General features: G+C 44.2%; 61 protein-coding genes (2 of these 61 running past the window's edge). 17 read left to right on the top strand and 44 right to left on the bottom strand.

All coding sequences use genetic code 11. The features are described from left to right. The 35 genes from carA to rpsL all read right to left on the bottom strand — a co-directional run. Positions 1-296, bottom strand: the beginning of a protein-coding gene (gene carA / locus ON006_RS28515; protein WP_244821580.1) for a glutamine-hydrolyzing carbamoyl-phosphate synthase small subunit. 808 nt of this gene lie to the left of the window's left edge; the window shows 296 of its 1104 coding nt (coding positions 1-296); the start codon lies at positions 294-296; its stop codon lies beyond the left edge, outside the window. 149 nt (positions 297-445) lie between these two features. Next, complete coding sequence (gene rplQ / locus ON006_RS28510; RefSeq protein WP_244821579.1) at positions 446-1006, bottom strand: 50S ribosomal protein L17; 561 nt, start codon at positions 1004-1006, stop codon at positions 446-448. A 74-nt stretch (positions 1007-1080) separates the two neighbouring features. Beyond that, positions 1081-2070, bottom strand: a complete 990-nt coding sequence (locus ON006_RS28505; protein WP_026631251.1) for a DNA-directed RNA polymerase subunit alpha — start codon at positions 2068-2070, stop codon at positions 1081-1083. 133 nt (positions 2071-2203) lie between these two features. After that, positions 2204-2809 (bottom strand): 30S ribosomal protein S4, encoded by a 606-nt coding sequence (gene rpsD, locus ON006_RS28500; RefSeq protein ID WP_244821578.1) that lies wholly within the window; start codon positions 2807-2809, stop codon positions 2204-2206. Between the two features lie 91 nt (positions 2810-2900). Next, positions 2901-3296, bottom strand: a complete 396-nt coding sequence (gene rpsK, locus ON006_RS28495; RefSeq protein WP_015813813.1) for a 30S ribosomal protein S11 — start codon at positions 3294-3296, stop codon at positions 2901-2903. A 42-nt stretch (positions 3297-3338) separates the two neighbouring features. Next, positions 3339-3716, bottom strand: coding sequence for a 30S ribosomal protein S13 (gene rpsM, locus ON006_RS28490; RefSeq protein WP_138480909.1), 378 nt, complete (start codon positions 3714-3716; stop codon positions 3339-3341). Between the two features lie 5 nt (positions 3717-3721). Continuing rightward, positions 3722-3838 (bottom strand): type B 50S ribosomal protein L36, encoded by a 117-nt coding sequence (gene ykgO / locus ON006_RS28485; protein WP_015813811.1) that lies wholly within the window; start codon positions 3836-3838, stop codon positions 3722-3724. Positions 3839-3877: 39 nt separating this feature from the next. Beyond that, on the bottom strand, positions 3878-4096 hold the full coding sequence (infA, locus tag ON006_RS28480) for a translation initiation factor IF-1 (RefSeq protein ID WP_015813810.1): 219 nt from the start codon (positions 4094-4096) through the stop codon (positions 3878-3880). Between the two features lie 12 nt (positions 4097-4108). Further along, positions 4109-4906, bottom strand: a complete 798-nt coding sequence (gene map, locus ON006_RS28475) for a type I methionyl aminopeptidase (protein WP_244821577.1) — start codon at positions 4904-4906, stop codon at positions 4109-4111. 7 nt (positions 4907-4913) lie between these two features. Further along, positions 4914-6227: a preprotein translocase subunit SecY gene (secY, locus tag ON006_RS28470; RefSeq protein ID WP_244821576.1), complete on the bottom strand. Its 1314-nt coding sequence runs from the start codon at positions 6225-6227 to the stop codon at positions 4914-4916. Between the two features lie 58 nt (positions 6228-6285). Next, positions 6286-6732, bottom strand: coding sequence for a 50S ribosomal protein L15 (gene rplO, locus ON006_RS28465; RefSeq protein WP_244821575.1), 447 nt, complete (start codon positions 6730-6732; stop codon positions 6286-6288). A 14-nt stretch (positions 6733-6746) separates the two neighbouring features. Beyond that, positions 6747-6926, bottom strand: coding sequence for a 50S ribosomal protein L30 (rpmD, locus tag ON006_RS28460; RefSeq protein WP_031528736.1), 180 nt, complete (start codon positions 6924-6926; stop codon positions 6747-6749). A 34-nt stretch (positions 6927-6960) separates the two neighbouring features. After that, positions 6961-7476, bottom strand: a complete 516-nt coding sequence (rpsE, locus tag ON006_RS28455; protein ID WP_138480900.1) for a 30S ribosomal protein S5 — start codon at positions 7474-7476, stop codon at positions 6961-6963. Between the two features lie 14 nt (positions 7477-7490). Beyond that, the gene (rplR, locus tag ON006_RS28450) at positions 7491-7844 is read right to left on the bottom strand and encodes a 50S ribosomal protein L18 (RefSeq protein ID WP_244821574.1); all 354 of its coding nucleotides are present in this window, start codon (positions 7842-7844) and stop codon (positions 7491-7493) included. 48 nt (positions 7845-7892) lie between these two features. Beyond that, entirely contained in the window at positions 7893-8450 is a 558-nt protein-coding gene (gene rplF / locus ON006_RS28445; RefSeq protein ID WP_244821573.1) for a 50S ribosomal protein L6, read from the bottom strand. 21 nt (positions 8451-8471) lie between these two features. Further along, a complete protein-coding gene (gene rpsH, locus ON006_RS28440) occupies positions 8472-8870 on the bottom strand; it encodes a 30S ribosomal protein S8 (protein ID WP_031528740.1) in 399 nt (132 codons plus the stop codon). 75 nt (positions 8871-8945) lie between these two features. Beyond that, positions 8946-9215, bottom strand: a complete 270-nt coding sequence (gene rpsN, locus ON006_RS28435; protein ID WP_138480892.1) for a 30S ribosomal protein S14 — start codon at positions 9213-9215, stop codon at positions 8946-8948. A 32-nt stretch (positions 9216-9247) separates the two neighbouring features. After that, positions 9248-9802, bottom strand: a complete 555-nt coding sequence (gene rplE / locus ON006_RS28430; RefSeq protein ID WP_244821572.1) for a 50S ribosomal protein L5 — start codon at positions 9800-9802, stop codon at positions 9248-9250. A gap of 73 nt (positions 9803-9875) precedes the next feature. Further along, positions 9876-10217 (bottom strand): 50S ribosomal protein L24, encoded by a 342-nt coding sequence (gene rplX, locus ON006_RS28425; RefSeq protein WP_244821571.1) that lies wholly within the window; start codon positions 10215-10217, stop codon positions 9876-9878. Positions 10218-10265: 48 nt separating this feature from the next. After that, a complete protein-coding gene (gene rplN, locus ON006_RS28420; RefSeq protein WP_026631237.1) occupies positions 10266-10634 on the bottom strand; it encodes a 50S ribosomal protein L14 in 369 nt (122 codons plus the stop codon). Positions 10635-10636: 2 nt separating this feature from the next. After that, positions 10637-10900 (bottom strand): 30S ribosomal protein S17, encoded by a 264-nt coding sequence (gene rpsQ, locus ON006_RS28415; protein ID WP_082217005.1) that lies wholly within the window; start codon positions 10898-10900, stop codon positions 10637-10639. A gap of 15 nt (positions 10901-10915) precedes the next feature. Beyond that, positions 10916-11110 carry a 50S ribosomal protein L29 gene (gene rpmC / locus ON006_RS28410; RefSeq protein WP_244821570.1) on the bottom strand — a complete coding sequence of 65 codons (195 nt, stop codon included), beginning with the start codon at positions 11108-11110 and terminating at the stop codon, positions 10916-10918. Between the two features lie 41 nt (positions 11111-11151). Beyond that, complete coding sequence (gene rplP / locus ON006_RS28405; protein WP_138480884.1) at positions 11152-11577, bottom strand: 50S ribosomal protein L16; 426 nt, start codon at positions 11575-11577, stop codon at positions 11152-11154. 43 nt (positions 11578-11620) lie between these two features. Further along, complete coding sequence (rpsC, locus tag ON006_RS28400; RefSeq protein ID WP_244821569.1) at positions 11621-12454, bottom strand: 30S ribosomal protein S3; 834 nt, start codon at positions 12452-12454, stop codon at positions 11621-11623. A gap of 19 nt (positions 12455-12473) precedes the next feature. After that, on the bottom strand, positions 12474-12863 hold the full coding sequence (rplV, locus tag ON006_RS28395) for a 50S ribosomal protein L22 (RefSeq protein ID WP_244821568.1): 390 nt from the start codon (positions 12861-12863) through the stop codon (positions 12474-12476). A gap of 52 nt (positions 12864-12915) precedes the next feature. After that, positions 12916-13194: a 30S ribosomal protein S19 gene (gene rpsS / locus ON006_RS28390; RefSeq protein ID WP_115830811.1), complete on the bottom strand. Its 279-nt coding sequence runs from the start codon at positions 13192-13194 to the stop codon at positions 12916-12918. Positions 13195-13203: 9 nt separating this feature from the next. After that, complete coding sequence (gene rplB, locus ON006_RS28385) at positions 13204-14028, bottom strand: 50S ribosomal protein L2 (protein ID WP_244821567.1); 825 nt, start codon at positions 14026-14028, stop codon at positions 13204-13206. Positions 14029-14069: 41 nt separating this feature from the next. Beyond that, complete coding sequence (gene rplW / locus ON006_RS28380) at positions 14070-14357, bottom strand: 50S ribosomal protein L23 (RefSeq protein WP_025764313.1); 288 nt, start codon at positions 14355-14357, stop codon at positions 14070-14072. A 2-nt stretch (positions 14358-14359) separates the two neighbouring features. Then, positions 14360-14989 (bottom strand): 50S ribosomal protein L4, encoded by a 630-nt coding sequence (gene rplD, locus ON006_RS28375; protein ID WP_244821566.1) that lies wholly within the window; start codon positions 14987-14989, stop codon positions 14360-14362. Between the two features lie 5 nt (positions 14990-14994). Then, positions 14995-15615 (bottom strand): 50S ribosomal protein L3, encoded by a 621-nt coding sequence (rplC, locus tag ON006_RS28370; RefSeq protein ID WP_244821565.1) that lies wholly within the window; start codon positions 15613-15615, stop codon positions 14995-14997. 279 nt (positions 15616-15894) lie between these two features. Continuing rightward, entirely contained in the window at positions 15895-16200 is a 306-nt protein-coding gene (rpsJ, locus tag ON006_RS28365; RefSeq protein ID WP_015813787.1) for a 30S ribosomal protein S10, read from the bottom strand. A gap of 141 nt (positions 16201-16341) precedes the next feature. Next, entirely contained in the window at positions 16342-18462 is a 2121-nt protein-coding gene (fusA, locus tag ON006_RS28360; protein ID WP_244821564.1) for an elongation factor G, read from the bottom strand. Between the two features lie 194 nt (positions 18463-18656). Further along, positions 18657-19664 carry a hypothetical protein gene (locus ON006_RS28355; RefSeq protein ID WP_244821563.1) on the bottom strand — a complete coding sequence of 336 codons (1008 nt, stop codon included), beginning with the start codon at positions 19662-19664 and terminating at the stop codon, positions 18657-18659. Between the two features lie 158 nt (positions 19665-19822). Further along, complete coding sequence (gene rpsG, locus ON006_RS28350) at positions 19823-20290, bottom strand: 30S ribosomal protein S7 (RefSeq protein ID WP_244821562.1); 468 nt, start codon at positions 20288-20290, stop codon at positions 19823-19825. Positions 20291-20407: 117 nt separating this feature from the next. Beyond that, positions 20408-20821, bottom strand: a complete 414-nt coding sequence (rpsL, locus tag ON006_RS28345; RefSeq protein WP_244821561.1) for a 30S ribosomal protein S12 — start codon at positions 20819-20821, stop codon at positions 20408-20410. 353 nt (positions 20822-21174) lie between these two features. Between rpsL and ON006_RS28340 the strand changes: the two genes are divergently transcribed. The 8 genes from ON006_RS28340 (at position 21175) to ON006_RS28305 (ending at position 31308) form a co-directional block, all read left to right on the top strand. Then, entirely contained in the window at positions 21175-23199 is a 2025-nt protein-coding gene (locus ON006_RS28340; protein WP_510185782.1) for a CHU_0125 family OmpA-like outer membrane integrity protein, read from the top strand. 135 nt (positions 23200-23334) lie between these two features. Beyond that, the gene (locus tag ON006_RS28335; protein WP_244821559.1) at positions 23335-24534 is read left to right on the top strand and encodes a deoxyribodipyrimidine photo-lyase; all 1200 of its coding nucleotides are present in this window, start codon (positions 23335-23337) and stop codon (positions 24532-24534) included. Between the two features lie 140 nt (positions 24535-24674). After that, complete coding sequence (locus tag ON006_RS28330) at positions 24675-25256, top strand: LemA family protein (RefSeq protein ID WP_244821558.1); 582 nt, start codon at positions 24675-24677, stop codon at positions 25254-25256. Between the two features lie 12 nt (positions 25257-25268). Next, on the top strand, positions 25269-25712 hold the full coding sequence (locus ON006_RS28325; protein WP_244821557.1) for a TPM domain-containing protein: 444 nt from the start codon (positions 25269-25271) through the stop codon (positions 25710-25712). Between the two features lie 3 nt (positions 25713-25715). Continuing rightward, a complete protein-coding gene (locus ON006_RS28320; RefSeq protein WP_244821556.1) occupies positions 25716-26492 on the top strand; it encodes a TPM domain-containing protein in 777 nt (258 codons plus the stop codon). A gap of 177 nt (positions 26493-26669) precedes the next feature. Next, complete coding sequence (locus tag ON006_RS28315; protein WP_244821555.1) at positions 26670-27578, top strand: DUF8428 domain-containing protein; 909 nt, start codon at positions 26670-26672, stop codon at positions 27576-27578. Positions 27579-27735: 157 nt separating this feature from the next. Beyond that, complete coding sequence (locus tag ON006_RS28310) at positions 27736-29226, top strand: peptide MFS transporter (protein WP_244821554.1); 1491 nt, start codon at positions 27736-27738, stop codon at positions 29224-29226. A 39-nt stretch (positions 29227-29265) separates the two neighbouring features. After that, a complete protein-coding gene (locus ON006_RS28305) occupies positions 29266-31308 on the top strand; it encodes a M13 family metallopeptidase (RefSeq protein ID WP_244821553.1) in 2043 nt (680 codons plus the stop codon). Here the strand turns inward: ON006_RS28305 and ON006_RS28300 are convergent, their stop codons facing one another. From ON006_RS28300 to ON006_RS28285, 4 genes are all read right to left on the bottom strand, one after another. After that, the gene (locus ON006_RS28300; protein WP_244821552.1) at positions 31309-32469 is read right to left on the bottom strand and encodes an AraC family transcriptional regulator; all 1161 of its coding nucleotides are present in this window, start codon (positions 32467-32469) and stop codon (positions 31309-31311) included. Positions 32470-32532: 63 nt separating this feature from the next. Continuing rightward, a complete protein-coding gene (locus tag ON006_RS28295) occupies positions 32533-33780 on the bottom strand; it encodes an MFS transporter (RefSeq protein WP_244821551.1) in 1248 nt (415 codons plus the stop codon). Positions 33781-33832: 52 nt separating this feature from the next. After that, the gene (locus tag ON006_RS28290; RefSeq protein ID WP_244821550.1) at positions 33833-34663 is read right to left on the bottom strand and encodes an ROK family protein; all 831 of its coding nucleotides are present in this window, start codon (positions 34661-34663) and stop codon (positions 33833-33835) included. Between the two features lie 47 nt (positions 34664-34710). Next, positions 34711-37308: a family 20 glycosylhydrolase gene (locus ON006_RS28285; protein ID WP_244821549.1), complete on the bottom strand. Its 2598-nt coding sequence runs from the start codon at positions 37306-37308 to the stop codon at positions 34711-34713. Between the two features lie 228 nt (positions 37309-37536). Between ON006_RS28285 and ON006_RS28280 the strand changes: the two genes are divergently transcribed. The 3 genes from ON006_RS28280 to ON006_RS28270 are packed head-to-tail and all read left to right on the top strand — an operon-like array spanning position 37537 to position 41913. Further along, the gene (locus ON006_RS28280; RefSeq protein ID WP_244821548.1) at positions 37537-38643 is read left to right on the top strand and encodes an acyltransferase family protein; all 1107 of its coding nucleotides are present in this window, start codon (positions 37537-37539) and stop codon (positions 38641-38643) included. A gap of 10 nt (positions 38644-38653) precedes the next feature. Continuing rightward, a complete protein-coding gene (locus ON006_RS28275) occupies positions 38654-41080 on the top strand; it encodes a hypothetical protein (protein ID WP_244821547.1) in 2427 nt (808 codons plus the stop codon). Positions 41081-41094: 14 nt separating this feature from the next. Then, positions 41095-41913: an HpcH/HpaI aldolase family protein gene (locus ON006_RS28270; RefSeq protein WP_244821546.1), complete on the top strand. Its 819-nt coding sequence runs from the start codon at positions 41095-41097 to the stop codon at positions 41911-41913. Position 41914: 1 nt separating this feature from the next. Here the strand turns inward: ON006_RS28270 and ON006_RS28265 are convergent, their stop codons facing one another. Continuing rightward, positions 41915-42898, bottom strand: a complete 984-nt coding sequence (locus tag ON006_RS28265) for a nucleoside hydrolase (RefSeq protein ID WP_244821545.1) — start codon at positions 42896-42898, stop codon at positions 41915-41917. Positions 42899-43007: 109 nt separating this feature from the next. Beyond that, positions 43008-48395, bottom strand: a complete 5388-nt coding sequence (locus tag ON006_RS28260; RefSeq protein WP_244821544.1) for a S8 family serine peptidase — start codon at positions 48393-48395, stop codon at positions 43008-43010. A 265-nt stretch (positions 48396-48660) separates the two neighbouring features. Here ON006_RS28260 and ON006_RS28255 point away from each other — a divergent pair, with 265 nt between their 5' ends. Beyond that, a complete protein-coding gene (locus ON006_RS28255) occupies positions 48661-49434 on the top strand; it encodes a shikimate dehydrogenase family protein (RefSeq protein ID WP_244821543.1) in 774 nt (257 codons plus the stop codon). Here ON006_RS28255 and ribD read toward each other — a convergent pair. Next, complete coding sequence (gene ribD / locus ON006_RS28250; protein ID WP_244821542.1) at positions 49431-50498, bottom strand: bifunctional diaminohydroxyphosphoribosylaminopyrimidine deaminase/5-amino-6-(5-phosphoribosylamino)uracil reductase RibD; 1068 nt, start codon at positions 50496-50498, stop codon at positions 49431-49433. The two genes, ON006_RS28255 and ribD, sit on opposite strands and share 4 nt — an antisense overlap. 91 nt (positions 50499-50589) lie before the next feature. Between ribD and prmC the strand changes: the two genes are divergently transcribed. Further along, positions 50590-51450 carry a peptide chain release factor N(5)-glutamine methyltransferase gene (gene prmC / locus ON006_RS28245; protein WP_244821541.1) on the top strand — a complete coding sequence of 287 codons (861 nt, stop codon included), beginning with the start codon at positions 50590-50592 and terminating at the stop codon, positions 51448-51450. A 39-nt stretch (positions 51451-51489) separates the two neighbouring features. After that, a complete protein-coding gene (locus ON006_RS28240) occupies positions 51490-52443 on the top strand; it encodes an AAA family ATPase (RefSeq protein ID WP_244821540.1) in 954 nt (317 codons plus the stop codon). Between the two features lies 1 nt (position 52444). Here ON006_RS28240 and yidD read toward each other — a convergent pair whose 3' ends face one another. Continuing rightward, entirely contained in the window at positions 52445-52654 is a 210-nt protein-coding gene (yidD, locus tag ON006_RS28235; protein ID WP_244821539.1) for a membrane protein insertion efficiency factor YidD, read from the bottom strand. A 50-nt stretch (positions 52655-52704) separates the two neighbouring features. On the opposite strand from yidD, the gene lgt reads away from it, so the two are divergent. Next, positions 52705-53535 carry a prolipoprotein diacylglyceryl transferase gene (gene lgt, locus ON006_RS28230; protein ID WP_244821538.1) on the top strand — a complete coding sequence of 277 codons (831 nt, stop codon included), beginning with the start codon at positions 52705-52707 and terminating at the stop codon, positions 53533-53535. Positions 53536-53628: 93 nt separating this feature from the next. Continuing rightward, positions 53629-54252 carry a hypothetical protein gene (locus ON006_RS28225; protein WP_244821537.1) on the top strand — a complete coding sequence of 208 codons (624 nt, stop codon included), beginning with the start codon at positions 53629-53631 and terminating at the stop codon, positions 54250-54252. Positions 54253-54336: 84 nt separating this feature from the next. Here ON006_RS28225 and ON006_RS28220 read toward each other — a convergent pair whose 3' ends face one another. Beyond that, positions 54337-54876: an RNA polymerase sigma factor gene (locus ON006_RS28220; protein ID WP_244821536.1), complete on the bottom strand. Its 540-nt coding sequence runs from the start codon at positions 54874-54876 to the stop codon at positions 54337-54339. A gap of 572 nt (positions 54877-55448) precedes the next feature. On the opposite strand from ON006_RS28220, the gene ON006_RS28215 reads away from it, so the two are divergent. Next, positions 55449-57130, top strand: the 5' portion of a protein-coding gene (locus ON006_RS28215) for a PfkB family carbohydrate kinase (protein ID WP_244821535.1). The gene runs 244 nt beyond the window's last position; only the first 1682 of its 1926 coding nucleotides appear in the window; the start codon lies at positions 55449-55451; its stop codon lies beyond the right edge, outside the window.

Raw genomic sequence — 57130 nt, 5'->3', positions numbered from 1 at the left:
AAGTCGGCAGTATCACGCGAGTAGATCTGAGAAAACGTATTGCACACCATTCCCCTGATCTTCACCGAAGCCGATTCCTCCTCATCTTCCAGTTGCACGCCATAGTTCCCAATGTGTGAATTGGTGTTGACGATGATTTGCCCATAGTACGAAGGATCAGTGTAGATTTCCTGATAACCTGTCATTCCGGTATTAAAGCAAATTTCACCGCCAGTTGTTCCATGTATTCCCAAAGCTAGTCCTTTGTATGCTGTTCCGTCTTCAAGCAACAACAGAGCTTCCTTTTTTTGATTCATATATGGTTAAATCTATTTTTTCCGCTTGTAAAGAGGTGCCCTCTTCAATGGTCTATTTAAATTTTCTGCAAAAGTACAGATTTTTACTCATAAAAAAGGGTTAAACGAAACCGTTCAACCCTTTTCCTATATTGATGTTATTACCAAAACTATTCTTTGTCAGTGTTGCCTGGTAATTCGTCTGTTTCCGGAGCTTCATCAACAGCAGGTTCTGATTCTGCAACAATTGGATGATCTGCCTTTTTCACAGGAGCCGCAGAAACTTCTGTTTCTGATCCTTCTGCTTTTTTACCGCCTCTTCTGCTACGACGTGTTTTTGCTGGTTTATCAGCGTTTGCCAATAGAAGAGCGTCATTGAAATCAACTAACTCGATTAAAGCGGTTTCCGCTGCATCACCAAGACGGCTGCCCAATTTGATGATACGGGTATATCCACCCGGACGAGCTGCAATTTTATCTGAAACAACTCCAAAAAGCTCTTTTGTAGACTCTTTGTCATTCAGATAAGAAAAAACTACCCTTCTATTGTGTGTAGAATCTTCTTTTGCACGCGTTAGCAGAGGCTCAACATACTTACGAAGTTCTTTCGCCTTTGCTAATGTTGTTTCAATTCTTTTGTGAAGAATCAAAGAGGAAGCCATGTTAGAAAGCATTGCCTTACGGTGTGATGCTGTTCTTCCTAAATGATTATCTTTCTTACCGTGTCTCATTGTTTTGTTGTTTAGTTGCTTCGAGCTGCGAGTAACTGCGCGCTACAGAATACATACTTATGATGGAATATTAATTAATCCTCGTCCAGGCGATATTTCGCCACGTCCATTCCAAATGTGAGTTGTTTGTCAGCAACAAGTTGCTCCAACTCAGTAAGAGATTTTTTACCAAAATTACGGAACTTCATCATGTCCGAAATTTCCAGCCTTACCAAATCACCAAGAGATTTAACATCTGCCGATTTCAAGCAGTTATATGCACGTACTGAAAGGTCAAGCTCAGACAATGAAGTCTTAAGAAGTTTTCTCATACGCAACATTTCTTCATCCACCTGATTGTCCTCTTCTGCTTTCTGCTTCTCAAACGTCATAGTTTGATCAGAGAACAACATAAAGTGTTGAATCAGAATATTTGCAGCACCTTTCAATGCATCCTCAGGGTGGATAGAACCATCCGTCTGAATGTCAATTAAAAGCCGTTCGTAATCCGTACGTTGCTCAACACGTGTATTTTCAACACTGTATTTAACATTCTTGATAGGTGTGTAGATCGAGTCTACTGCGATATAACCAAATGGCAATTCATTGGCACGTGGCTCGTCAGCAGGTACATATCCTCTTCCTTTGTCCAAAAGAAGCTCCATTTCGAACTCTTTTTGGTCATCAATATGACAAATTACCTGATCTGGGTTCAAAACTTCAAATGCGTTGGTAAACTTGCCAATATCACCGGCAGTAATAACCGATACATTTTTAAGATTTACTACGATTCTGCTTTCGTTCAAATCAGAAACTTTTTTAAAACGAACCATTTTAAGGTTCAGGATGATTTCTGTTACATCCTCAACTATACCTTCGATAGAAGAAAATTCATGAAGTACACCAGGGAACTTCACGCTTGTAATGGCATAACCCTCCAAAGAAGAAAGAAGTATTCTGCGTAACGCATTACCAATGGTCACGCCGTAACCTTTCTCTAAAGGCTTAAACTCAAACAACCCGTGAAAGTCATCTGCTTTTTCCATGACGACCTTATCAGGCATTTGGAAAGCTAATATTGACATAGTCCTTGCTCCTTTTATAGTAGTAAATGATAGTTGATCACGCTACCGTTACCTTTGCGATCGCAAAATTGCCGTTACCGGCTAAAAAAGCACTACCCCGAAAAAACGGGGAGTGCATGTAATATGAAGATTATTATTTAGAATACAATTCAACGATAAGCTGCTCGTTGATGTTCTCCGGAATTTGCTCGCGTTCTGGGAATGTTACAAATTTTCCAGACAATTGCTGGCCATCCCACTCCAACCAGTTAAACCCTTTGGAGCTATGTCCTGCAAGACTGTCGGTAACAGCTTCCAGAGATTTCGATTTCTCACGAACTGTCACGACCTGACCCGGGCGCAATGAATAAGAAGGAATGTTTACAATCTCACCGTCTACCAGAATGTGTTTGTGAGCGACAAGCTGACGAGCAGCACGTCTTGTAGGAGCGATTCCTAAGCGGTAAACTGTATTATCCAAACGGGCTTCACAGTATTTCAAAAGGTTTTCACCTGTGATACCCTCTTTAACTGAAGCTTTTTCAAACAAGTTACGGAACTGTCTTTCAAGTATACCGTAAATAAATTTCACCTTCTGCTTTTCCATCAATTGCAAAGCATACTCCGACTTTTTGGAACGGCGACCCTTTCCGTGAACTCCGGGAGGGTAATTTTTCTTAGCAAGCGCTTTGCTCGGGCCCATAATGGGTTCTCCGTAACGTCTTGCAATCTTTGATTTGGGACCTGTGTAACGTGCCATTAAAACTTATTGTTTACTTTATTAATTAAAAACCATTCAGTAACCCCAGTGTCCAAATTACGAATGGGTATCCTGTTACAGATACTATTTACTATACTCTACGACGCTTTGGAGGACGACATCCATTGTGAGGAAGCGGAGTAATGTCGCGGATCGTCGTTACTTCAATACCAGCATTCTGGATGGTACGGATAGCAGACTCACGACCTGATCCAGGTCCTTTAACAAAAACCTCCGCCTTACGCATTCCCAGGTCAAAAGCAACCTGTGCTGCGCTTTGTGCCGCTGTTTGAGCTGCATAAGGAGTGTTTTTCTTAGAACCACGGAATCCCATTTTACCCGCAGAACCCCAGGAGATAACCTGTCCGTTGCTGTTCGTAATAGAGATTATGATATTATTGAAAGAAGCTTTGATGTGCACCTGGCCAACAGGCTCCACGACAACAACTCTCTTCTTAGCTTTATCTTTTCTTTTATTTTGTGCCATTGCTTAGGGAATAAGTTGTGGATGCAATCCACCGCTCATTGTTTATTTAGTAGCCTTTTTCTTGTTCGCGATCGTTTTGCGTTTACCCTTACGAGTACGTGAGTTGTTCTTCGTTCTTTGTCCACGCAATGGCAATCCCTTACGATGACGAAGACCACGGTAACAAGCAATATCCATCAAGCGTTTAATGCTCAATTGCACTTCTGATTTAAGTGCTCCTTCTACTTTATATTCACCTGCAATAACCGCGCGAATAGCACCAGACTCATCATCTGTCCAGTCAATTACTTTTTTATCTACATCGACTCCTGCTTTGTCCAGAATCTTCTTAGCCGAGCTACGACCAATTCCGAAAATATAAGTCAATGAGATTTCGCCTCTTTTACGGTCGGGAATATCAACTCCTGAAATACGTGCCATAATTATTAACCTTGTCTTTGTTTATACCGTGGGTTCTTCTTGTTAATCACATATACTTTACCCTTACGGCGAATAACCTTGCAGTCCTCACTGCGCTTCTTAACTGATGCTTTGACCTTCATCTGATTAAACTTATGTGTTAATTTAAGGTGATCAACTCCTTACTTATATCTGTAGGTAATTCTTGCCTTAGATAAGTCGTAGGGAGACATTTCTAGTTTTACACGGTCTCCCGGTAATATTTTAATATAGTGCATTCTCATTTTACCTGAAATATGAGCAATCACTTCATGCTTATTTTCTAATACAACACGAAACATTGCGTTTGACAATGCTTCGAGAATTACTCCGTCTTGTTCGATTGATGCTTGTTTTGCCATTCGTAGCGTTTATTACTTTACTTCAACCATAAGGCTGGTGTTGGCCGTCACTTTTTCTATATAATCGAATGTTGTCAGAATTTCGGCTTTACCCTTGCGAACTACCACCGTGTGTTCAAAATGAGCTGAAAACTTCTTATCAGTTGTCCTGATAGTCCATCCGTCTCTTTCCTGCATCACAGTCTTTGTCCCCAGGTTAATCATTGGCTCAATTGCCAAAACCATTCCCTCACGCAGTCTAATACCTTTTCCTCTTTTACCGTAATTTGGAACTTCCGGGCTTTCGTGAAGGTCTCTCCCCACTCCATGGCCAACCAGCTCTCTTACTACACTGTAACCTCTTTGCTCCACGTAGTCTTGGACTGCGAAACCTATATCTCCGATCCGCAAACCATCGATCGCCTGATCTATTCCTTTGTATAAAGACTTTTTCGTAGCAGTTAAAAGGTCCATCACTTGTTTAGACACTTCCCCAACTGGGTAGGTATAAGCACTGTCACTATGGAAACCATTTAACTTAACTCCACAATCAATAGACACGATATCTCCATCCTTCAAAACATAGCTTCCCGGAATTCCGTGAACCACTACTTCATTAACGGATATACAGAGAGAGGCAGGAAACTTATTAAAACCCTTAAAGGAAGGAATTCCTCCGTAGTCACGAATATACTCCTCGGCAACTGCGTCTAGTTTTCCAGTAGTAACACCAGGTTTTACCCAGTTAGCTACCTCAGCGTGCGCTTTTCCAAGAACCTGCGCACTATCCTTAATAAGCTGTATCTCTTCCTCCGTTTTTAAATAAATCATTTCCTGATCAGATAGCCACGCTCTCCGTTCTACCTTTAACTCGTCCTGATTTCATCAAACCTTCATATCTGCGCATCAACAGATAGCTTTCTACTTGTTGCAATGTATCCAAAACAACCCCCACCATAATCAGCAGTGAAGTTCCTCCAAAGAAATGCGCAAAGTCCGTTGAAACTCCCAGTAAACTTGCAAAAGCCGGCAGGGTAGCCACGATAGCTAACATTAGAGAACCCGGGAAGGTAATGCGATCCAAAACAGAGCTAATATATTCAGACGTCTGCTGACCTGGCTTCACACCTGGTATAAACCCACCACCCCGTTTCATGTCATCCGCAATTTGTTGCGGGTTAACTGAAATCGCAGTATAAAAGAATGTGAAAACAATGATCAAAACTGCAAAAAGCAAGTTGTACTGCCATGTAGTATAATTAGCAAAAATCGTAGCTACGTTACTTGCAAAATCACTTTTTTCAGCGAAGTAAGATGCCCCCAGTGATGGGATAAACATCAAAGCCTGCGCAAAAATGATTGGCATCACACCCGCTGCGTTCAGTTTCAAAGGCAAATACTGGCGCTGGCCACCCATAACTCGGTTACCTACCACTTGCTTTGCATACTGTATCGGAATTCTACGAACAGCCTGTGTCAACATCACAGCTCCCATTATCACGAAATACAGTGCAACGATTTCAAGAACAAAAAGCAAAATCCCTCCGCTACCTCTCGAAACGAATTCCTTATAAATAGCACCAGGGAATCGGGAAACAATACCAATCATGATCAGCATTGAAATTCCATTACCAATTCCTTTATCCGTAATTCTTTCTCCCAGCCACATGCAGAACATGGTACCGGCAGTCAGTACGAATACTGAAGAAATGGAGAATAGGCTTCTGGTTACCAACAGGGCCTCATCTGGTACCGTTGTATTCAAGTAAGCAGTTCCTTGCACAAGGGTTACAACAATGGTAAGAACCCTTGTAATCTGGTTTAATTTTTTACGACCGGATTCCCCTTCTTTTTGCATCTTTTGAAAATATGGCAATGCCATAGTTAACAATTGAATCGCAATAGAAGCAGAAATGTAAGGCATGATACCCAACGCAAAAATGGAAGCCTTACTAAAGGCTCCACCCAGAAAGGTATCCAAAAGACCTAACAAGCCTTGGGAAGAAACATTCATTTGGTCGGGCTCAACACCCGGCAACGCTACGTAAGACCCCAAACGGAAGATCGTTATAAACAAAAGAGTGTTGAGAATACGTGTTCTCAACTCCTCAATTGCAAATATGTGTTTTATAGTCTCTAAAAATCGTTTCATCTTGTGGGCTTACATTAGCTGTCCGAATTCAACAACTTGTGTTTGAAGAACAGCAATATTATAGTTTAACCGCTTTACCTCCTACTTTCTCAATAGATTCAACAGCTGACGCTGAGAAACCATGAGCCTGAACCTCAACCGCCGTCGAAATCTCCCCTCTATTCAAGATTTTCACAAGATCTTTTTTAGCACAAAGACCATTCTCACGAATTAATTCAAGGGTTACTACACTCGCACCTGTCTTTTCAGCAAGCGCCTGAATAGCATCCAGATTTAGAGCCTTGTATTCAACTCTATTAATATTGTTAAATCCGAATTTAGGTAACCGTCTTTGAAGTGGCATCTGCCCTCCTTCAAATCCTACCTTCCGGCTATAACCCGAGCGGGATTGAGCTCCTTTGTGTCCACGTGCAGCAGTACCACCTTTTCCGGATCCCTGACCACGTCCAACTCGCTTTCCTACCTTAACGGAACCCGAAGCCGGTTGTAATGAACTAAGATTCATACTATTCGTATATGTTAAATTTCCTCAACTTTAACCAAATGGCTTACCTTGCGAATCATTCCCGCAATAGCATCGCTGTTTTCTTTCTCTACTGATCTGTTCAACTTACCAAGACCTAGCGCCTTAATTGTAAGCTTCTGTCTCTCTGGACGATCAATGGTGCTCTTAACTTGTGTAATACGTACTTTTGACATGATTACTCTCAGATATAGGAAAATCCAATGAGGATTAACCGTTGAATACTTTCTCTAATTTAACGCCACGTTGGAAAGCAACCTGATGCGGAGCCCTCATTTTCAAAAGTGCATCAATTGTAGCTTTGATAACATTATGTGGATTAGAAGATCCCTTGGATTTAGCAAGTACATCCTTGATACCAGCACTTTCAAGTACCGCCCGCATAGGACCACCCGCAAGAACACCAGTACCAGGAGCCGCCGGTTTGATCAATACAAAACCTCCGCTAAATTTACCTTCCATCTCGTGAGGAACAGTATGTTTTAACATTGGAATTTGAATCAGGTTTTTCTTAGCGTCATCAATTCCTTTCGCAATTGCGTCAGTAACTTCATTGGCTTTACCTAAGCCATAACCAACTACTCCGTTTCCGTCACCAACCACAACTATGGCCGAAAAGCTGAAACGACGACCACCTTTTACTACTTTTGCTACCCGATTGATCGCTACAACGCGTTCTTTCAAGTCAGATTCGTTAACCTTTGAAGGTTTTGTATTTGTAGACATAGTCTTTGTTATACTTAGAATTTCAGGCCACCCTCACGAGCTCCTTCGGCCAATGCTTTTACTTTTCCATGATACAAATATCCGTTACGATCAAAAACTACCGCCTGAATACCTGCTTCCTGTGCCTTTTCAGCTATTTTCTTTCCTACCTGAAGAGCAACTTCAACATTAGAGTTTTCTTTTCTTCCTCCCAGGTCAACGGATGATGCACTCGCAAGAGTAACACCATTAATATCATCTATAATTTGCGCGTAAATGCTGGTGTTCGAACGGAAAACCGATAAACGGGGGCGTTCAGAACTGCCTTTCACTTTCTTCCGAATGTGAAATTTTAAGCGTTGTCTTCTATCTGCTTTTGCGTTAGCCATTTTTAATCTTATCTAACTTTGTTTATAACATTACTACGTGGCAACGCACTACTTCTTAGAGGCAGACTTACCTGCTTTACGACGAACTACTTCACCAACAAAACGTATACCTTTTCCTTTATAAGGCTCGACTTTACGCAACGATTTAATTTTCGCAGCTACTGAACCTATCAGCTCCTTGTCAATTCCTTCCAAAATCACTTTTGGATTCTGACCTTTTTCAGAAGTAGTTGTCAATTTAATTTCTGTAGGTATCGCCATGAAAATATTATGAGAGTAACCTAATTGCAACTCCAACACATTATTAGCAGCACTGGCTTTATAACCTACACCAATAATCTCTAACTCCTTCTTGTATCCAGCATCTACTCCAATCACCATGTTATTGATAAGAGAGCGATACAGTCCGTGCAAAGCCTTGTGGCGCTTTTGCTCGGTTGGACGGGTAACTTTCAGTTCGTTACCTTCAATCTCCACAGTGATATCGCTATCTACTGCTTGTGAAAGTGACCCCTTAGGTCCTTTTACCGACACTACGTTACCTTCCGCAACAGACACCGAAACGCCTGCCGGTAAAACGATAACTTTATTTCCTATTCGTGACATTTCCTGAATAACTTTAAAATATTAATACACGAAACATAACACTTCACCACCAACATTGAGTGTTTTAGCTTCTTTATCCGTCATTACACCCTTAGATGTAGAGATAATCACTGTACCTAAACCACCTAGAACGCGGGGTAATGTTGATGAACCTGAATATTTACGCAGTCCAGGCTTACTAACCCTCTCCAATTTAACAATTGCAGATTGCTTTGTCACAGGATTGTATTTCAGAGCTATTTTGATCGTTCCCTGAGGACCTACTTCATCAAATTTATAACTCTGAATATACCCTTTATCAAAAAGTACTTTTGTAATCTCTTTTTTTATGTTGGATGCAGGTATCTCAACAACCCTGTGCTTCGCTTTGATAGCGTTTCTGAGTCTCGTCAGATAGTCTGCTATGGGATCCGTTAACATTTTTATGCCTAGTTTAAACACCCCTTTTAAACGGGAGTGCAAAGTTAAGTAATTGAAATCAGAATTGAAAGTATCTTACCAACTTGATTTTGTAACACCCGGAATTTTTCCATCAGAGGCCATGTCCCGGAACAGAACTCTCGAAATCCCGAATTTTCGCATATATCCACGAGGTCTTCCCGTGATTTTGCATCGGTTATGCAGACGAACAGGAGAAGAGTTACGTGGTAACTTGTCAAGACCCACCCAATCACCAGCTGCTTTCAACTTCGTACGCTTCTCAGCATAACGAGCAACTAGCTCTTGTCTTTTTCTCTCCCGTGCTTTAACTGATTCTTTTGCCATTGTCGGTAAATATCTTATATTAAGAATTATCCTTATTTATTCACATTAGTAAAGGGCATACCCAGTGCTTTCAACAACTCATAACTTTCTTCGTCTGAATTGGTTGAAGTAACAAATGTGATATCCATTCCTGTAATTTTATTCACCTTTTCGATGCTTATTTCAGGAAATATAATTTGCTCTTTAACACCAAACGTGTAGTTACCGCGTCCATCAAAACCCTTATCGCTGATACCTTTAAAGTCTCTAACACGGGGCATTGCGATAGCTGTCAAACGATCCAGAAACTCATACATACGATCTCCGCGCAAAGTAACTTTCGCTCCAATCGGCATGTTCTCACGCAGTTTGAAGTTCGAAACCGCCTTTTTAGAAATAGTTGCAATCGCTTTCTGTCCTGTGATTAGGCTTAGCTCTTCAACCCCTGTATCAACAAGCTTCTTATCCGCTACTGCTGCACCGATACCTTTATTGATAACGATTTTGGTCAGGCGAGGAACCTGCATGCTTGATTTGTACTGAAATTTTTCCTTCAGCTGCGAAACAACTTCGCTTACGTATTTTTCTTTTAGTCTTGGCTGTGCCATTTTTTTAAATTTATTATCGTGGATTACCGACCCACTGCTTAATTATAAATTCAACTAATTCTGAAATTGTGGACTACAAAATGTTTCCAGTCTTTTTCGAATACCGTTGCAACTTTCCTTTATCGTCAGCTTTACGGCCAGTTCTTGTTGCTTCTCCTGTTTTAGGATCTACAACCATCAGGTTGCTGATATGAATAGCACCTTCGCGTTTTTCAATACTACCCTGAGGATTTTGTGCATTAGGTTTCACATGTTTTGTGATCAAATTCACTCCTTCAACAGTAGCTCTTAGCTTTTCTACAAGCACTTTCTTAATTACACCTGTCTCGCCCTTTGCGTTACCTGAAATTACCTTCACAGTGTCTCCACTGCGAACATGCAATTTAGCTGGTGCCTTTTTATTTTTACTTTCCATTTGAGGTATTCTCTTTTCAGTTTAAAGAAATACTTACACTTTGATTTCTTACAACACTTCAGGTGCCAATGATACAATCTTCATAAACTGCTTTTCGCGCAGCTCCCGTGCAACCGGGCCAAAGATACGTGTACCACGAGGTTCATCATTGTTGTTCAATAAAACTGCCGCGTTATCTTCAAACCGGATATAAGTACCATCCTTACGTCGTACTTCCTTTTTGGTTCGTACCACAACGGCTTTTGAAACCGTTCCTTTTTTCATATTGCTCGAAGAAAGAGCAGACTTTACTGTTACGACGATCTTATCGCCTACTGAGGCATAGCGTTTGCCAGTTCCACCAAGTACACGAATTACGAGTACTTCCTTCGCTCCACTGTTGTCTGCTACCGACAGTCTTGATTCTTGCTGTACCATTGTTACTTAGCTCTTTCAAGGATTTCTACTAATCTCCAACGCTTATTTTTACTTAGCGGACGAGTTTCCATCACACGGATCGTATCACCGATTCCCACCTGATTTGTTTCGTCATGCACCATTAGCTTGGTAGTTTTAGTCATAAACTTACCATACTTGGCATGCTTCACTTTACGCTCAACAGTGATCACACAGGATTTCTCCATTTTGTTGCTCACTACTTTGCCTACTCTTTCTTTACGTAAATTTCTTTCTGTTGCCTCCATAATTTCTAAACTGATTTACTGTTGGTTAGTTTTAGCCGACAGCTCTGTTAAGAGTCTTGCAATTTCCTTACGTGAGGCGCGAATACGCAAAGGGTTTTCGATTGGAGAAATAGCGTGAGCAAATTTCAACCTTAGTAAGCGCTCTCTCTCTTGGGCGATCTGCTCTTTAAGCTGATCTTGCGACAGATCCTTTATTTCTTTACTAGTCATTGCTTTAAATAATTAGCGTTCTTAATACATTTGGGATAACCCTATTCCTGATAATCCCGACGTACCACGAACTTGGTTTTAATTGGCAACTTTTGTGCAGCCAAACGCAATGCTTCATTTGCGGTATCCAGTGCAACACCAGTCGCTTCGAAGATGATTGTACCCGGCTTAACTGGAGCTACCCAATATTCAGGAGCACCCTTACCTTTACCCATACGAACCTCTGCAGGTTTTTTGGTAATTGGCTTGTCTGGGAAAACACGGATCCAAACCTGACCTTCGCGTTTCATAGCACGTGTTACCGAGATACGGGCCGCTTCAATCTGGCGTGCAGTCAACCAACCTGGTTCAAGAGCTTTGATAGCAAATGATCCGAAAGCGATCTCATGTCCACGAGTTGCCAGACCGTTATATGATCCTTTTCCCTTTTGTTGCTTGCGAAATTTTGTCCTTTTCGGCTGTAACATGATTCTAATCTATTTGACCCGGCCTAAACCGGAAAATGTCTGATTACTTCTTCTTATTCTTATTTCTTTTGCGACGGTCGGCTTCACTTCCGCCTCCTCCGCCTTCACCGCGAGGAGCACCATCGTTTCCACCGCGACCACCTCTTCTGTCTCTGCCGCCACGATCATTTCCACCGCGATCGCTTCCGCCAGATGCACTTCTTTCAGCTCTGTCAGAAGCAGCTGTTGCTGCACTTGGAGTCAAATCACGCTTTCCGTACAACTCACCTTTGAAGATCCAAACTTTGATACCTATTTTTCCATAGATAGTTTGAGCTTCTGAAATTGCGTAGTCGATATCTGCTCTCAATGTATGAAGCGGTATACGACCTTCTTTATACTCTTCCGTACGTGCCATCTCTGCACCACCCAGACGTCCCGCGAGACGAATCTTAATTCCCTGGGTTCCTACACGCATAGCGGATGCAATTGATTGCTTCATTGCTCTACGGTAAGAGATACGAGCCTGCAATTGTTGAGCGATTGCCTCACCTACCAATTTAGCATCGATCTCAGGACGTTTGATCTCGTAGATGTTAATCTGAACATCCTTTCCTGTGATCTTCTTAAGCTCTTCTTTAATTTTATCAACTTCGCTACCACCTTTACCAATTACAATTCCCGGACGGGCAGTATGGATGGTCAATGTGATACGTTTTAGCGTACGTTCGATAACTACTTTTGAAATCGATCCTTTTGGGATACGCGCTTTGATGTAGTTACGGATTTTTTCGTCCTCAACTAATTTGTCAGAGAAGTCCTTTCCTCCATACCAACTTGACTCCCATCCTCTAACAATTCCTAGTCTCAGACCTATAGGATTAACCTTTTGTCCCATTCGATATAGATCGTTTTACTTATGATTCGGTGATTACTGCTTGTTTATCTGCACCAGAGGTCGAAACCGACGCGTCGTCTATCACGATTGTAATGTGGTTCGACCGCTTACGGATTCTGTGTGCTCTTCCTTGAGGTGCAGGGCGCAAGCGCTTTAACATACGTCCACCGTCTATAAATACGGTTTTAACAATAAGATCTGCGTCTTCCAGCTTCGCATCTTCATTCAATTGTTGCCAGTTGGCTACAGCAGAAAGTAAAACTTTATGCAAAACTGGTGAAGAGGCTCTTGGTTGAAACTTTAAAAGTGCCAACGCTTTGCTGACCTTTTGTCCGCGAATCATGTCGGCTACTAATCTCATCTTCCGAGGAGAAGTAGGCACATCTTTTAATATAGCTCTTGCTTCCATGTTCTTTCAGATATAGGCTCGTTCTTGTTCAGAACCAGCTATCGTCGACTAATTATTTTCTACCTTTATCTTTTTTTGCTGTGTGGCCACGGAAGTTACGTGTTGGAGAAAACTCTCCCAGTTTGTGACCAACCATGTTCTCAGTTACATAAACAGGGATAAACTTGTTTCCGTTATGAACCGCAAATGTATGCCCGATAAAATCAGGCGAAATCATTGAGCGTCGAGACCATGTTTTGATAACTGACTTGCGAGCAGCACTGTTCATCACAGTTACTTTATTCTCAAGACGAAAGTCGATATACGGTCCTTTTTTTAATGAGCGTGCCATGTTATACTATTATTTTTTACGACGGCTGATAATCAATTTCTCAGAATGCTTATTACGGTCACGAGTTTTGAGACCCTTTGCAAATTGACCATTTCTTGACCGAGGCTGCCCTCCGGACGAACGGCCCTCACCACCACCCATTGGGTGATCGACTGGGTTCATTGCAACACCACGTACACGTGGACGACGACCTAACCATCTTCTGCGACCTGCTTTACCCAAAGCAACATTCATGTGACTTGCATTGGATACAGTTCCAACAGTAGCGATGCAAGTAGAAAGGATCATTCTCATTTCGCCAGAAGGCATTTTAAGAACTGCATATTTGCCTTCTCTTGCTACAAGTTGTGCATAAGCTCCTGCGCTTCTTGCAAACTGGCCTCCTTTGCCAGGAGTAAGCTCAATGTTGTGAACAATTGTACCGATAGGCATTGCACTTAATGGAAGTGCGTTTCCAACTTCGGGAGCAACTGAATTACCAGAAACAATTACCTGCCCAACTTTCAATCCGTTAGGAGCAATGATGTATCTTTTTTCCTGATCTTCAAACTGAACAAGGGCGATGCGCGCTGAACGGTTTGGATCATATTCTATTGTAAGAACGGTAGCCGGTGCATCGAAGCGATTTCTTTTGAAATCTATAACACGATACTTCCTTTTATGACCACCACCTATATATCGCATGGTCATGTGTCCCTGGCTATTACGACCACCCGTTCTCTTGATGGTTTCCAGAAGACTTTTCTCAGGTTTCGCTGTTGTGATCTCCTCAAATGTAGGAGCCGAGCGGAAACGCTGACCAGCACTTGTCGGTTTTAATTTTTTAACTGCCATTTGCTATTAACTCGTCAAAGATTTGAATCGCTCAACTATTCTTATGCTTCACCGTAGATATCGATGATCTCGCCTTCAGCTACCGTTACAATAGCCTTCTTGATAGTTGACGTTTTTCCACTTACAAATTTACCTCCCGAAGTGCGGGATTTACTTTTACCAATGCTGCGCATGGTGTGAACGCTTTCTACGGTAACCCCGAACAGTTTTTCAATAGCCTTTTTGATCTCTACTTTATTAGAAGTAAGGGACACTTCGAAGGCATATTTTCCTTGACCACCCTGAGCCGTTACCTTTTCGGTTATAATCGGACGTTTCAGTACACTCATCGTTATTTGTTCAATTGGGTTTCCAAAATAGACAGAGCAGATTCACTTATCAAAAGACGGTCTGCATACATCAGGTCATAAGTATTGACCGCGTCCACTGTTGTAACTTTTGCTTTTGGAATGTTACGGCTTGACAGATATACATTGCTGTCAACAGATGGAAGAATCAGTAATGTCTTTGTATTCACTAATGAAAGCGAGTTCAAAACATTCAAATACGATTTTGTTTTCGGGGCATCAAATGAAAATGCTTCAAGAACTGAAATCGAATCAGATTTAGCTTTGGCAGAAAAAGCCGACTTACGAGCCAATGCTTTTACTTTCTTGTTGATTTTAAAACCATAGTCACGAGGTCTTGGTCCGAATATACGACCACCACCTACAAACACAGGAGATTTAATGCTACCTGCACGGGCACCACCGGTTCCCTTTTGACGTTTGATTTTACGAGTAGAGTGATTCACCTCTGCACGTTCCTTAGACTTGTGCGTGCCTTGGCGTTGGTTAGCCAGGTACAGCTTCACATCGAGATAGATCGCATGGGTGTTCGGTTCAATGCCAAAGATCTCCTCCGACACACTTACCTTCTTCCCGGTATCTTCTCCTTTTATATTTAATACGGACAGTTCCATTGGTACTATTTCTCAATGATTAGAAATGAATTCTTTGAACCCGGTACAGAGCCACTTACAACCAAAAGGTTTTGCTCAGGTATCACTTTCAGAATACGTAAATTCTGAATTTTTACACGATTGTTACCCATGCGTCCACCCATACGAATGCCTTTAAATACGCGTGATGGGAATGAACAGGCACCAATCGAACCTGGGTGGCGGGCTCTGTTGTGCTGACCGTGAGTCTGACCTCCTACCCCGGCGAAACCATGGCGTTTTACAACACCCTGAAAACCGCGGCCTTTGGCAGATCCAACAACGTCAACAAACTCACCTTCTTCAAAGATATCCTGTACGGATAATGAAGTTCCAAGTTCATGCTCCACTTCGAATTCCTTAAACTCAACCAATTTTTGCTTGGGAGTTGTGTTGGCTTTTTTGAAGTGACCAATCATAGGCTGTGAAGAGCTTTTCTCTTTCTTCTCTCCAAAACCTAGTTGGATAGCTTTATAGCCATCCTTTTCTTCGGACCTAACTTGTGTAACAACACAAGGACCAGCTTGGATCACAGTACATGCCAGAGCCTGCCCGTCAGCATTGTACAAACTAGTCATTCCGATTTTCTTACCTATTAAACCAGACATGTTTTGAAATTAAAATTAGCAGGTAAAACCCTTATTCTTTAAAACGGACTGCAAAGGTAAAAAATCAATTTTTAGTATCCTAGCAGTATTAAAATATTTCTCGCTGATTATCAGCAAAAAAGGTCAGATGTTGAACACATCTGACCTCCGTTTTCCGAAACCTGAAAGCTTCCCGTTAAGAAAGTACTTCTTTTGTTTCTTCTGAGCTCAGATGTGGTTTCCGGAGACCGGACCTTCATCCAATTTATATTCTTGACTTAATCAAATAAGTCGCTTAAACTACACTTTAATCTCTACGTCAACCCCGCTTGGCAATTCAAGTTTCATCAGGGCATCAACTGTTTTTGCGCTAGTAGAGAAGATATCAACCAAACGTTTGTAAGTACAAAGCTGGAATTGTTCTCTTGACTTCTTGTTAACGTGTGGAGAACGAAGAACAGTAAACTTCTCTGTCTTTGTTGGCAAAGGAATTGGGCCACTTACAACCGCTCCTGTAGCCTTTACTGCTTTTACAATCTTCTCAGCTGACTTGTCAACCAGATTGTGGTCAAACGACCTTAGTTTGATACGAATTTTTTGATTCATCTTTCTTTATTATTTCCGGTTCTGAGAATACTTGAACGAAACTTGTTCCGACAATCCACAAGTGAAAGAACCATTTACTTCACTTGCTTAATATTTATAAATAAAATGGTGTGTGTTAACTGAATAACACACACCAATGTTTTATGCTTTAACTAAGCCTTTCGCTTTTTCAATTACCTGTTCTGCGATATTGTTTGGAACGATTTCGTAGTATGCAAATGTCAAAGAAGCAGTAGCGCGTCCGGATGACATTGTACGAAGATCTGTTACATATCCGAAAAGTTCAGACAACGGAACATCACATTTGATAACCTGCGCTCCATTACGTGAATCCATACCTCTCATCAAACCACGACGACGGTTAAGGTCACCTGTGATAGGTCCTGTGTACTCATCAGGTGTAAGCACTTCTACGTGCATAATCGGCTCCATCAATTTAGAACCCGCATGACGTGCAGCTTCTTTGAACCCAATTTTAGCCGCCAATTCGAAGGATAGTGCATCTGAATCGACATCGTGGAATGAACCGTGGAACAAACGCACTCTCATTGAATCCAAAGGATATCCTGCAAGAGCACCATTTGACATAGAAGCTTCAAAACCTTTTTGTATCGGAGCGATAAATTCACGAGGAATAGTACCACCTACGATCTGGTTAACAAACTGCAAACCTGTTTTTGGTTCTTTGCCTTCTTCGTTATCGTCACGTGGTCCGATTTCGAATACGATATCGGCAAACTTACCGCGACCACCTGTTTGCTTCTTGTAAACTTCACGGTGTTCAAAATTCTTAGTAAGAATCTCTTTGTAAGCTACCTGAGGAGCACCTTGGTTTACTTCCACTTTGAACTCACGACGCATACGATCGATGATGATTTCAAGGTGAAGCTCACCCATTCCTTTAATGATCGTCTGTCCGGTTTCTTCGTTACTTTCAACTTGCAACGTAGGATCTTCCTCGATCAATTTAGTAATAGCCTTAGAGAAGTTATCGCTGTCAGCCGCTTTCTTAGGCTCGATAGCATAACCGATTACCGGCTCAGGGAACACCATTGATTCAAGAATAATTGGATTCTTTTCATCAGATAATGTATCACCAGTCTTAATATCCTTGAAACCTACAACCGCTCCAATATCACCCGCTTCAAGACGATCAATTTGATTTTGCTTGTTAGCATGCATTTGGAAAATACGAGAGATACGCTCCTTGTTTCCTGAACGGTTGTTCAAGATGTAAGAACCCGAATCAAGGTATCCTGAGTAGGAGCGAATAAAACAAAGACGTCCTACATAAGGGTCAGTTGCAATCTTAAATGCTAATGCACAGAAAGGATCAGAATCCGTTGGTTGACGTGAAATTTCAAGCCCCGTACGCGGATCAGTCCCTATAATGCTTTCGCGATCCTGAGGTGAAGGCAAAATAGCCATCACGTAATCAAGCATCGTTTGAACACCTTTGTTTTTGAATGAAGAACCGCAAACCATAGGAACGATTTTCATGCTGATCGTTGCTGCACGTAAAGCCGCAAGAATTTCGTCTTCTGAAATTGAAGTTGGATCTTCAAAGTATTTTTCCATTAAAGTGTCGTCGAATTCGGCAACAGCTTCAAGTAATTTTTCTCTCCATTCAGTTGCTTCCTCAAGCATATCATCAGGAATAGGAACTTCCCTGAAAGTCATCCCTTTATCTTCTTCATTCCATTCGATGCCACGGAAGTTTACCAAGTCGACTACACCCCTGAAAGAATCTTCAGCACCAATCGGCAATTGAAGAGGAACAGCGTAGCTTCCAAGCATTTCTTTAACCTGTGTACAAACTTTCAAAAAGTCTGCACCGGAACGGTCCATTTTATTTACGAAACCGATACGCGCAACGTTGTAATTGTTAGCCAGACGCCAGTTAGTTTCAGATTGAGGCTCAACACCATCAACCGCACTAAAAAGGAATACAAGACCATCCAATACACGAAGTGAGCGATTTACTTCAACTGTAAAGTCAACGTGCCCCGGTGTATCGATAATGTTAATATGATATTTCTCACCACGGTAGTTCCAATCAACAGTTGTAGCAGCTGACGTAATTGTAATACCACGCTCTTGCTCCTGCTCCATCCAGTCCATTGTAGCAGCACCATCATGTACTTCTCCAATTTTGTGGCTTACCCCTGCGTAATAAAGGATACGCTCCGTTGTGGTTGTCTTACCTGCATCAATGTGCGCAGCAATACCAATGTTTCTTGTTAATCTTAGATCACGTGCCATGACAGATGGTGATGTGTTATTTTATATTCGATGTGCAATTCAATCCGAAGCATTTTGAACTTTTTGAAGACTACAAAACACAGTGCTTCCAAAAATTCAGAGCGCAAAAGTATAAATTGTTGATTATAAAAACAATTATGAGGAGGTTAATTTTTTATTTAATTCAAAAACAGATGACAAAATTTACAGATGACTCAGTGGCACACCTTAAATTCAGCTGTACTATCCCGTTTCCAATCCACTGTACTGACCATGGACATAGAGCTAACACAAATGGTTTTAATGTTGGTGGCAAAAAGATAGCATTCTTTTAATTCCTTGTTTTGACTAAGATCAATAGCGATTTGGGTCCAGTTGGTCTGCCCATCCACCATCACCCGTTTTAATTTTACCGCTTTAGTTAAGTCAATTGACAATTTATTGGGATCTATAATATGAGCCTCCTCTAGTTCAGTGTGTTTACTAAAATCGAGGTCAACCACTCCATCACAATACACATGAAGAATCCTCAGAGCAGGATACTTACTTATTTTCGCTCCATGAAGCTCTTTACCGCATTTCATGATCTCCAATTTTGGATGATCTCCTAATGTCAAGTTCGACAATGCACCCATGGTTGTAATCATTTTCAATTCTTTACAACCAGAAACATCAAGACTTCGTATCCCAAAGTTGGTAATCAATTGCAACGAGTTAAGCAACTTAAGGTCACCGATGTTAAAGGACTTTACCTGACTACTTTCCAGCCTCAAATGTCTTAGACTATTAACTTTTCCAAAGTTTAATACACTAAGAGTAGTGCAAAACATACAATGAGCGGCAGGCTGATAGTCAAAATATTGAAGCTTTTTATTCTGGCTAAAGTCTAATGTATCAACCGTCAAGCCCTTACTGCTAAAATACCGGAGGTTTGTAAACCCGTCAATCCCTTTCAACGAAGTACTTACCCCAATCGGCTCACTTATGATCAAAGTATCAACTTCTTTAATGTCCCGATACAAAACAAATCCGTCCGGTACAGCAACCGGATCTATCTTCTGTTTGATAAGGTACGACTCGAAGTTGGAAGACAATGCAATTTTGGAAGTATCTGTGTATGCTCTCTCAGGAGCGACAACAACTGGATCAACCTCCTTCTTATCCTTTTTACAGGCCAAAAATAGAGTGGAAAGACATAGTAGAAAAAGATAAAGAATTCGCATAATAACAGATGACCGGTTTGTTAATGAGTAGCTATGTAAGTGGTTGAAAATTATTCAATTTGCCAGTCATAAGCAAAAGATATCAACTTTCAGTTACAAACAAAAAGCCGGATACTGCAAATGCAGCATCCGGCTTGATATTATTAACTTCGGACTCCCTAGAACCTGAAGTGTGAGAACGCCTTGTTGGCATCTGCCATACGGTGCGTATCGTCTTTCTTTTTTACAGCAGCTCCTTCACCTTTTGCAGCGGCGATAATTTCACCTGCCAAACGGTCAACCATTGTTTTTTCTCCGCGTTTACGGGAGTAGTTGATCAACCATTTCATCCCCAATGATTGCTTACGCTCAGGACGAACTTCGGTTGGAACCTGAAAAGTAGCACCACCTACACGGCGGCTTTTTACTTCAACAGATGGAGTTACATTGTTCAATGCTTTTTTCCATGTTTCAAGACCGTTTTCGCTGGTCTTTTTCTCAACTAATGCCAAAGCATCGTAGAAAATGGTAAATGCAATGCTCTTCTTTCCTTCGAACATCAGGTTGTTAACAAACTTGGTCACCTGAACATCCCTGAACTTCGGATCAGGAAGGATATATCTTTTCTTTGGTTTCGACTTTCTCATTTTGTCTTAATTTTTTTACACGAGGTTTCGTTTTGCAACTTATTCACCCGGAACAAAACCCGGATTACTTCCCTTTTATCAGATTAATTACTTAATAAAAGCAGAGAGAGTTACTTTTTATTTTTTCTTACCTTTTGTTGGCGCTGCCTGAACTTGTCCTGGTTTTGGACGCTTAGCACCATACTTAGAACGACGTTGTTTACGTCCGTTAACACCAGCGGTATCCAATGCACCACGAATAATGTGGTAACGAACACCTGGTAAATCTTTCACACGACCACCGCGGATCAAAACGATCGAGTGCTCTTGCAGGTTGTGGCCTTCTCCTGGGATGTAGGCATTCACCTCTTTGTTGTTGGAAAGACGAACACGGGCTACTTTACGAAGAGCGGAGTTCGGTTTCTTTGGCGTTGTAGTGTACACCCTGGTGCACACACCCCTACGCTGAGGGCAGGAATCCAAAGCCGGCGACTTGGATTTCCATGTAATGGTCTCTCTACCTTTACGGACTAATTGTGAAATAGTTGGCATTTAACAAATTGATTTTGACTAGGTTACTTTACCAGTCTATTGTTATATAAACAGTTTTCCCGAAAAATCGGACTGCAAAAGTAAGAAACTCGCATTGATTTACAAACTGTTAGTATATTTTTTTACAAAAGCGTTTAAAACAAACTATTGGTATATATTTGAGAACAATGGTTCATGTTATATTGGCTGGTGCATACCTGAGGCCAATTTTGGGTAAAAAAAACACGAAGTAACTGGCTGAATAAAAATCTTCATGTATAATATCCGGAATTTTATTTCCAAACGTTGTTTATTAGTATTGCTTTTCAAAAACCCATTGTGCGCGTCGATCGTTTGATTTTATACTTTACATTATGAAACTTTTGCGAAGTCATTTAACCCTCATACTTTGTCTGGTTACAATAAGTGTGTACCTCTCTGGCTGCAACTCAGCTATGCAAGCTTACAAGGACGGGCAAAAGAAATTTTCAAACGGAGAATATGAACTTGCCATTAAAGGATTTCAGAAAGCTGCCGCGGCGAATTACGAGCCCTTGAAAACCAACTACCTCATCGCGGAGTCATACCGGCTCTCCAACCGCTTCAAAGAATCTATACCTTATTATCAAAAAGCGCTGGATGGTGGCCTGGTTAGTCCTGACGCAAAATTTCAATATGCATATGCCTTAAAGACCAATGGTCAGTATGCAGAAGCAGCCACTCAATTTGCGGCTTTTGCAAAAGACACAGCCGGTGCCAAGAATTTGCAGGAAAGAGCATTGCGAGAAGTTGAAATTCTCAGAATTGCAGATCGTCTCAAAACTGAGAAAATGGAGGTTGAACTGAAAGATATCCCGCTTAATACAGCAGGTTCTGAATTTTCGCCGACCATCCTAGGCAGCGAGCTGGTATTTTCCTCTTCAAAAAAGGACCAGATCTATAAAAACAATGGCCAGGCAATGTTGGGTCTTTACAAAGTATCCATCTCGCAAGATGCAGGCACCACACAAGGCACTCCCGTCCTATTCAGCAAGGAAATATTTGCCGGGGATGCCAATGAAGCCTCTCCAGCATTTTCACCTGACGGTAAGACCCTCGTTTTTGCCCGTGGAAACAATGGTAAAAAGAAAGGCACACTCGATGTCGATCTTTATATGAGCCGCAATGTGGGAGGTCAATGGACCATTCCAGCTATTCTGCCTATCAATGATTCTCTTTCATGGGACGGCTCGCCGGCTTTCTCGCGAGACGGTAAAACGCTTTACTTCGCCTCCAACCGCGCAGGCGGAGCAGGTGGGATAGACCTTTACCGTACCAATATGGACGCCTCGGGACGTTTCAGCAAACCTGTAAACATGGGCAGGGACATTAATACCGCAGGCGACGAAATGTTTCCATATGTAGCCGAAGGAGGAAAACTCTATTTCGCTTCAGATGGCCATCCGGGATTAGGCAAGCTCGATCTTTTCTCTGCAACCCGTACCCAAGGAGTAATATCTATTGAAAACCTGGGACTGCCTTTTAATAGTCCACAGGATGATTTCGGTTTGGTATTTTACCAAAATCTCAAAAAAGGCTTTTTTGCATCCAATCGTGATGGTGGCAAAGGAGATGATGACATTTACTACTTCGCGTCACCTGAGGAGCCTGACAGTACCACCGTTGCTCAAAACAACGATCCCAATAATCCTCTTAATCCCAACAACCCGAACTATATTAATGGAAAGCCGAAAGTTGTCCGGTATTTCCTCGGAGGTAATGTTGTTTCAAACTCACAAAGTCAGACCCCGATCGATTCGGCTATTATCCATATTTTACCAGATACCTCGGACACACAAATTGCCCAGTTGCCGTCCAATTCCGAAGGTAAATTTGGAAAACAGCCCGTCGAAGAAGGTAAGTCTTACTCATTGCTGGTAGAAAGAAAAGGCTATATCAGCAAACGTGAGCCATTCTCAATGAACGGACGCTCTATTCCCCCGATCTTTTTATCCAAAGAATTGACTGATACGACATTCAATGTGACGATCAAACTGGACAAGCTGGAATTGAACAAGACATTCGTTCTGGAAAACATTTATTATGATTTGAATAAATACAATATCCGATCCGACGCCGCGATAGAACTCGACAAACTGGTTCAGATCCTGAAAGATAACCCGACGATGAAGATCGAATTGAGTTCTCATACAGATGCACGTGCGACGGACGCATATAACATGACATTGTCTCAAAACAGGGCAGAATCAGCTGTTACTTATCTTAATACCAAAGGAATAGACGCCGACAGAATGGTAGCCAAAGGTTATGGGGAACGAGAACTCATTGTTCCGAATGCGAAAACAGAAGAAGAGCATCAGCGAAACAGGAGGACAGAATTCACGATTCTCAGTTACTGATATTTTTCTCAAAGATCATCTCCTGCCGCCGCGGAACACTAGTTCCGGGGCGGCATTTTTATGATACCCCGGGTCAAATTTTGTATTATTGCACTTTTAAAATATTAAGCTTACAGTTAATTACCATCTTCGTTAATGGCTCAGCGCATCATTTATTGGTTCAGGAACGACCTGCGTTTACATGACAATGAAGCATTATTTAATGCCTCCAAATCAGCAAATGAAATTGTCCCTGTGTACGTTTTTGACATCCGACAGTTCGACAAAACAAGACTAGGATTCAGGAGAACAGGTGCATTACGGGCACAGTTTCTCATAGAAGCGGTGATTGATCTCAGAAATCGCCTGAGAGAAAAAGGGGGTGATCTGCTGATCAGGATCGGTGACCCGGAAAAAATCATTGCCCAACTCGCAGAAGACTATGCCGCTGAATATGTTTTCACAAGCAAAGAAATAGCACCTGAGGAAACCCGGATAGAATCATCGCTTAGCAAAAACCTGAAAGTTGCTAATGTAGACATCAAGCTGTATTGGATGGATACATTGCTGCATGCGGTCGATTTGCCATTTTCTATTTCCAAGTTACCGCCGAATTTCGCCGGGTTTTCTGATCAGCTTAAAGATCATTTGACAATTAAAGGGCCATTTCCTGAGGCTGAAAAGATCACATTACCTCAGGAATATGAAGCCGGATCGATTCCGTCATTGCCTGCCCTTGGAATTGACCCCAATGAGATCGTATCAACTGTGCCCGATTTGAACCCCAAATTGCCAGGCGGAGAATCCACAGCGCTCAAATTACTGGACGACTACATTCAAATGTACATCCGTGGTAAGCAACGATTCGACACGAATGATCCGCTTACCGACACACGGCTGTCGGACTGGCTATCGCTGGGATGTATTTCTGCGAGATACATTTATGACAGGGTTAAATCCGCCCAGTCGGGAAATGTCAATGAAGAACAAATGCTTCATAACCTGCTTGCAAGAGACTTTTTCCATTGGACATTGCTTCGGTATGGCCCGCGCATGTTCAAACCAAGCGGTGTTAAACACGAATTTTCGAAACGCTGGGCTAATGATAATGAGGTTTTCGAAAAGTGGACAAACGCTGAAACAAGCAACGCCGATGTCAATACGGTCATCAAAAAACTGAATAGTGTCGGTTATCTCACGTCGGCTGAGCGTGAAACCGCTTCCAGCTACTTGGTCGATGAGCTGGGCGTTAACTGGACATGGGGCGCCATGTATTTTGAAAGTCACCTAATCGACTATGAAGCGTCTGTAAACTGGGGAAGGTGGAATAACATTGCCGGTGTTGGTGAAATCTGAAAATCTCATTATCAAAACCCTTCATCCGGCCCGAATACGGCATAAATGTGTGAACAGCCGGTTGTGTAGTTTTTCTTAAAGATTTTGCTAGCTTTGGACAACTTTGAACCACATTCATTAATTCTAAACTGAATATTAAAATGTCAAAAGGACTGATTGCAGTTATCGTTGTAGTTCTCATACTTGGATTCGTCGGCTGCGGTAAATATAATGGCCTGGTACAAAAAGACGAGGTTGTAAAGGAATCATGGGCAAAAGTGGAAAGCCAGTATCAAAGACGCGCTGACCTGATCCCAAACCTGGTAAGTACCGTAAAAGGTGCTGCCGATTTTGAAAAAAGCACATTGACGGCTGTCATTGAAGCACGTAGCAAAGCGACACAGACCACAATCAATGCCGGTGATCTTACTCCCGAAAATATCGCCAAATTCCAGGGCGCTCAGGATCAATTGAGCGGTGCTCTTTCCAGATTACTGGTTTCCGTTGAGCAGTATCCTCAGTTGAAAGCAAACCAGAACTTTCTGGAATTACAGGCACAATTGGAAGGTACTGAAAACCGGATTGGTGTAGCAAGAAACGACTTCAATACTGTCGTGAAAGAGTACAACCAGGAAGTTCGGACATTCCCTACCAATCTTTTTGCAGGAGTGTTTGGCTTTGCCCAAAAAGGTTATTTCACCGCAACAGCCGGTTCAGAAAAAGCACCAACCGTACAGTTCTAGCATTAGCATCTTATGCCTACCGACTCACTTTTTTTCTCCGAAGAAGAGCAGCAATACCTTATTGAAGCAATTCAGGAAGCTGAAAAGCAAACTTCAGGAGAAGTGAAGGTACATATTGAGAAAAAATGTCAAACTGCTGATGTAATGGAAAGGGCGAAGGAAGTTTTCCTGTTCCTTCATTTACATCAGACGGCAGAGCGCAACGGCGTGTTGTTTTACCTGGCATATGAAGACCGCAAATTTGCCGTCCTCGGTGATAAGGGAATTGATGAAAAGGTTCCTGCTGATTTTTGGAACAGTACCAAGGATCTTCTTCGCACTCATTTTGCAAATGCCCAATATTTGGAAGGGCTGCGCAAGGGAATCGAAGAAGCCGGGCTGCAATTGAAGAAACACTTTCCTTACCAGTCCGATGACATCAACGAGCTTCCCGATGATATCTCTTTCGGGCAATAACTTATGAAGAAATTCCTTGTTTTTTTACTGCTGGCAACCTTTTCACTTCTGGGCGTAAAAGCGCAGGATATTCCTGAGAGGCCAAATCCACCCAAGCTCGTCAATGATTTTGCAAATCAGTTGAATGACGGTGAGAAGGCACAGCTGGAACAAAAGCTGATCGCATATAATGATTCCACCTCGTCTCAGATCGTGATCGTAATCGTTCCGACTACCGGCGACTATCCGATTGCAGATTACGCATTCAAATTAGGCAGAGAATGGGGCGTTGGACAAAAAGGAAAAGACAATGGTATTGTTTTGCTTTGGGCACCAACCGACCGGAAGATTTTTATAGCTACCGGCTACGGCCTCGAAGGAGCTATACCTGATGCTATTGCAAAACGAATCATATCGCAGGTGATAACGCCGCAATTTAAGAATGGCCAGTTTTACCAGGGATTGAGTGACGGTGTTGACACGATTTTTAAATATGCCACCGGAGAATACAAAGCAGATCCCAAGGAAGACAGCGGAGGTGGCTCGTTCCCTCCTATTCTGATATTTCTGATCATATTTGTGATAATTATGGTCATTATGTTCCGTAATCGCAACAATGGCGGCGGCAAAGGTGGCTACCGCGACTTCGGCGGACCGATAATCTGGCCATACACAACGCATTCAGGAAGAGGAAGCTCGTCTGGTAATTGGGGAGGCGGATTTGGTGGTGGTGATGGAGGCGGATTTGGTGGCTTTGGAGGAGGGAGTTTTGGAGGAGGGGGCGCTGGTGGTGATTATTAGCATTTGATAAATGCGCCGATTCAGGATAAAAAGACTATTTACAAAAACCCGTTACAGGTTAATTCTTGTAACGGGTTTTTCATTTCTCCCTCGGACTGGCATGTTACTACGTATAGTACTTGGCACAGTTTTTGAACATAACCCATAAATAATATCAAATAACCTAAACATTCATTTATGGAAAGGAAGAACAACACCGGTCTATTGGTCGGATTAATCTTGATGACAATTCTGGCCGCCGTGTTTGGCTACTTATATTACAATGAGCACGCCATCACACAAAAACAAGAAACAGACTTACAAGCCCGCGTCAGTGAACTTGCCACCTCAGAGATCAAGCTCGACTCTATTTCAAAACAGCTGGACGCCCGTATCCTGGAAGTTCAGGGGCTTGGCGGAGACATTGAAGAATTGCAGAAAGTAAAAGCATCACTCGAAAATGACCGCATAGCATTACGGAAAGGAAATGCCACAATGGGCAAAAAAATCAAGGAGTACGAAGATTTCTTGACAAAAAAAGACACCGAAATCGCACAGCTGAGAGAGGAAAACCAGCAACTGATCAGCCAGAACGAAACGTTGGTCCAGGCAAAAACAGAACTTGAAACCAGCAAACAAGCCATCAGCGATTCCCTAACCGGCGCTATTTCTAAAAACACTGAGCTGGAATCCAAAGTAACCATGGCTGCCGCACTTCGGGCACGTAATGTGAAAGTGTACGCAGTGTCTTCCAAAGGTAAAATCCGGGAAGGGGAAAATGTTAAGTCCAAAAGAGTTGACAAAGTAAGGGTCGATTTCATATTGGAGAAAAACCCATTGACGATGGCCGATAATAAAACCATCTATCTGAGGATCATCGACCCAACCGGTGCTACGATTTCTGATACCAAGACCGGCTCAGGCGTATTTCAATATAATGGCCAGGAGCAGGGTTACACAGTGAGTAAAGATGTGATGTATTCCAACAATAATCAGGATGTGAGTATCCTTTATGACAGGGAAGCACCATTTACTTCTGGAAAGTACACCGTCGAACTTTATTCAGAAGGCTTTTCAATAGGTGAAGGATCATTCTCGGTGAAGTAAATTTTTAACTATTTTGCTTGGCGAAGCGGTAGCAGGAGTAAGATCCTGTTACCGCTTTTATTTTCATCGTTTATTTATATTTACCCATAATTCCTATCTTGCACTATCAAATCGTATCGATAATAACCCCAAAAACCAAATAAAACACTTCTCCTCTATGTCTTCACAGATATCCCAAAAACACCCCAAAGGATTGTATGTCTTATTCTTTGCCGAAATGTGGGAACGTTTCAGCTATTATGGAATGCGGGCAATCCTGCTACTTTTCTTACTGGATAATATAAGGGGTGGAATGGGAATGAGCGCAGCAGAAGGAGCTGCGATCTATGGAATATACACCGCCTCAGTTTATTTGTTAACGTTACCTGGCGGCTGGCTGGCTGACAATATCCTCGGCCAGAAGAAGGCGATCTGGTACGGCGGTATCGTCATCATGATCGGCCACATCATACTTGCTATCCCTGCCGGTTCAGGGATTTTCTTTTTGGGGCTCACCACAGTTGCCGTCGGTACAGGCTTGCTTAAACCCAATATCAGTTCAATCGTTGGCGAATTATACCCTGAGGGCGGCGCGCGACGCGATGCAGCATTCTCCATCTTCTACATGGGTATCAACCTGGGCTCCTTTTTGGGAATAGCAATTGTCGGATATCTCGGCGAAAAAATCAGCTGGCATTTGGGCTTTGGAGCAGCTGCAATCGGAATGTTCCTGGGACTGATCGTATTTCGAATTGGTAGTGCACGGCATTTGACAGGCTTGGGTGACGTTCCTCCCGCGGCCATTTCAACGCCGGAAACGGTAGCGCAGTCGAGTAGTAACAAGAAGCTCGGATACGGCCTGGTTGCAGTTCTGGTGGCGTTTTTAATAATATTGCAAACTACGGGTACGATCGATATGACTACGGCACAGGGCCTGGCCAAAGGCGCGGGTGTGATCATTGTCACCATTTCTGCTTCCTATTTCCTGTTCATATTGGTCGCTGGCGGGCTTACCCGTGTTGAGCAGTACCGTGTACTTGTGCTCATCATTCTGTTTCTGGCCATTTCATTGTTTTGGGCGGGATATGAGCAGGCAGGTACTTCCTTACAGATTTTTGCAGAACGACATACCCAACGAATGATAGGCGGCTGGGAAGTACCATCCAGCTGGTTCCAAAACTTCCAGCCCACATTTGTATTACTTTTCGCCCCGGTACTGGCAAGTCTCTGGATTTATCTTTCGTCCCGAAACCTCAATCCATCTATTCCTGTCAAATTTGCAGCTGGGCTTATACTACTTGGCCTTAGCTTTTTTGTAATGGTTGCGGCTTCGAACATTGCTGTCGCAGGCCAGCTCGCTTCTCCCCTTTTTCTGACTTTTACCTACTTTCTTCATACGATAGGAGAACTGTGCGTGAGTCCGGTGGGTTTAAGTTCTTATACCAAACTTGCCCCTAAACGATATGTGAGCCAGTTAATGGGGATCTGGTTTGTGGGCGCTTCGCTGGGCAACCTGATCGCCGGGATTTTTGCAGGGGGTTTTGACGAAGAGAATATCCTGCAAATGCCCGCATTGTTTAATCAGGTTGCGATCATCACTACCGGTTTCGGCCTCTTACTGCTTGTTTTCTGGAAACCTATCAAAGGCTGGATGGGCGGCATTAAGTAGTTATTTTATTATCCATACTTCAAAAACAAATTATTCAAGATGAAAACAGCCGCATTCTGTTCTGCGCTTCTGACGCTGTCCCTGACCATGGGAGGATGTAAAAACGAAAAGGAGGAAACCGACACTACCAAAGTTCCCGGTTTCGACATTAGCTCCCTTGATTCAACCGCAAAAGCCTGCAACGATTTCGACAGCTACGTCAACGGCGGCTGGAAAAAAAAGAATCCGATCCCGGGTACGGAAAGCCGGTGGGGCGCCTTTGGTATTTTGGATAAAGAAAATAAAGAAGTACGGCTGAGAGGTATCATCAATGAAATCACCGAGCTGAAAGACAGAAAAAAAGGAAGCGAAGAGCAACAGATCGCTGACTATTATCAGTCGTTTCTGGATACTGCTACCATTGAAAAACGTGGTCTGGCTCCTTTGAAATCCTATCTTGACAAAATCAATGCTATTACTTCGCTGAAAGACCTGGCGGCCGTTGCCGGAGAAATGCAGAAGGTAGGTGTGGCATCAGTTACGGGTTTTGGTGTCGATGCTGACTTACGGAATAGCAAGGTTAACGTTCTTTACCAGGGACAAAGCGGTCTGAGTCTTGGTGAAAAGAGTTACTACGAGCGTACTGATTCAAGTACATTGAAAGTTCGCACTGAATTTGTGAAGCACGTGGATAAAATGTTCTCCCTGGCCGCATTTCCTGAGGCCAACCCGGGGAAAACGATCCTGGATTTTGAAACCAAAGTTGCCAAATTGCAGCTGAGCAATGTAGAGCTTCGTGACCCTGTCAAGACCTACAACAAAATGGCTTTTTCGGATTTGGAAAAGCTTCTCCCTGATTTCGACCAAAAGACACTAGCCGACAAGCAGGATATTAAGACGGATACCGTTATTGTTCAAAATAAGCCTTATCTGCAAAACCTGAATGCACTATTGAAGGCAACACCTTTGGCTACATTGAAGATTTATACCAAATGGCAGTTGTTGTCCCGGTTTGCAGGTTTCCTACCCAAGAGCTTTGATCAGGAAGATTTCCGTTTTTTCAATACCGTCATGCGGGGTACCAAGGAGCAAAAGGCGCGGGTAGAAAGGGCCATCCGCTCTACCGATGCATTGCTGGGTATGCCTTTGGGTAAATTATTCGCGAAGAAATATTTCCCGGAAGAGGACAAGAAGAAAGTTTCTGATATGATTGAAAATGTGCGCTCGGTCTATGGGGAACGGATTGATAAACTGACCTGGATGAGCGATTCGACCAAAGCCAAAGCACACAAAAAACTGAAAGCATTTACCTATAAAATCGGCTATCCTGACAAATGGAAAGACTACTCTTCCATTGATATCGAAGCCGACAAGCTCTTTGAAAACGCGATATCAGCTTCATTATACGGCCACAAAGAGCAGATCGAGAAGATCGGCAAGGAGGTCGACAAAAAGGAATGGCTGATGACGCCGCAGACTGTGAATGCCTACTATAACCCGTTAAATAATGAGGTGGTTTTCCCAGCCGGAATTTTGCAGCCGCCTTTTTATAACCGCAATGCTGACGATGCCATTAATTATGGTGGGATCATTGCAGTAATCGGCCACGAGTTTACCCACGGTTTCGACGATCAGGGATCTCAGTTTGACGATGAGGGCAACCTGAAAAACTGGTGGACTGCATCCGACCGTGCCAATTTTGATAAACTGACTAAGAAATACATTGACTATTTCAGCGGGATAGAAGCGCTACCTGGTTTCAAGATCAATGGCGCTTTGACGATCGGAGAAAACGTGGCTGACCTGGGCGGATTAACATTGGCCTATTATGCTTTGGAAAAATCGTTAAAAGGAAAGGCAGAACCCGCACCGATTGACGGTTTCAACTGGAAACAACGCTTTTTCCTTGGCTGGGCACAGGTATGGCACATGAACACCACCGACGAAGCGCTGAGAAACCAAATCCAAACCGATCCGCATTCGCCAGCCAAAGACCGGATCAATGGTCCATTACCCCATTTGAAAGAGTTTCAGGCTGCTTGGAGCTGTGCCCCCGGGAGTAAAATGGTATTACCGGATTCGGCCAAGATCGTGATCTGGTAACTACTTGCCTGCCACGTATTTGTTTCTGTAAGCACTTGGACTACAACCCTTAGCCTGCCTGAATTGGCGGGCTATATTTTTGCTGTCATTCAGCCCCATGTCAAGGGCTATTTCGAACACAGACATATCGGTATCCAGCAGTTTTTGGGTAAACTTTTCGATACGGAGGTTAAAAATGTATTTGTAGATAGGATACCCTGTGATTTCCAGAAACCGCTTTTCCAATGCACGACGGGACAATGGTACCTGCTTCACGACTTCGTCCACGTGCAGGTTTTTCTCAATGTTCTGGTGAATGTATTTCAATGACGAGGCAATGTGGTCGTCATTGGTAGCATATATATCCGTGGAATGCCGGGTAATGACTTGCATCGGTTTCACAATGATATCATAGTACTCCGCAGTACCATGTTTGATCATGTGATCCAGCAACTTTGCGGCATCATAACCCCCCTTTTCAACGTCCAGCGCAATGCTCGAAAGCGGCGGATCGGACAAGTCGCAGATCATTTCATCATTATCGACACCCAGTACCGCCACTTCCTCGGGGATACGAATGCCCACATGTCGGCAGGCCTCGGTAATGTGCTGCCCCTGGTTATCATCGCAGGTCATGAGCCCGATCGGCTTGGGAAGTGATTTGAGCCATCGGCTTAGCGAGCTTGGCTTGTAGTACCAAAGCTCCGTCGACCGGGCTTTTTTATGTTCGAAGTAATGTACCTTATGGCCGCGCATCCGAAGCCTTTTCTCAAAACCTTCTGCACGTTCCCTCGACCAAACAATGTCATTGAACCCGTAGAATGCAAAATTGGTAAATCCTTTTTTGAGAAAATAATCAGCTCCCAGCTCCCCGGCCTCGTGATAGGCTCCGGTAATGTTCGGTATTTCGGTGAAACGTTCCTTGAAATCCTGAGCGATTACAGGAATTTTGGCCCTAACAATTTTTTCAATTTCCTTATTATAAAGCTGCCCTACGATCCCATCAGCGCCCCATTCCAGCGCCCATTTCAGAATCCCGTCTATCCCGACAGTTTCCCGGTGAAAAAGGGGCATCCTACAAAAAATCCATGGCCCGAATTCCTTCGAATATGCATTGATCCCCTTCATGAGGCTCTTGCTGTATTCCTCGGCAAAGTCGAGAAGCAGGATGATCTTGTACATGGGTTTGGGGGTATTCGGCTTTCAGCAGTCAGCTGTCGGCCTTTTGAATAGCTGTTACTTTGTTTAGAAAATGTCTTTTAGACTCGTTACGGTTTCATTGTTGACCAAAGGCTTTGCCCATAGTCCAATGCTGAGAATGTAGCCCAGCGGCACAAAAAGGAACAACATGGCCAGCTGCAACCCGACGAGTTCTCCCAATCCGCCCACGATCAATGGGACGACTGCTCCACCCGCGATACCTGCGCAGAGAATGCCCGAGAACGTACCATGATGGCGAGGTACCGAATTGAGCGCCAGCGAAAAAATAACCGAGTACATCACCGAGGCAAAAAAACCGGTGATTGGGAATGCCTGCAATGCAATGTCTTTTGAGCCAAACAATGCCGCCAGTAACGATATCACCGCACCTGCTGTAAAGAACACCAGCACTTTGCGGCTATCCAGGATTTTCAGTAAGATCAGTCCCAGAAAGCAGCCAATGGTCAGTAATCCCCAGAAATAGGAGATCACGGATGCACCCGTTGTTGCAGGATCAACATTATGATAGGTCTGTAAAAACTGTGAAATCCAGTTGGCAATCCCCTGCTCGGTTCCCACATAAGCGAAAATACCCAGGAAGAACAGCCAGACATATCGGTTAGCGGCTAGTTCTTTAAAAGACTTACCCACATCGATCCGCTCCTCTTCCAGCAATTCCACTTTTGGGAACTTCACTGCCGAAATGACTACTACCATGGCCAAGGCAATGACCGCGAAAACCCAGTACAACGACACCCATTTCAGGTTTGCCGGCACCAGGCCGTTTAAAATATCAATCAAAAAACCTGATTGCTCCGAATGTACATTCAGTACCAGGTAACTGTAAAGCAAAGGACTGAGAAAGGATGCCGCACCGAAAAACAGCTGGGCAAGTACCGAAAAGAACGCAAATTTCTCCTCGCCTCCCGCTACCCTCAGCAATGGATTGATCACGACCTGCAAAATGGCCATACCGATACCAATGAGGAAAAGTGAAGACAATGCGATGGAAAAACCCGGGATCAATGCAAATAGCAATGCGCCGCCAAATGCAAGTAAAAACGCCAGGATCAGCATTTTCTTCTCTCCATATTTCTCAACCATCAAACCCGCAGGAATGGACATAACCCCGTAAGCGACAAAAAAAGCAAAAGGTAAAAACCCCGCCAGACCAATGCTCAGATTGAAACTTTTAACAATGTCCGGGATAATGGGACCAAGAATATTGGTAAGGAAAGAAATGACGAAGAAAATCAGCAGGATCAGAATGACGATAAAAATATTTCTTTGCATGAGGGCACATCTTGGGTTCAGGAACCTAATTTAACGGTTATTCAATATTACTTCAACTATCCAGAAGGGCAGCCGCACCTAATAGTGCGATATTTTCATTTTCGGAAACCAACAATGTCAGCTTTTTGAGCGATTCAGGATACGCAAAATCCTGAATACTATCGAGCATACTATCCTGGAAAAACTGATTTGCTTTGGCAATAGAGCCGCCCAAAACAATCGCTTCGGGATCATAAGTGTACATAATCGCCTTAACGACAGCGCCTAAGTGTACCCCAAACTCTTCCCACACCTCGATCGCCCTTTTGCTTCCTTTCAATGCTGCCTCGTGGGCTGCAAAAGCGTCAATACCGAGGGAATCCTCAAAAAAACGGCTGCAAACATAATTTTCTAATACCGAATCTTTATACGGCAGCATTCCAATCTCTCCCGCACCACAGTTTTTACCTGCATACAAATGGTTATCGATGATAATACCCGATCCCAGCCCGGTACCAATGGCCATCCCGATCACCGACCTGAATTTCCGCGCCAGCCCGAAACGATGCTCACCCAGGACAAAGCAGTTGACATCATTATTAATGGAAACCGGCAAATTGAACTCATTCTGTATAATGTCACCCAATGCTACCTCCTCCCACGAAGGAATGTTCATCACATTATAAACGATCCCCTTACTGACGTCCACCACCGACGGAACGCCGATACCAATGCCTTTGACGGGGTACTTCGTCAGCGGACGGATCAGCTCCATCAGCTGGTCCAGCGTCGAGGAAAGTGACTCCTTATTTTTCAGTAAAGTTTTGTTCTGGCGCGTAATTGCCCCGCCGGATTCTATCCCGGCCCGAAGGTTCGTTCCGCCGATATCTACACCTATGTTCATCTATTGTGTGAAGTTGAGTATGCATGGAGCTTTTGAAGCCCCTGATTTTATTTGGATGTAACTACGCTGGTTCGGCTTGCGGTACCGGCCAGATCAAAGCTTTTCAGTTTGATCGTTCCTGATACTTTCGTCGGGGCCGAATAAACCGCCGATGCAGCCGTTGGTTCCGAGCCGTCCATCGTATAACGGATAATCAGACCAGGATACTCAACATTGGCTTTCAGTTCACCGTTTTCAATCACCGCCCCGGGCATCGGAATGCGATAGTTATAGCCCCCATTCAGATATTTCAATCTTGGCAAATGCGTCTGGGCCATTGAATTGGCAAACTGGTTCCAGCCCTCATTAATCATTTTTTTACGGGTAGCATCGTCAGCTACATTCTCCCATTTACGCTCTGTCCAGGCACTTTCGGCAAATCCCAGCAACTTGGGCAGAATTGAATATTCCATCATATCCCTGCCTTTGATCGTCTCGCTCCAAAGTTGCGATTCAACGCCGTACACATTCTTTCTTGCTGCCGGTTTCAACAATTGCTTGTCAACGAATTCCTCTTTCATGGGCTTACCCATGGCCGTCTCCTCGGTGGTTGTGAACATATTGTAAGGCGAGAAAGTCCACATGTCACGCGCGCCTACAAACCCAGCCCAATACAGTCCAGGCTCTTTGGGATCATTGTCGTAAGACATATCGAAGTAAAAATTCGTCACATTACACAGGATCACCTGGTATCCGTCATTCGCCATCCGGTTGCCCAGGTCCACATCGAATACGTTGTTCCAGATATATGGATAAACAGGGTGACCTACGAACTCAGGATTCGAAAGGTAAGCCCCAGCTGGTGTTTTGGTCAATGCAACTTCCTCCCAGCCATGCACTTTCAGGTTTCTTTTTTCCAATCTTGGCAAAAGCTCTCTGAAAAAGTAAGTCTGCAGACTTTTCGGGCCTTTCAATTCCGGGTGGTCTTTCAAAAGCTTGTCGATCATCGGTGATTTTGTCCAGGTACCCTCAGCTACCTCGTCGCCGCCGGTGTGGAAAGTATCCATCGTCAAACCAGCATCTTTGTACATTTTGCCTATCTCGTCTACTACCTTTTCATAAAAATGGTAAACCGATTCCCTCGCCACACACACCACATTGTTTTTATAAGCCTGGGCCGACAGATAAACTGACTTGTCGTCCGGGTCGATCAAACGATATTCATTGGCCTCCTTTTCCTTCCCTTCTTTCATCAACCTTTCATAACGCGCTTCCATGGATTTGATCGCCGCCAATGCGTGCCCGGGGAAGTTCACTTCCGGAATTACCTTAATGTGGCGCTCATTGGCATACTTCAAAATTTCAATAAAATCGGCTTTCGTGTAAAATCCACTTCCATACTTATCCTTATCATATGCTACCGGGCCTGATCCGTAACCGGGATGCAATGCAGACGCATTCATGCCGGAAGTGTGCTGCCTTTGCGCACCGACTTTGGTCAGCTCGGGCAGACCATCGATTTCAAGTCTCCAACCCTCGTCTTCGGTAGTATAAAAAAGAAAATGGTTGATCTTGTAAGAAGCCAGCAAATCCAAAACCCGTTTGACAGATTCTTTTGTCTGGAAATTACGGCCTACATCCAGATGCATGCTCCTGAAATGGAACCGCGGCGCATCTTCCACCTGCACATATCCCAGGATCGCAGAGTCGGCCTTTTTAATGTAAGATTCTGTCGGTATTAGTTGTAAAAGGCTTTGGACGCCATAAAAGACACCTGCCGCATCGCTACCAACGATGGTTACGCCATTCTGGTCAACATTCAGCTTGTAAGCCTCCTTTGCAATCCCGTTCACATTCACTGCCCCTGTTTTCAATACAATAGCAGGTCCCGATGCGGTTTGAGGTAACCCTTTTTGAATCGGAAAGTCGGTACCTGTTACGGCTCTTAGTTTCTCGATTAGCAACTTCGCTTCCGTTTCCAGGCCTTCCTGATAAAATACATTCGCCTTATTGGTCAATGTAAATGTTCCCGCACCGGAAGTCATTTTCACCGGACTTGGGATAATCTTCAACAACTGATCTGCACCCAGAGTAGTGAATGCCAGGTTATCCTTGTAACGTGTTTCGGGAGTTGGAACCTGCTTTAAATCCCTCGTGCCCCTTAATATTTGTTCCTTGGTCAAAAATGGCTCAACAGTAAAATCTGCAACCTGAACAATATCTTTTTCTTTTCCTTCCTGATCATAAAAAACAAAGTACAAGCCCATCGGCGCATCCGTTTCCTTAATAATGCCCTCGGTACCGGTATAAGTCACCACCACCGAATCGCCCGGTGCCAGTTTGAAATCTTTAGCGGCGACCATTTTATACCAATCTCCATTGATATGTTCCACCACCGCAGGCTGAGGTACTTTATTGGAATGGATCGGCCGTGGCGACATGTTGAAAAACAGTTTCCAGTTACTGCCGTCCAATGTGAAATCGCTTCCGTTTTTAATGGTGAATTTTGCTTCAAAACTGCCTTCCGGCTCAATAAAGTTGCTTACCAGCTTCCATGAAACACTGATTTTCTCAGCCTGTTCTTTGGAAATTTCACCTGATTTTTTACAACCGGCAAAAAATAGTAAACCAAGTAGGATCAGCGGGTAAGGGATTATTTTGCGCATAAAGTAATTAGGAAATAGGCTGGTTTTGAGAGATTTCGAAGTTTTTCACAATGTTATCTTTAATACTGATAAATCATAAAAATATACTAGTACGGTCAGACAAAATGCGTTTTCACCAGTACGACAGCCGCTGTCATTTCAATGCAAACACTTTTGTCGCCGATTATAAATACCGACCAATAGCCTTTCCAATACATTAGCCCGTATTAAACCCTTAAACGGTATTATATGGACAATCCCTCCGGCACTTCTTCAAGATTGCTTTCATTGGACGCCATGCGTGGTTTTACCATAGCAGCGATGATCATGGTCAACTTCCCCGGCAGTGAGGAACACGTGTTCCCTACGCTGCACCACACCAAATGGAACGGGCTGACGTTTACAGACCTTATCGCCCCTGTATTTTTATACATTGTCGGCGTCTCCATTGCATTGGCATATTCCAAAAAAGTAGGGCTACCAGGCTCCAAAGCCGATCTTTACAAAAAGATCGTCATTCGTTCCGTCAAGATATTTGCAGTCGGTATGTTCCTGAACATGCTGCCCAACTTTCATTTTTCCGACTTGCGCTATACCGGCACATTGCATCGGATTGCCATCGTTTTTCTGGTTTGCGCCTTCCTGTTTCTCAATACCAACTGGAAACAGCAGGCATATCTCGGCATCACCATTCTCGTGCTTTACTGGCTCGCGCTCACCCTCATTCCTACACCAGGTGAAGGCCAGGTAATACTCGAACCTGGTCGGAACATTGCTGCATGGATCGATCAGCAATTTCTGCCCGGTAAAATGTGGCAGGGCAATTGGGACCCGGAAGGAATTCTCAGCACTTTCCCTTCCATTGTGACAGGTATAACCGGTATGCTGGCCGGAAAGCTGATGATCAGTAAGTTCAGCCCCAATGAAAAAAGTAACTACCTCATGGCTGCGGGCCTGTTTTCGGCTGCGGCAGGCTACTTCTGGGGACTGGCTTTCCCGGTAAATGAAAATCTCTGGACCAGTTCCTTCGTACTCGTTACCTCGGGTTTCGCTTCCATGCTGCTGGGTGCATTGTATTTTCTGATTGATATTTTGGGCAAAACCAAAGGCATTGCGCCGGGTGTCATTTTCGGGGCCAATGCCATTACCGCCTACGTACTGGCCGACATTTTTGCACTGGTTTTTTATCTGCTTCCAATCGGCGGGCAAACTATCAATCAGCATGCAGTGGCCTCAATGTCCGAAGCAGGCCTTGATCCGCGGCTGGCGAGTATGCTGTACGCCTGGTTTTTTGTTGCCCTTAATTTCATTCCGGCATATGTACTTTATAAAAGGAAAATATTCATCAAGCTTTAATTTGAAGTCAATGACCGCACGAAGACTGAAAATCTTGTTGTTATTATTGTTTTTGTTCATTAAAAACAGTCCGGTCTCCGCGCAGTCCATTGATTTTTCCAAATCACAGATCTTTGCTACTACCGCAGACAAAAATGCTTTACTAAGAAGCATTGAAGTGCTACAATCGGAAGTCGAGAAAAGAAGCGGTATCAAATTACTGACTGCCAAAAAGCTTCCAAAAAACGGCAATAGCATTATTATTTCGCTCGAAAAAGACATTACCAGACTTCCGGAAACGTATCGTACCGCTCTCAGTGCGCTGCCAGCCACGACAGCGGAAGGATTGAAAATTCTGGTCATCAAAAAAACAAATACAGTACTGGTAGTCGGCAACGATCCGAGAGGAATGCTGTACGGCGTCGGGAGATTATTGAGGAAAATGACGCTGAAGACCGGTAGCATTACATTACCCGATGACCTTGCACTATCAACCAGCCCAACGTATCCGGTGAGAGGGCATCAGCTGGGTTACCGCCCAAAAACCAATGCCTACGATGCGTTTACAGTGGCACGTTTTGACCAGTATATCCGCGAATTAGCATTGTTTGGGGCCAATACGATTGAGATTCTCCCGCCTCGCACCGACGATGATTCTACCAGCCGCCACATGAAAGTTCCGGCTGCCAGAATGATCGTCGAGCAGTCGCGAATCTGTAAAGAGTACGGTTTGGATGTATCGATCTGGTATCCCAACATGGGCAAGGATTACGTCCATCCCGATTCCATTCAAAAGGAATTAAGGGAAAGGGAAATCGTTTTTGCAAGTCTTCCAAAATTGAATGCCGTTTTTGTTCCCGCCGGAGATCCTGGCGAACTGGAACCTGAGGTCCTGTTTCAATGGCTGGAAAAAGAGGCCGTTTTACTTCAAAAATACCATCCAAAAGCCAAAATCTGGGTTTCACCTCAGGTGTTCAGGCCTACACAAAAATGGTTCGACAGCTTTTTTAGTCATGCTAATAAAGAGTATCCGTGGTTTGGAGGCGTTGTGTTTGGGCCGTGGGTCAAAATCCCTGTGAAAAAGATCCGCGAATTATTGAAACCGTCTATCCCGATCCGTCACTACCCTGATATTACCCATAATTATAGCTCACAATATCCGGTACCACACTGGGACCTGGCGTATGCCATGACCGAGGGCAGAGAAAGCATTAACCCAAGGCCATTTGACGAAAAAGCGATCCATAATGCATTGGATCAGTACGGGATCGGCAGCGTGAGCTATTCCGAAGGCACCAATGATGACGTGAACAAATTCGTGTGGAGTGACCAGGACTGGAACCCGGAAACGCCGGTCATGGAAACATTGCGCGACTATGCTTCTCTTTTCTTCGGCCCGGAATACAGAGAGTCGGCCGCACAGGGACTCGTGGCTTTGGAAAGAAACTGGAAAGGCGAGCTCATTACCAATGAAGGTGTGGATGTGACTTTAACGCAGTGGCAATCGATTGAAAAAACCGCATCATTAAAGCTACAACAGAATCCCCGCTTCCAAATGGCGCTGATACGGGCTTACTTTGATGCCTATACCCGCCAAAGGTTGGTTTATGAAACAGAATTGGAACAAAAATCGCGACGAATACTAGGATCTGCACCGAAAACTGGTTCTATCGACGCTATCATTAAGTCCCGTGAGCAGCTTCAAAAAGCATGGAAAGAACCCATCCTTCCCGATTATCAGGCCAAATGTCAAAACTTGGCTGACTCATTGTTCAAAAGTATTGGCGCACAGCTGACTATGAAAAAGCATGGTGCCATGTCGGGCAGAGGGAACTTTATCGACCTGATCAACATGCCTTTGAATGACTCTCCTTACCTGCTGGACCAATTGGAACGGATCGAAAAATTGAGTGATGAGGCCGAAAAGCTGAAAGAAATCAGTCACTTACTACACCGTACGGATCCAGGCCCTGGCGGTTTTTATGATCATTTCGGAGATCCCGAAAGCTGGTACCGGGTTGTGCCGGGTATGAAATGGGAGGAAGATCCCGGCAGTCTGCAGTCTCCGCGGATAGGATTTGGAGTAGGTCTCGTCGGTGAAGAATGGGTCGACGAGATTCAGGCGACTGGTTTTAAAGGCCAGGTAACACCCCGGGCATGGATGGTACAAGCCAAAACACTGTATGACGAGCCATTGAAGATCCGGTACGATAACCTGGACCCAACAGCAACTTACCGCATAAAAATCTCATACACCGGCCGGTTCCGTTCCAGAATGAAAATGACGACCGACGACGGGCAGACAATCCACGAATTTATCCAGACGGGTAACCAACCCACATTTGAATTCAATGTACCCAAATCTGTAACCACCGACGGCCAGGTGACTTTTATCTGGAATTGCGGAGAAGGCGAGCGCGGCTCGCAGGTGACCGAGATATGGCTGATGAAACAATAACTACAAAATTGACTATGGAATCCCCTTTGACATTGCTTGACAAACTGAAAAGCGGCCGGAATGTTTACGGCACCTGCATTACTTCTACCGGGCCAATGTGGCCTGCTACTATCAAAAAAACCGGGGTGGATTTCGTATTTCTGGATACCGAGCATGTGCCACTGGGAAGGCCGGAGCTGGCCGTTTTATGTCAGCAATTCCGGCATCTGGGCATTACACCTATTGTCAGGATTCCTTGTCCGGATCCTTTTCTCGCTTGCCAGGTGATTGATGGCGGAGCAATTGGTGTGGTGGCGCCATACCTGGAATCGGTGAGTCAAATTCAGGAACTGGTAGGTGCTACCAAATACCGTCCGCTCAAAGGAAAGGTGCTTGACGGTTATCTGACAGGCAAAATCGAAATGCCTGAACACATTAAAAAGTATGTCGATAAGCACAATGCGGGCAACATCTGCATTGCCAACATTGAAAGTGTGCCGGCAATGGACAAGCTTGATGAATTGTTGTCTGCCCCCGGATTGGACGCTGTGTTTATCGGCCCACACGATTTGTCGGTAAGCCTGGGACTTCCTGAACAATATGACCATCCCGACTTCGAAAAGGCAGTTACTTACATTATTAAAACGACGCGTGCCAAAGGTCTTTCAATCGGCATTCACTTTTCACTGGAACCGGAAAGGCAGATACAATGGATGAAGGTAGGGGCGAATATCGTTGTCCATAGTTTTGATATTGCCCTTTTTACCCAAAGACTAAATGAAGACCTCAACAAAATCCGCACTGCAGCGGGCGATGGTATTCTGAAAAAAGACGGATCGGCAATGATTGTTTAAATCACTTTTTTCCCTCCCACATCATCAGTCCTTCGATCAGCGCGGTAAGCTGCGGTACTGGCATATTGGGAGTCAGATAGGCGTGCGGCCCCATTGGGTCGTCCTGCCATTTGTTGTTACCGCCTTCTAAAATGATCTTTCCTCGCTTCAATCCAAAGTAGGGTTGAACGCCCCGAACGCCGACCAGTACAGCAGTCTGGTCCCAGCTCATGCGTCCGCCAGCGTCATTTTTACCCAGTGGGATAGCCATGGCATATACTTCCTTCACCGGACTGACCAGGCTTTCGTTAGCTATCACCCGCAGACCAGTCCTGATTTCGTTTCCAATTTCAAATCCGCTGAAAATGATTTCAGTAGGCCATTCAGCAAAGACTTTCGCGGAAGCCACCGAATCCACCAGCACATTGTACTCGCGACCTTGTGGAAACCAGCCAGCCATTGAAACGAGTTGTTTTACCTTCTTTTTGACCAGGCTGGCACCCGAAAGCTGCGAATTATTATCGGGCTTAGAGTCCAGCAAATCTGCAAGATTGGTAAGGAAGCCAACTGTTACGATGGTTACACTTTGATCAGGCTGTTTGGCCAATATCTTCCGGTAAGTCTCGACTGCGTCAGGAGCGTCAGATGTTTTGGCTATTTTATGCGGGTATTTAGCTGCCAGCATTTCCGGCCATTTCTGGAATGCGCCAAAGTTGGCGGCTTTTCCTTTTGGAGCGCCGGTGGGTAAATCCGGCCTGCCGAAATATGTATTTAGTATTTCAATGGTGGGTATTACCAATTCATTTTGGTTGGAGGAAATTACCGCCAGCGGCTTAATCTCACCTTTATCAGCCAATGCGTGCATGACGGCCATCGCGCCTACGTCGTCATAATCAGGACCAATATCCGTATCCAGGATCATTGAATTGGCAGCCCTGCCACCGATTTGGGCTGATACCTGCGAAAATGTAAATAAAAAGAGGGCAAATAAAACTCTATGCATCATGATCGTTGACAATAATTTCTCAGCAAGACTAACGATATATTCGTCCATTCCATTCGTTCTGCTGCAATTTCAGTCAATATTTTTCTAAAATTTCTTCATCAGCCATCTACTAATCTTTCAACATCTGAAATACCTGCTTATTCTTTCCATTCACAACTTCCAGCACATACTTTCCCTGTACAAACTGCGAGCCCGACAGGTCGATCTTTTGTTTCTGCAAAAAGCCGGTAGCTAATGATTTTGTGGATTGAAAAATATGACCATTCAAGTCATACACATGCAGTGAAACCTCTCTTCCAATGTCCGCCTGGTACATTATGTAAAAGACCCCAGCTGACGGGTTAGGATAAACATTCCACTCTTTCTGCTCCTCGAAAACCACTGGTCTAACTCTCGAATAAGCATAAGTACTATCGTTATCCACCATTTTTAACCGGTAGTAGCGTGCGCCGGATTTTAAATTGTCGGTATCCATGAAAGTATAACTCCGGTTGCTTTTCGAACCGCTACCACCTAAGATCTCCCCTATTTTGGTAAAATCATTGACCCGATAAGCCTCATTACCCACTGCCAGCTCAATGTCGAAATGGTCAAAATTCTCTTCTGAGCTCGTTTCCCATTCCAAAAGCACATCTTTATCTGAGCCTTCACCCGGCTTTTTCCTTGCATTGAAACTGACCAGTTCCACAGGCAATGCACCGCTGTTACCCACGAATTTTTTAGACAGCCAGAACTCAGAGAAATTTTTGATCTTGAATTCAGTATAATACCCTTTGTCGTATGGCACAATGTCTAGTTCTGAAGCCGGAATAAAACTCCAACCTCCTTCTGTGCTGTTTGCAATAGAGCCGTCCTCCTTGCTTACGTCGGTATGCCTATACTTGGAGACGCCCAGTTCGTAAGCCGTTTCAGGTTTTCCACAAATAGCACAACCGGTTGCCGCAATCAAAGCCTCGCTTTCTGTTTCAAGGAAATACAATCTTACTGTGGCAGAATCGGCAAGATTAATATTCGCCGGCTTGATAGTGAAATTCCTGTTGAGATAATACTCGCTATTTGCATTTCTGACGCCTGAGGTATTAATGTAGGTCTGCACAGCTGTGTTGCCCAGGTTCTGGTTATTTGGGTTAATGGACGCTACCAGCTTTCCGTTTTGCTTAAAATGCACCCAGTTTTTACCTCCGTTAACATTTTGGGATACCGGCAATGCCATCGTCGCCTCGTCGTAAATAATACTGGCTTTGTCATAAATGTGAATGTCGTCCAGCGCTATTCCCTCCCTATGAGTGAAAGAGTCAGAGACCAGGACAAACCGTATTTTGAGATTGGTCAAACCGGTCGGTAGCGGAACGCTCGCCACATGCCAGCGGATATAGTCCTGGATACTCCACGCACCGGCTCCCGCATAAGTTTTGTTATACCAGTTTGTCCCTTGCCCTTGAACCCCCAGCCGTGTCCATGAACCGCCATTTCCGGAATATTCCACGTATACAAAGTCACAAGGCGTAGGATCGCAGACTTCCAGGTCCAACACAACGCTGAAACTCAATGTAGGTGCTACCAGCCCGGTCACTTCGAAGCATGGCGAATACAAATAGGACTCTTCCTTATCGTTGTGAGAACCGGCCAGATTGGTTTTCCAGACCTTACTGCCACTCGCCGCCGTTTTGATCACCGCCGAAACCGGGGTACCATATTGCCAAGAACTGTTTGTTCCTCTACTATACCAAAAACCATTGTTAGCCTCGAAATTCTCGATGTAAGGAAAGCTGCTGATCACTGGCGCATTGTACAATTCGAGATAAACACTGTCGTTATCGTGGTAACTATCTGTTTCCAAAGCAGCCCAAATCTTGATCTGCCGCTCTCCCAATGCCGAAAGGTCTGCCTTATCCGTAAATGTGTAAGAAATCGTGGTCCGCTTGGCAATGGACGGGATCGTATCCTGAATAATGGCACCATTTCCAAGACGGTAGTTAACCGGCACATTAGCAATGTCCCTGGCCGAGCTGTTCCGGATCTGGACGATAATGGATTCTGAATTTCCAAGCCCGCAATTGGCGGCGGCGGGCTGCACCAGGCTCAGCATCTGAATGTCGTCGGTGACCGTAAATATTTTGATATCATCAAAAGTATAGCCCGCGCCGGCAGAATAATCGGCGGTGATCATCCTCCCCCATTGCCCCATCCGCACCTGAAAGCTGGACGAAAAATCCTTGCCATTTGCGGATAGCAAACTACTTACTTCAATGCCAGCGGGTGTTTTGTAACCTTCCTGAGCTATTTTTTGATTGGCAAAAAGATCATAGGCTTCTATCCACGGATCCGTATCTTTCCCTCTGATCCATACCTTATTATTTACATTGGATTTTTGTCCGTGATTCTTATAACTGAAATTCAGCCGGATGTCGCTGCCCGCAATGTTGTAGTTCGAAAGATTGAAAGTAGCGTCCAGATAATTGGTATTACCGCCGGAAAAATATCGGTTTGCATCCAATGTCAGTGCCCTTTGTCCTGAATTAGCAAGGCCTGTATTTACGAAAGTCCTGACACGACCCGCGTCCGAGGTCGCCGAAAAATCGTACCGTCCGTCACCCTGCAGGCCAATCTGGTTGGTTACCACCGTCTGCACCGGCAGGTATTCCATATCATCGAGAAATGGTAGTGAAATCGGATCATTGGGCAGCTGTCGGAATGTTTTAACAAGTGTATCGTTCTTGCTGACCGGATCATTGCTTTTATGAATGTAAACTTTCAACTTATAGTCACCCACATTGAACATATTAGCCCCAACGCTGAATGTATGGTCGTAGCTTTTTCCCTTTTCGATAAAAGGCGTGATCGTTTCCACCGGTATTGAGCTGCCATTCAATTCAAGACCCACATCCACGGGGTCATTGGAATCCACATCGTCCAGGTTTTTGATCCTGATCTTGACAAAAATTGCATTGCTAAGCTGAGAGGAACTGTTGGTTCTCCCGGAGCCGGTCGGCGTCAGAATTGATTCGATTTTAAGGTCATGGTCCGAAATAGTACCAACACAGGTTCCATTGTCCGGTTTACGGGAAATCGCGAGCGCACGCCTACCAGGGTGACCGTTCAGTCTTGCTCGTACGGAAAGCAAGTATGTAGAGTCCTTACTGAGCCCTCCCAAAACAAAATTGTTGCCCGCGGTAGTACCTGCAGAAACCATCTCATTTCCTTTCAGGATCATTACTTCATAATCCGTCGAACCGGTCACAGCCGTCCAGTCAATAGAAATGTATCCCTCACACTGCAGGCTCGATAATGTTACCGTCGGGATGCCCACAACAGTAAATATATCGCTGATACTTTCTGCTCCGGTGCTGTTCTGTATCACTTTCACCCTGACGCTATCCGATGTCGTGGCGGCCGGTATCGTCCATGCCAACTGGTGGGTTCCGGCGATCAGGTTATTTCCTATGGTTGTCCAGGGGTTTCCGTTTTTCAATCGGTACTGAACAGTAAATGTACTGGTAGTATTGCCAAAAGCGTCCCAGTTGATATTGATCGCATCACCGTCTTTGAGACGCTCATTTCCAATAGGATACGTTAATGTCAGCGAGTTTGGAATGATGTCATAAACAATAAAATATTCCTGTTCGGGATTCTGGGCTACGGATGTACCCAGTACGGAAATCTTGTAATTGCCCTCGACGGGACTGTTAATCACTACTTGTTCAATGTTGTTGACGTTATCAACACCAGTACCGGCTACATTGTTGACTTTGGAAGGCGTGGGGTCCAGCAACCGTGGCAATATTACTTTCGAGGACGGATTGGTCACCTGCAGATCCAGGTTATGAACCAGGTTCTGGCTCGATAAAATACCTCCCGCCGGGTCATTCCAGTACAGCATTACCTTCAATTGGGCTGTATTGGCAGGTATAGCAATGTTGATATCCTTTTTGCCAAGATTCGAAACCACATCGCTTGTATAACTCTGGGCTTCCAGCATTTTGATGGAACGGAGAAGATTCATCCATCCGAACCCATATTTGTAATCCGGGCCGTCGTTGCCTTTATCGGTCGCTCCATTACAAATCAATGCCTTCATTAAACCGTTTTTCGGATTCGCATTCCCGTTAAGCTGGCGGTAGCGCTGATACAACAGCGTAAGCCCACCAGCCACCGCGGGCGACGACATACTTGTTCCTCCACTATTTCCGTACAGATTTACAGGGATCGTTGACATTACTCCCGAACCTTGGGCACATACCTCGGGCTTGATACGGCCATCACGTACCGGTCCTCTACTTGAACTATTGGCGATCACACTTGTCTCCGAAGTATTCCCAACACTAAGAATATTTTTAGCCGTCTGGTAGCCGGCTAGTACGGTCCCAAAGCCTAGTGCAAAAGGCGAACACGTAGTACTCCCATTATTCCCGGCGGCGAACACGTGCTGTAAGGAGGGTAATTGAAGAGCCTGTTGATCCAGAATGGATGAATAAAGGTCATAAACCCCGAAAGTTTCACAGTTGTTGACATCCCCGCCGTAAGAATTGTTGGTGATCACCATTCCAAAATCCTGAACATATTGAGGCGAATAGGCGAGGATGTTCGAAAAGCTTTGAGCGACAATGGTAGCTTTGGGCGCATATCCTGAAAACCTTTCGTTCATAATTCCAGCACCGCCAAGCGTTCCCATCACATGCACCCCGTGCGCACCTATCTCAGTTGAATTCCTGTTTATAATGCGACTGTTAATGTCAATATGCTGTAATGGATTGGCGTCATCGCCAACCCCCACAACCACTCCTTCACCAGTCAAATTTCTTCCTCCCGGAGTCGAAGAATGCAAAATATTAGCACGTGCATTCGAGGTACTTTTGTTGTTAAAGCCCTTGTCTGCCTGAGGTATCGCCTGCACATATTGAATGTATGGCTGGCTGGCGAGTTCCTTAAGCCTTTCGGTGGGAATGCGAAGTGCTACTACCTGGTAAGCTTTGTATTGGTCCGAAATCAATTCAAAATTCTGTTCTTTGAGGCCGTCCCTGACTTCTTCAAACGAAAATGTTCGGGGATAGTTGATCCACACATCTACGGTGCCCGGGCTTTTGACTGCATGTACCGGTATCCGGCCATTTGCCAGGCCCGGCTGCATTTTTTGTTCCGGCGAAAGCTCAATAACTGACCTCCCCTTCATTCTGGCCAGTATGCCCTGGCTCCCCTGATTAGCAATTGTTGCGGTGTAAGCGTAGTTAGGAATGTAGTCCAGCAGTTCAATACCTTCCTTTTTTAACTGGCCTCTCTCCTCTTGTGTAGGTATGTTTTCAAATTGTATGATCACAAATCGCTTGACGCCCCCGGATGTTCTGAGGTTAATGCCTTTTTCTATCCCTGAAACATTCCTTTCCGGCGTAAATGAACCGCTTCGCAGCAGTACCTTATAATCCCGGGCGACCTGCCCGTTTACTGTCGCCGAAAAAAGTATAAGTAAGGGTATCGAATGATAGAGGTTTTTCCATTTCATAATAATTAGCAACTGATACGAGGTAGTAATTCTACTTTATTTGTAGCGATTATACAACTAAATTAAGGTTTTGTTTAATACAATTTATTATTGAAATATAACTAATTTGTAACCTAGCTTAACTAATTAAGCAAATCGTTAAAAGTCAGTGCTTAACTATACCTCTTATACGTAGGAATGCACTATGGTCACATTAAAATTCTTGTAATTACATAGGTACTGGCTTAACTTAGCGTTTTTTCAAGTTGTACCTGCATACAGCAATATGGATTTATACGGTTTAATCGGATACCCCCTCACGCATTCCTTTTCCAAGCGATATTTCACAGATAAGTTTACCAGAGAGAAGATCAAAGAGAGCAGCTATGAGCTTTTTGAAATGAAATCACTGGAAGAACTGCCCGCCCTTTTGAAGAAAAAGACGGATCTAAGAGGGCTGAATGTGACCATTCCATACAAAAAAGACGTAATCGCCTACCTGGACGATCTGGATGATGCTTCCGCAGAACGTATTGGTGCCGTCAATACCATTAAAATTTATGCTGACGGCAGTACCAAGGGTTTTAATACCGATTACTATGGTTTCCGTCAATCCCTCGTCGAGTGGCTCGACCGTCGTGGTGAGGCTTGCAGCAGTTTCAAAGCATTGGTACTGGGCAATGGCGGTGCGGCCAAGGCGGTGCAGGTCGCTTTACAAGACCTGGAAATGGAGTACACGCTGGTTTCAAGACAAAAAAGTGAAGACTCGCTGCTTTACGAAGAACTGACTGAAGAGATTATGGCGTCGCACCTGATGATCATTAATACTACACCGCTGGGTACATTCCCTAATACTGAAGAATGTCCTTCTTTACCTTATCAATGGGTAACCAAAAGACATTATCTGTACGATCTGGTTTACAATCCGGCCGAAACATTGTTTTTGAAAAATGGTGCAGCAAACGGGGCTGCTACACAAAACGGGTTGAAAATGCTCGAACTGCAAGCCGAAAAAGCATGGGAGATCTGGACGAATGAAGAAAACCTCTGGAGTGTTTAAATTTTGGAATAATACGTCCACAAGTCATCCTGAACTTTTTCCGAACCGGTAAGCGTACCTCTTGGTGTGGGTGCAACTACGCCTTCACCGAGTTTCTGCGCACCCTGGCATCTTCTGATCTCGTCCCAAAGACCTGCATTCAGAAATGCATTGATAACCGCCGCTCCGCCTTCCACAAATACCGATTGAATGCCCCGACTGCGCAAACCTTCCAGTAACTGCGCGATTTCGTTGTCGCCAGGCACTATTTGCAGGTAACTCGTGCCGGGAGTTCCGTTGTATCTTTCCGGTTCCCCGCTGAATGTACTCTGCTTTTCGTAGTTCACAACATCGGTATGCTGTGAGCCGTCAAACAAATGGAGGTGGTTCGGAAGCCGCAAATATCTGTCCAAAACGATCCTGACAGGGTTTCTGCCAGACCAGTGCCGGACATTAAGCTTCGGGTTATCCAGCAATGCTGTTTTATATCCGACCAAAATCGCGTCTTCTTCCGCTCGCCACTGATGTACTCGCATATTGGAAAGCGGGCCGCTGATCCGGACCTGCGCACCTATGGCGCTACCTAAAAAACCATCGGCCGTTTCCGCCCATTTCAAGATCACATAAGGTCTTTTCTCCACCATGGATGTAAAAAACCGCTTGTTAAGCGCCAAACCTTCTTCTTCCAGCAGCTTTGTTTCAATCTCAATGCCTGCGTCGCTCATTCGGCGCACGCCCCGGCCCGAAACCAATGGATTGGGGTCGTCATTGCAAATCACCACTCTTTTCAATTTTTTACGGATCAATAAATCCGCGCATGGAGGCGTTTTGCCTGTGTGTGAACACGGTTCCAGGGTTACATAGGCGGTGGCATGTTCCAATAAATGTCCGTTACCTTTTTCCTCCGCGTCTTCTACCGCACGCACCTCGGCATGAGGCCCTCCATACTGACGATGCCAGCCTTCGCCAATAATTAGTCCGTCATGAACGATCACACAGCCCACCATAGGATTGGGGCTCACGTTTCCGCGACCATAACCGGCCAGGTGCAATGCCCGTTTCATCCATTGAATATCTGCCTCCATGCGGTAAAAATACAAACCTCCTTTTAAACTCAACTTTCGTGAGTTCCTATTATTTGCTAACTTTCCGACATTGGAATAAAAAACACTGAAAATGACTTCGGCACGCCAGCTATATCAATACATTCTAAAAGGCATTAAAGTATATCCGGAAAAAGAGGCGCAAGCGATAACATTCATGTTGCTTGAGCATTTCATGAGACTTCGCAACATTGATGTCCTGGTTGACCGGCCAGTCCCTGAAACCACGGCCCAGCCTGACTGGACGAGTATTATTGAGCGACTTAACAACAATGAGCCTGTTCAACATATCATTGGCTCCACAGAATTTTGCGGCCTCGAATTCAGGGTATCTTCCTCCGTGCTAATCCCCCGTCCAGAAACCGAAGAACTGGTTAGAATGGTGACGCGTGACTATGCCGAGCCTGACAAAAACATCTCAATCCTCGACATTGGAACCGGAAGTGGCTGTATTGCCATTGTACTCGCGCGTTTTTTACCTCACGTGTCCGTTCATGCATGGGATGTGTCGGACGAGGCATTGGAAGTTGCCAAAGAAAATGCACGCCAACTGATCGCAGACGTGACTTTTGCGAAGCAGGATATGCTCAATGTAACTTTCCCGCTGCCTGGAAATATCGTTCAATTCGATTGCCTCGTGAGTAACCCGCCTTACGTTACTTACTCCGAAGCGGAGAATATGCGGCCTAATGTACTGCGCTTTGAACCACATGAAGCATTATTTGTAGAAGATAATGACCCGCTACTTTTTTATAAAGCCATTGCCGATTTTGGAATTCACCATTTGAAACATGGCGGTAAATGCTACGTGGAAATCAACGAACATTTCGGCGCCGAGACCAAAAAGGTTTTTGAAGAGAGGAATTACAAAAATGTGGAAATCCTGCGCGACATTCACGGAAAAGACCGGTTTGTAAGAGCGATCTGGAAATAAATCCTCATGCGGCTGGAATGCTATTAGAAACCTGAATCAATGTATATAGAAAAAATAAAGGAAGTACTGGAAGAAATGGGCAAGGTTGTTGTGGGGCAGGACAAATTGCTCAACAGGCTGCTGATAGGGCTTTTTACAGGAGGCCATATCTTGCTGGAAGGTGTTCCGGGCCTAGCCAAAACCCTCACGATCAATGTGATGGCCAAAGTACTTCACCTTGATTTTAAACGTATCCAGTTCACGCCCGACCTTTTACCGGCGGATTTGATCGGTACCATGATCTACAAACCAAAGATCGGGGATTACGAAGTCAAAAAAGGGCCGATATTCTCTAATATTATATTGGCCGATGAAGTGAACCGCTCACCTGCCAAAGTGCAGTCCGCATTATTAGAAGCCATGCAGGAAAAACAGGTGACGATTGGTGACGAAACCTACCTGTTGGACCGTCCATTTGTAGTACTGGCTACACAAAACCCGGTAGAGCAGGAAGGAACCTACCCGCTTCCCGAGGCACAGATCGACCGGTTTATGATGAAAGTCTACGTCGATTATCTTGATAAAGCGAAGGAACTGGAAGTGATGCGTCGCATGTCCGACATTAACTACGACTACCAGATCAGGCCGATCCTGAACAAGGAGGATATTTTTGCTATCCGTGACAATGTCAATAAGGTCAACATTTCGGATACACTTGAAAGATATATCATCGAACTCGTTTTTGCGACCCGCCGTCCGCTCGACTACGGTTTGCGCGACGAGGCGCGTTACATTCAGTTCGGAGTTTCACCCCGCGCTACTATTTATCTGAACCGTGCCGCCAAAGCACTCGCTTACCTGGAAGGAAGAGATTATGTATTGCCCGAAGATATTAAAGAGCTCGCACCGGACATTATGAACCACCGGATCCTGCTGAATTATGAAGCGGAAGCGGATGGGGTACGTACGATGACGATCATTGATTCTATTCTACGGAAAGTCGCGATCGGATAACTTATGGTACCGGGTCGTGGCCGTGACCGCCCCAGGGATGGCATCTGGCTATCCTTTTCAATCCCATCCAGCCTCCCTTTATTGCACCATGCTTTTGCACCGCCTGAACCATATATTGCGAACAAGTGGGTGTATACCGGCAGGAATTGGGCAGGTAAGGCGACAGCACTCCCTGGTAAATCCGGACCAGCCCTATGAGTAAAAATTTCATTTCTCTTCTTGTCTCAAAGTAGTATATTTGACAATTAACATCACAAACGCATGATTTCGTATATTCTCTGGGACGCCAGTCCTGAAATATTTACTATTCCCGAATTCCTTGGCTTTGGCCCCTTCCCTGTTCGCTGGTACGGTCTTCTTTTTGCACTTGGTTTCCTGATCGGACAGCAAATTATGATCCATATCTTTAAAAAAGAAGGAAGATCCCTCGAAGATATTGATGCGCTGACACTTTACATGGTTTTATCGACTGTAATCGGTGCGCGCGTGGGTCATTTTCTTTTTTATGAACCCGAAGTGCTTTTCAAAAATCCCATGGAGGTAATACTGCCTCCTTACGCCGGCTTAGCAAGTCACGGAGCTATTATCGGGATCATTACCGGGCTCTGGCTTTATTCCAGGTCACGGCGGGCCTCGGGGCAAACGTTCTTTTGGGTTGCCGACAGAATGGTGATCACCATTGCCCTGGCAGGTGCGTTTATCAGATTTGGAAACCTCATGAATTCCGAGATCGTCGGCAAACCGACCGATGTGCCTTGGAGCTTCATTTTTGTACACAATACCGAGTTCAGGCAAATACCACGCCATCCCGCGCAGCTTTACGAATCCATTTCATGCTTCATACTGTTTTTCGTCCTATTGTGGATCTGGAACAAATATAAGGCTGCTACTCCGCGTGGCTTATTGGTGGGCGTGTTCTTTATCTGGGTCTTTACGCTGCGATTTATCTATGAATTTTTCAAAGAAAACCAGGAGGCTTTCGAGGCCAATTATGCGCTCAATATGGGCCAGATCCTGAGTATTCCCGCAGTACTTCTCGGCATTTATTTCATTATTAATTCAAGAAATAATCCGGTGAAGGAGGTAAGCTAAAATAATGTTCTGCTACTCGCGCAGTAGGTATGTATCAATGGTTTGTTTTCATTAAATTGAATTCATATTTGAAATAACCATAACCATTGGAAGATGAAAACATCGTTTATTTTAGCATTTGTCCTTTCATCTGGCCTGCTCTTCAGTAGTTGCGGTAGCAAGCAGGAAGATAAAGGGCAGGAGGAAGAAAAAGCGGAAGAAGCCAAAGGCCCGATCGATGCTTTGCAGGCGTTCGCCGATAAAGCCAAAGAAATGGGGAACCGTGAGGCAGTAGAACCCATTGATTTCCGAAAACTAAAAGAACTGTTGCCCGAAAAACTGGGAAGTTTATCCCGCACAGAAGCTACCGGCGAAAAATCCGGCGCGATGGGATTTACAGTTTCTACCGCCGAAGGTAAATATTCCGGTGGCGATGGAGAATCCATTGACATTGAAATTATCGATACCGGAGGGATTGCCGGTGTTTCTACCATGACGCTCGCAGCCTGGTCCATCGCCGAAATTGACAAAGAAACAGCGACCGGTTATGAAAAAACGACCAAGCTCGAAGGTTATAAATCTTTTGAAAAATACGACAATCAAAACAAGTCGGGAGAGCTGAATGTGCTTGTTGCGGATCGTTACCTGGTCAATGTTGATGGAAACAATGTTTCGATAGACCAGCTGAAAGATGCTCTCAAAGACATTGACCTGTCTAAGCTGGGTGACCTGAAATAAAAAATTTGATTAAAAACCAGAAAAACAGAAGCTTACGGCTTCTGTTTTTCTGGTTTTAGGAACATCGTATTTCCTTGAGATTTACTAAACCGTAGCAAAATCGACCTTTTCTCTTAAAATCTGCTTGGCTTTCACGAGCTGGTTCTTCACCGTGTTTTTAGATATTCTCAAAAACTCAGCGATTTCCTGGTATGATTTCCCTTCTTCTATATTGAGTTTCAGGATCAGCTTTCTTTTGATCGACAGTGAGTCGACCGCTGCCTGAACCAGTCCAAGTCTTCTTTCATTTTCTTCCCTCTCCTCCTCACCGGCCGTCCGGATCGCCTCCATATAATGTTTACGAAGCTGCTCGCTCTTTTCGATCTTTTTGAAATGATCGAATGCCATGTTTCTAAGGCAGGTAAACAGGTAGGAATTGAAGTTATAATCGGGCTTAATATGCGTCCTTTTCACCCAGATCTTGATGAACACATCCTGTACCATATTTTCCGCTTCTTCCTCATCTTTCAACAATGAGATAGTAAAACGCAGCGCAGGCGTCTTGTAATAATTGTACAGTTCTGCAAAGGCTGCTTCATCACCTTGCGTTACTTTTCTGAGCGTGTTTTCGTCGGGGTAGGCCACGGTAGTAAAGTTTATCTTATAGAAAAGGGTTACGGTCTTACTGAAACATTGTATAACTAAAAGAATCTTTATTCTTGATAAGATCCTATTCAACAGATCGATTAAAAATGAGAACTAAACAATCTGCATGTTACTGACAATCAATTGGCTTCTTAAAATAAAATTGTTTGAAAACTTACCTGGGCAACTTAAAATTCTGCAATCAAAATAATAGGCAATGTTTTCTATTGAGCGGCGTATTTGTAATTCTTCGATAAAACTACGGCTTTGGTTTCAATTCCAAATCGCAACTTGCGTAAAAATATCTTCATTTTGCGCAAATGCCGCTCAGTTAATCGTATGGTAATATTGTCTTGGTAATTTAAACATCTAGCCTCATTACCAGCTATTTCTTAACAAACCCGCAAATAACCGATAGTACTTTTGTAACCAACGGTGAAATTCAATTTTTAACAATTTTATAATATTTAGCATAAATGCGCGGACATCAGATAGCCTGCTGGATTAGACGCGGAGTATATAAAGTGTAAAAAGCATCACTATTCATTTCCTAAACCAGTCCGAAAATTTCCATGGACCAAAGCCGCATCAAAAATATTCTTGAAAAAATCTCCCTTGTAAAAATTGCTGTCTACGGCGATTTCTGTCTTGACTCCTACTGGGTCATGGATGAGCGGGGCTCAGAAGTTTCCATTGAAACAGGTTTACAGGCGCAAGCCGTTGCCAGGCATTATTATACTCCCGGAGGTGCGGGCAATGTCGTGGCCAATCTTTCTGCGCTGAAACCGGCCGCCATTAAAGTGATCGGTGCCGTGGGCGACGATATGCAGGGGCGTGAACTTACATCGCAACTGAACGCGCTGCGCGCGGACACCTCGGCACTTTTTATCCAAAAGGCTGATTTCAATACATATAGTTATCTGAAACGCCTTGTTGACGGGCGGGAAGAACCGCGGATAGATTTCGGTGTATATAATGAAAGAAGCATTGATACGGACCAGCTTATATTAGATGCACTCGAAGCGTCATTGCAACAATATGATGCATTGATTTTCAACCAGCAGGTGACGGGCAGCATCAATAATGAAAGCTTCATTGAAAAGGCTAACATTCTTTTTGCCAAATACCCTGATAAGATCGTTATGCTCGATTCTCGGCATTTTAATGACCGGTTTAAGAACACTTTCCTCAAAGCCAACGACAAGGAAATTGCCTCGCTGACAGGTCTGCAAGTCAGTCCTGGTGAAAATGTGCCGGTGGTCGATGTGAAAAAGTATGGCAAGGAGGTTTATGATAAATCCCAAAAACCTGTTTTCGTAACCTGCGGCGAGCGTGGCATTATTGCTTTTGACGATCACGGTTACCATGAAGTTCAGGGATTGCAGCTTAAAAACAAACTGGATACGGTAGGCGCCGGGGATACTGCCATCAGCGCCATTGCATTGTGTCTCGCGGCTGGCATAAGCCCTGCCGAGGCTGCCATTTTTGGCAATTTCGCTGCCGGTGTTACGGTTCAGAAACTGTACACAACCGGTACTGCCAATGCTGAAGAGATCCTCAACATCAGCAATGAACCCGACTACATATATAATGCTGACCTGGCAGAAAACGAGCGCAGCGCGGTGTATGTACCCGACACAGAGTTTGAGCTTTGCGCACCTGAAGTGCTGGAAAAGTTGGGACATATAAGGTATGCCGTTTTCGATCACGACGGCACGATCAGTTCGCTGAGGCAGGGCTGGGAGGAAATTATGGAGCCAGTCATGATGAAATCCATCCTGGGCGACCACTATGAAACCATCGATTCGGCTACTTTTCATAAGGTATTAGCGCATTGCAAGGAATTTATCCACAAGACAACGGGTATCCAGACCATTTATCAAATGGAAGGACTGGTGAACCTCGTCAGAGAATTCGGATATGTGCCTGAGGATAAGATTCTTGACAAATTCCAGTACAAGGAAATTTACAATGATGGCCTCATGGAAATGGTCAACAAACGAATGGCAAAGCTTGCTTCGGGAGAACTTGGTCAGGAAGATTACACGCTGAAAGGTGCCGTAGCTTTCCTGCATGAGCTCAAAGAACGGGGCGTAACCATGTACCTGGCGAGCGGTACCGATGCAGATGACGTTAGAAATGAGGCTGAAATGCTCGGCTATGCCGATCTGTTCGACGGCGGTATTTACGGTGCATTGAAGGACTACACCAAGTTTTCGAAAAAAATGATCATTGAAAAGATCATCCGGGATAA

The organism is Dyadobacter pollutisoli (assembly GCF_026625565.1).
In the GTDB taxonomy this organism is placed as follows: domain Bacteria; phylum Bacteroidota; class Bacteroidia; order Cytophagales; family Spirosomataceae; genus Dyadobacter; species Dyadobacter pollutisoli.
This window is presented reverse-complemented; position numbering and strand designations above follow the sequence as displayed.

Bases quoted from the DNA above. Each gene is read 5' to 3' on its own strand.
- rplQ (WP_244821579.1), bottom strand. From the start codon at position 1,006: ATGAGACACGGTAAGAAAGATAATCATTTAGGAAGAACAGCATCACAC.
- ON006_RS28505 (WP_026631251.1), bottom strand. From the start codon at position 2,070: ATGTCAATATTAGCTTTCCAAATGCCTGATAAGGTCGTCATGGAAAAA.
- rpsD (WP_244821578.1), bottom strand. From the start codon at position 2,809: ATGGCACGTTACACAGGTCCCAAATCAAAGATTGCAAGACGTTACGGA.
- rpsK (WP_015813813.1), bottom strand. From the start codon at position 3,296: ATGGCACAAAATAAAAGAAAAGATAAAGCTAAGAAGAGAGTTGTTGTC.
- rpsM (WP_138480909.1), bottom strand. From the start codon at position 3,716: ATGGCACGTATTTCAGGAGTTGATATTCCCGACCGTAAAAGAGGCGAA.
- ykgO (WP_015813811.1), bottom strand. From the start codon at position 3,838: ATGAAGGTCAAAGCATCAGTTAAGAAGCGCAGTGAGGACTGCAAGGTT.
- infA (WP_015813810.1), bottom strand. From the start codon at position 4,096: ATGGCAAAACAAGCATCAATCGAACAAGACGGAGTAATTCTCGAAGCA.
- map (WP_244821577.1), bottom strand. From the start codon at position 4,906: ATGATTTATTTAAAAACGGAGGAAGAGATACAGCTTATTAAGGATAGT.
- secY (WP_244821576.1), bottom strand. From the start codon at position 6,227: ATGAAACGATTTTTAGAGACTATAAAACACATATTTGCAATTGAGGAG.
- rplO (WP_244821575.1), bottom strand. From the start codon at position 6,732: ATGAATCTTAGTTCATTACAACCGGCTTCGGGTTCCGTTAAGGTAGGA.
- rpmD (WP_031528736.1), bottom strand. From the start codon at position 6,926: ATGTCAAAAGTACGTATTACACAAGTTAAGAGCACCATTGATCGTCCA.
- rpsE (WP_138480900.1), bottom strand. From the start codon at position 7,476: ATGTCTACAAATACAAAACCTTCAAAGGTTAACGAATCTGACTTGAAA.
- rplR (WP_244821574.1), bottom strand. From the start codon at position 7,844: ATGGCTAACGCAAAAGCAGATAGAAGACAACGCTTAAAATTTCACATT.
- rplF (WP_244821573.1), bottom strand. From the start codon at position 8,450: ATGTCACGAATAGGAAATAAAGTTATCGTTTTACCGGCAGGCGTTTCG.
- rpsH (WP_031528740.1), bottom strand. From the start codon at position 8,870: ATGTTAACGGATCCCATAGCAGACTATCTGACGAGACTCAGAAACGCT.
- rpsN (WP_138480892.1), bottom strand. From the start codon at position 9,215: ATGGCAAAAGAATCAGTTAAAGCACGGGAGAGAAAAAGACAAGAGCTA.
- rplE (WP_244821572.1), bottom strand. From the start codon at position 9,802: ATGGCACAGCCAAGACTAAAAGAAAAATACGTAAGCGAAGTTGTTTCG.
- rplX (WP_244821571.1), bottom strand. From the start codon at position 10,217: ATGGAAAGTAAAAATAAAAAGGCACCAGCTAAATTGCATGTTCGCAGT.
- rplN (WP_026631237.1), bottom strand. From the start codon at position 10,634: ATGGTACAGCAAGAATCAAGACTGTCGGTAGCAGACAACAGTGGAGCG.
- rpsQ (WP_082217005.1), bottom strand. From the start codon at position 10,900: ATGGAGGCAACAGAAAGAAATTTACGTAAAGAAAGAGTAGGCAAAGTA.
- rpmC (WP_244821570.1), bottom strand. From the start codon at position 11,110: ATGACTAGTAAAGAAATAAAGGATCTGTCGCAAGATCAGCTTAAAGAG.
- rplP (WP_138480884.1), bottom strand. From the start codon at position 11,577: ATGTTACAGCCGAAAAGGACAAAATTTCGCAAGCAACAAAAGGGAAAA.
- rpsC (WP_244821569.1), bottom strand. From the start codon at position 12,454: ATGGGACAAAAGGTTAATCCTATAGGTCTGAGACTAGGAATTGTTAGA.
- rplV (WP_244821568.1), bottom strand. From the start codon at position 12,863: ATGGAAGCAAGAGCTATATTAAAAGATGTGCCTACTTCTCCTCGGAAG.
- rpsS (WP_115830811.1), bottom strand. From the start codon at position 13,194: ATGGCACGCTCATTAAAAAAAGGACCGTATATCGACTTTCGTCTTGAG.
- rplB (WP_244821567.1), bottom strand. From the start codon at position 14,028: ATGGCAGTTAAAAAATTAAAACCGACAAGTGCTGGTCAGCGTTTCCGC.
- rplW (WP_025764313.1), bottom strand. From the start codon at position 14,357: ATGAGTGTACTGAAACGTCCGATTATAACCGAAAAGGTAACGGCTCAG.
- rplD (WP_244821566.1), bottom strand. From the start codon at position 14,989: ATGGAACTGTCCGTATTAAATATAAAAGGAGAAGATACCGGGAAGAAG.
- rplC (WP_244821565.1), bottom strand. From the start codon at position 15,615: ATGTCTGGTTTAATAGGTAAGAAAATCGGAATGACTAGTTTGTACAAT.
- rpsJ (WP_015813787.1), bottom strand. From the start codon at position 16,200: ATGAATCAAAAAATTCGTATCAAACTAAGGTCGTTTGACCACAATCTG.
- fusA (WP_244821564.1), bottom strand. From the start codon at position 18,462: ATGGCACGTGATCTAAGATTAACAAGAAACATTGGTATTGCTGCGCAC.
- ON006_RS28355 (WP_244821563.1), bottom strand. From the start codon at position 19,664: ATGCGAATTCTTTATCTTTTTCTACTATGTCTTTCCACTCTATTTTTG.
- rpsG (WP_244821562.1), bottom strand. From the start codon at position 20,290: ATGAGAAAGTCGAAACCAAAGAAAAGATATATCCTTCCTGATCCGAAG.
- rpsL (WP_244821561.1), bottom strand. From the start codon at position 20,821: ATGCCAACTATTTCACAATTAGTCCGTAAAGGTAGAGAGACCATTACA.
- ON006_RS28340 (WP_510185782.1), top strand. From the start codon at position 21,175: ATGAAACTTTTGCGAAGTCATTTAACCCTCATACTTTGTCTGGTTACA.
- ON006_RS28335 (WP_244821559.1), top strand. From the start codon at position 23,335: ATGGCTCAGCGCATCATTTATTGGTTCAGGAACGACCTGCGTTTACAT.
- ON006_RS28330 (WP_244821558.1), top strand. From the start codon at position 24,675: ATGTCAAAAGGACTGATTGCAGTTATCGTTGTAGTTCTCATACTTGGA.
- ON006_RS28325 (WP_244821557.1), top strand. From the start codon at position 25,269: ATGCCTACCGACTCACTTTTTTTCTCCGAAGAAGAGCAGCAATACCTT.
- ON006_RS28320 (WP_244821556.1), top strand. From the start codon at position 25,716: ATGAAGAAATTCCTTGTTTTTTTACTGCTGGCAACCTTTTCACTTCTG.
- ON006_RS28315 (WP_244821555.1), top strand. From the start codon at position 26,670: ATGGAAAGGAAGAACAACACCGGTCTATTGGTCGGATTAATCTTGATG.
- ON006_RS28310 (WP_244821554.1), top strand. From the start codon at position 27,736: ATGTCTTCACAGATATCCCAAAAACACCCCAAAGGATTGTATGTCTTA.
- ON006_RS28305 (WP_244821553.1), top strand. From the start codon at position 29,266: ATGAAAACAGCCGCATTCTGTTCTGCGCTTCTGACGCTGTCCCTGACC.
- ON006_RS28300 (WP_244821552.1), bottom strand. From the start codon at position 32,469: ATGTACAAGATCATCCTGCTTCTCGACTTTGCCGAGGAATACAGCAAG.
- ON006_RS28295 (WP_244821551.1), bottom strand. From the start codon at position 33,780: ATGCAAAGAAATATTTTTATCGTCATTCTGATCCTGCTGATTTTCTTC.
- ON006_RS28290 (WP_244821550.1), bottom strand. From the start codon at position 34,663: ATGAACATAGGTGTAGATATCGGCGGAACGAACCTTCGGGCCGGGATA.
- ON006_RS28285 (WP_244821549.1), bottom strand. From the start codon at position 37,308: ATGCGCAAAATAATCCCTTACCCGCTGATCCTACTTGGTTTACTATTT.
- ON006_RS28280 (WP_244821548.1), top strand. From the start codon at position 37,537: ATGGACAATCCCTCCGGCACTTCTTCAAGATTGCTTTCATTGGACGCC.
- ON006_RS28275 (WP_244821547.1), top strand. From the start codon at position 38,654: ATGACCGCACGAAGACTGAAAATCTTGTTGTTATTATTGTTTTTGTTC.
- ON006_RS28270 (WP_244821546.1), top strand. From the start codon at position 41,095: ATGGAATCCCCTTTGACATTGCTTGACAAACTGAAAAGCGGCCGGAAT.
- ON006_RS28265 (WP_244821545.1), bottom strand. From the start codon at position 42,898: ATGATGCATAGAGTTTTATTTGCCCTCTTTTTATTTACATTTTCGCAG.
- ON006_RS28260 (WP_244821544.1), bottom strand. From the start codon at position 48,395: ATGAAATGGAAAAACCTCTATCATTCGATACCCTTACTTATACTTTTT.
- ON006_RS28255 (WP_244821543.1), top strand. From the start codon at position 48,661: ATGGATTTATACGGTTTAATCGGATACCCCCTCACGCATTCCTTTTCC.
- ribD (WP_244821542.1), bottom strand. From the start codon at position 50,498: ATGGAGGCAGATATTCAATGGATGAAACGGGCATTGCACCTGGCCGGT.
- prmC (WP_244821541.1), top strand. From the start codon at position 50,590: ATGACTTCGGCACGCCAGCTATATCAATACATTCTAAAAGGCATTAAA.
- ON006_RS28240 (WP_244821540.1), top strand. From the start codon at position 51,490: ATGTATATAGAAAAAATAAAGGAAGTACTGGAAGAAATGGGCAAGGTT.
- yidD (WP_244821539.1), bottom strand. From the start codon at position 52,654: ATGAAATTTTTACTCATAGGGCTGGTCCGGATTTACCAGGGAGTGCTG.
- lgt (WP_244821538.1), top strand. From the start codon at position 52,705: ATGATTTCGTATATTCTCTGGGACGCCAGTCCTGAAATATTTACTATT.
- ON006_RS28225 (WP_244821537.1), top strand. From the start codon at position 53,629: ATGAAAACATCGTTTATTTTAGCATTTGTCCTTTCATCTGGCCTGCTC.